The following is a 57,671-nucleotide window of genomic DNA, read 5'->3' as shown; positions in this document are numbered from 1 at the left end:
CCTTAGTGCATCAGCCTGCAGTGCTGCATTCGGAGTAGCAAGCAAGGCTCGGGATGCCATTGCAGTTCCTGACTCAGGGATTGATGGCAACAATCTGTACTCGCTTGATTGCTGTCGTATTTGATCCCTAATTTGATAAATAAGATCCAGGCCGTGTGCTGACGAGAGCGAAAAAATTTTCTGTTTTGGCGCTGCGAAAATAAGCTCGGAGTTTTTCGCATATGGAAGATTCAAAGTGAGCGAACCAAGATTCCTACCCTTTTTGTGGACCGCTACAAGTGGGGCCAGCACTTTGGCAATGCGCTCAGTTACGTGTTGAGCATCACAGTCCTCATCTTTTGATTCTAATACTAAGAAAATGTCATCAACATATCTGCCATAATAAATAGGATTAAGGTTTTTTGTAATTTTTCGATCAAAGTCAACCAACAGAACATTCGCTATGATCTTCGAAGCGGAAAGCCCAACGGGAATTGCTCCTTCCGGTCGATCATTGTAATCTGGAGTACTTCGATACCAATTCATGATGGCATCAAGCAACTGTTGAGTGAATTTTTTTTCGTTTTCTTTAAGTTTTAATTCGATGGATTTTAAAAATTCATCTTTCAGCAAGAAATCCGGTGAGGCGCGATGATAAAATTTTTCAATATCCATCGTTATGGCTAAAATGTCCACGCCTTCCTTAAGGGAATTTTCAATGGATAATAGGCCACGTTCGCGCCAATCTCGATAAGCAGAAATGTATGGAGTGAAAATACCAGGCGTGGAAAGATTTACGCCGGAGGTGCTAATTCTCTCATCGAAAATGCTGTCGCTTGATCTTCTGAGTCGATTACCAAAAGATGTTTTTTGATCTAAGGATGCGTCAAAAAGATGTCCAACAACGATTATCCATAAGGCAGATATGATTTGAAAATTGACCGTTGGTCTAATGACAAGCCGAAGTGCAGCATTAGCAAGCTTCCTTTCTGACTTGTCAAAGCGTTGTTTCCAGTCTTGCCTGGGATCAAGCGCACGAAAGTGCCCATCGGTCACGTCCCATGCGCTGCAGTCGACAGATTTTGGCAAGTATGCATAATCACCAATGAAACCAAGTTCTGTCGGCCATGTAGCGCGATCCTCCAATAAGCGGGACTGGAGATTTTTGAGGTTGGCGTCCAGATTCTGTTCATACTCCGTAAAAGCCAAGGCATGAAAGTGCGTTTTTTCATAAAACGCCTCAGCCTTTGCCTTTCGATATGCGATATATAAATTAACCAGGCTGAACATTTCTGATTTCAACATTGTTGCGCACCTGTTTTTAATTTCTTTTGGCTACTCAACAGTAATAGTCACTCCTGAGCCTATTGTTTACTGCACCTGACGCAGAAAGACATATACCAAATATCCCTGCAATCAATCTCTATCACTTCATAGAATATCTTAAATTATTCATTAACCTATAAAATTGAGTGGGCATTATTGGCTAAATCAGAAACTCCGCGTTGACGCGCGATTGGGAAGTGTTTCTTGCCTTGTCGTGCCGTGTATTGCCAAACGTGTATTCACTCCCACTCAATCGTCGCGGGCGGTTTGCTGGAAACGTCATAGGTCACGCGGTTGATACCGCGCACTTCGTTGATGATTCGGGACGACACTTTTTTCAGCAACGCATACGGCAGTTCGGCCCAGTCGGCGGTCATGAAGTCGCTGGTTTGCACGGCGCGCAGGGCCACAACGTAGTCGTAAGTGCGGCCATCTCCCATGACGCCGACGCTCTTGACCGGCAAGAAGACGGTGAAGGCCTGGCTGGTGAGGTCGTACCAGCTTTTGCCGCTGTTGGGTTCGATGGTGGAGCGCAGTTCTTCGATAAAGATGGCGTCGGCCTGGCGCAGCAGGTCGGCATATTCTTTTTTGATTTCGCCCAGGATGCGCACGCCCAGGCCCGGGCCGGGGAAGGGGTGGCGGTAGACCATGTCGTGCGGCAGGCCAAGAGCCACGCCGAGTTCGCGCACTTCGTCTTTGAACAAATCGCGCAGCGGCTCCAGCAGTTTCAGGCCCAGTTGCTCGGGCAGGCCGCCGACGTTGTGGTGGCTTTTGATGACGACGGCTTTTTTGCTCTTGGCGCCGCCGGATTCAATTACGTCGGGGTAGATGGTGCCTTGAGCCAGGAAAGTGGCGCCCTTGTGGCCGGCGCCGCTGGCCTTGAGCTTCTCAGCTTCGGCTTTGAAAACATCGACGAACAGCTTACCAATGATCTTGCGCTTTTGCTCGGGGTCGGACACGCCCTTGAGCGCATCGAGGAAGAGCTGGCTGACATCGACGCGCACCACTTTGGCGTGATTTTTTTTGCCCCCACGCTCACTGCGTTCGCTGCCCTCCGAGGGGGCTGGTTCGTCTTCGGGGCGGCCGTACGACGAACCGCCAGCGAACATGTTCATGACCATGTCGCCCTCATTCAGGCGCAAGAGCCCGTGATCAACAAACACGCAGGTGAGCTGGTCGCCAATGGCACGGTGGATGAGCGCGGCAGCGACGGATGAGTCAACACCGCCCGACAGGCCCAAGATGACTTCTTCATCGCCCACTTGCGCGCGGATTTTTTCCACCGCCTCTTCGATGTGGTCGCGCATGATCCAGTCGGGCTTGGCGGCGCAGATGTCGAGCACAAAGCGCTCCAGCATCGCACGGCCTTGCACGGTGTGCGTGACTTCCGGGTGGAACTGCACGCCGTAAAAGCGCCGCGCCTCGTCGGCCATGCCAGCAATGGGGCAGCTGGGCGTACTGGCCATGACTTTGAAGCCCTCAGGCAAATTGGTCACTTTGTCACCGTGGCTCATCCACACTTTCAGCATGCCGTGGCCTTCGGGGGCATGAAAGTCTTGAATGTCTTTCAAGAGCGCTGTGTGGCCGTGGGCGCGCACTTCGGCATAGCCAAATTCGCGGGTGTTGCTGCCCTGCACTTGCCCGCCCAGTTGCTGCGCCATGGTCTGCATGCCGTAGCAAATGCCGAGCACGGGAACCCCCAGTTCGAACACGGCATCGGGCGCGCGGTCGTCCACATCGTACACGCTGGCGTGTCCACCAGAAAGGATGATGCCCTTGAGATTGCCATCGGCCGCGAACTGGCGCAGCCAGTCGCTACTGACGTCGCAAGGGTGCACCTCGCAATACACATGCGCTTCGCGGATGCGTCGGGCGATGAGTTGCGTGACCTGAGAGCCAAAATCGAGGATGAGAATTTTGTGATGAGACATGCCTGCCGCCTTCAATAAAAATGCGGGCTGCCGCCATGCCCATGCCTGTCAGCAACCCGCAAAAGATAAGAACCTAAGACCTGCTACTCCGCGCGGTAATTGGGCGCTTCCTTAACAATCTGCACGTCGTGGACATGCGATTCACGCACACCCGCGGCGGTAATTTCGACGAAAACCGCTTTTTCATGCATATCGGCAATCTGCGCGCACCCCAGATACCCCATCGATGAGCGCAAGCCGCCGAGCAATTGATGAATGACGACCAAAACCGGCCCCTTGTAGGGGACGCGCCCTTCGATGCCTTCCGGCACAAATTTCTCGATATTGCCCGTGCCTTCCTGGAAATAACGATCTGCCGCGCCCGCGGCCATGGCACCCAGCGACCCCATGCCACGATACGATTTATAGGAGCGCCCCTGGTATAGCTCAACCTCTCCCGGCGCTTCTTCCGTACCGGCAAACAGGCCGCCGAGCATCACGGAATTAGCACCTGCGGCAATTGCCTTGCAGATATCGCCGGAATAGCGGATTCCGCCGTCGGCGATCATCGGAACGCCCGTATTTTTCAGGGCGTCAGAGACATTCTGGATGGCCGTGATCTGCGGCACGCCGACGCCGGCAACAATGCGTGTTGTACAGATCGATCCTGGCCCAATACCGACCTTGACGCCATCTGCGCCGGCATCCACCAGCGCCAGCGCCGCATCGCCCGTGGCAATGTTGCCGCCGATGACATCAATGTGCGGAAATTCCCGCTTAACCCAGTGCACGCGCTCCAGCACGCCTTGTGAATGCCCGTGCGCGGTATCGACAACGATCACGTCGACGCCCGCTTCGGCAAGCAGCGCCACACGCTCTTCGGTTCCCTCGCCCACTCCCACGGCCGCACCAACGCGCAGCCGGCCAGTGGAATCTTTGCAGGAGTTTGGATGCTCCGTCGTTTTGATGATGTCCTTGACCGTAATCAGGCCGCACAACTCAAATGCATCATTGACCACCAGAACGCGTTCAATGCGATGTTTGTGGATCAGTGCCTTACCCTCATCAATACTGGCGCCTTCGTGTACCGTCACCAGGCGCTCGCGCGGCGTCATGATGTTGCGGATAGGCTGATCGAGCTGGGTCTCGAAACGCAAATCGCGGTTGGTGACAATGCCGACGACCTGCCGCCCTTCCAGTACGGGGAATCCAGAAATCCGGTGTTGTCGCGACAAATCCAGCACTTCGTGTACGGTCATTGAGGGAGACACGGTAATCGGGTTCTTCAGCACGCCCGATTCAAAGCGCTTGACCCGTACCACCTCGGCTGCCTGTGCCTGGGGTGAAAGATTTTTGTGGATAATGCCAATGCCGCCTTCCTGCGCCAGCGCAATCGCCAAACGGCTTTCCGTCACGGTGTCCATAGCTGCCGAAACGAGCGGCATATTCAAGCTAATATTGCGCGTCAGGCGTGTTTTCAGGCTGACTTCGCGCGGGAGAACAGAAGAATGAGCGGGGATGAGCAGTACGTCGTCGAACGTCAGCGCTTTCTGCAATAAACGCATGGGCTTTGCTCCTAGGTCACAAATCGGTATTATACCGTATATGCCTTATGAATCAGGACGAACGCCATGACACACTTCTCCATGAAACACGTGTTTATTGCTTGCGCAGCGACCGTCTTCGCCGTTGCGGCCAATGCCCAGATTTTTCAATGGAAAGACGCCAAGGGCAAGACCGTTTATTCCGACAAACCGCCGCCCGGAGGCATTACACAAAAGCGCGTAATTACGTCCAAGGCACCTGCCGCACCGGCTGCGAACCCCACGACAACACTGGCCGAAAAGGACATGGCTTTCCGCAAGCGCCAACAAGAGGCGCAGGAAAAATCTAGCCAAGAAGCGCAAGACCAGAAAGCGCTTGCCCAGAAAAAACAGCGTTGCGACAACATTCAGCGTAACGCCCGCGTACTTGAGTCAGGCGTGCGCATTGCGCAGGTCAACGATAAAGGGGAACGCTACTTCCTGGAAGACAAGGAGCGTAAGGCGGAACTGGACAAGACGCGCCAAGCCTTGCAAGAAGCCGAATGCCAATAAAACCAATAAGACGGCAAACAAGGTAGTTAAATGCGGTAACGCGGCGCTGCCCGCAAACCCGCGTAAACAGGGCATCCCAGAGGGGTGCCCTGAGGCTTTCTGAAGCCCTTTATCCACGGGCATTTCCGGGGGCACCCCACCCTCCTCCGTGGGTAAGCGCCTGGAAAGATGAGCAAAAACTAGCAGCCCGGAGCCCCTTTATCCACGCGGGTTTCCGAGGTGGCGCCCGGAGATGCCTTATCCACACTCTACGCGGGCTCCGGAGGTGCCGATCGGTACATGCCCTTCTAACATGCCCTTCTAGTTTCCGGGCGTTCCTTTGGCAACGCCCTCTCCGCCCTCCGCCTCGCCGGCGCCTTTTTTCGTGGCTTTACTTTCCGCTGCGCGCTGCTTACGGACTTCTTTTGGATCCGCAATCAGCGGCCGGTAAATTTCGATGCGGTCGCGGTCATGGAGCACCGCATCAGGCTTGGTCAGCTTCGCAAAAATACCGAGCTTATTTTTTTCCAGATCGATTTCGGGATATTTTTCGAGGATACCCGACTGTTCGATGCCCTGCCTGACCGTCGCCCCCTCAGGGAGATGAAACGAAAAAATCTTCTGCTCGTCCGGCAAGGCATAGACGACCTCAACGCGGATCTGACCAGCAGGATCAGACATACCCTTCTCCATAAACCTCATTGGCGCGCTGGGCAAACGCATCGACCATCGTATCGCAGATATGCCCGAAGACCGGGCCAATAACTGCGCTAAACAATCTGCCGGAAAATTCGTACCCTAAGCGGAATTCGATCTTACAGGCATTGTCCGCCAGCGATTTAAAATGCCAGAGGCCTTCGAGCTGGTGGAACGGACCATCGACCAGTTTCAGGCGCATGGATTGCGGAGGCCGCTTGTCGTTCCTCGTCGTGAAATGCGCCCTGGCCCCCAGATAATCGACATACAACGTCGCTACAGTACTGGCTGCATCCCGGTGGCTGACTTCGGTGCGCGCGCACCAAGGCAGGAAGTCCGGATAGGCTTCGATATCCTCGACCAGGTCAAACATCCGCTGCGCCGAATGCGCAATCAAGAGCGATCGCTCAACCTTCACCATGTACCGCCCAACTCCGCCAATCACGTAAAATTGCATTCTAGCATCGGCTTTTCGCCCAACCGAACCATCAGGAACATTTCATGAGCATCCTCACCAACAAAAAAGCCTTTCACGATTACTTCATCGAAGAGCGCTTTGAGGCCGGAATCGCACTCGAAGGCTGGGAAGTCAAGGCGATCCGGGCGGGACGTGCCAATATCAAGGAATCTTACGTCGTCGTCCGCAATGGCGAATTGTTCATTTTTGGCATGCACATCACGCCGCTGGCCGAAGCATCGACACACATCAAGCCGGATCCGCTGCGCACGCGCAAATTGCTCCTGCACGCCAGCCAAATCAACCGCCTGATCGGCAAGGTAGAACGCGCCGGTTATGCCTTGATTCCGCTTGATCTGCATTTTTTAAAGGGTCGCGTCAAGGCAGAGGTCGGCCTCGCCAAGGGCAAGAAACAGCACGACAAGCGCGAGGCCGAAAAAACCCGCGACTGGGAACGCGAAAAGGCGCGCCTGATGCGGGTTAATTGACCCCCTCTGAACCCGGCGTGGATAGGCCATCTCCGGACAGGCACCCTAAACCCCGCGTGGATAGGCCATCTCCGGGCAGGTGCCCTGAACCCCGCGTAGATAGGGCATTTCCGGACAGGCGCCCTGAACCCCGCATGGATAGGGCTTCTCCGGCCACCCCTTTGGAGATGCCCTGTTTACAAGGGCCTCAGGGCACCCTTTGGGGAGATGCCCACCCGCGCTGCCTGACCGTTTCGAACAAACAGATGGCCGCCGCCGCCGCGACATTGAGCGATTCCGCCGCACCAGGCATAGGAATGCGAACGCAGCAGCTCACGCATGCCGCCACCGCCGGCCGGATTCCCTGACCTTCATTGCCAAACACCCAGGCAATCGGACGCATGGATTGCGCCAGATCAATTCCGTCGAAACCGTCCGTGCTAAAAAGTGGATATGAAGCAGCATTCAGCATTGTCGCCAACGTCCGGCCGCAATAGCGGTTGATGAAGGCGCACAGATCAACATTTTCATGGATGGACAAAAGAAAATGTGCGCCCATCGCCGCCCGTAGGACTTTCGGAGACCATGCCTGCGCACAATCCGCCGTCAAGAGGGCCTGGCTGAACCCCGCCGCTGCGGCGCTGCGCAGAATCGAACCGACATTGCCCGGGTCTTGAATGCCATCGAGCAGGACGGCATCGCTCGCTGCATCGGGCGCCGTTGGGCAGGACGGTCGCGTCGCCAGCGCCAAGATCCCGCTGGGTGAGCGGACAAGCGCGAGTTCGTCGAACAAACGGTCAGCCAGCACGGTGACAGGCACGTTCGCCGGCAACACAGCCAGATACCGGGCAACCTCCGGCTTGTCTTGCGCACTGTCGGCGATAACGATTTCTTCCAGCCGACTGCCCAAACGAAGGCAGCTTTCGGTATAGCTTTCGACCAGATGCATGCCGTCAAGCACGATGATGCCCGCCGCCCGCCGTGCGTGCCCGTTGTGGCAGATCTTTTTCAGCGCCTTGAAATGCGGGTTATCCCGCGAGGCAAGGCTTTTGACGCGCTGCTTCATAGCAAGGCCAGTTGTGCGACTGGCGAGAAGCTGCGCCGATGCACCGGCGTCAGGCCATACTGGCGCAATGCGGCAAGATGGGCGGCTGTCGGGTAACCTTTATGGCGGTCAAAGCCGTACATCGGATAAATCACATGCAAAGCTTCCATGCCCGCGTCACGCGCCGTTTTAGCCAAAATCGACGCGGCGGCAATGGCCGCCACTTTGCCATCACCGCCAACGATGGCCTCCGCCGGACAATCCAGTATTGGGCATTTATTGCCATCGATCAGCGCCCTGCACGGAGGGGGCGAGACTCCCGCCACCGCCCGCTGCATCGCAAGCAGACTGGCTTGAAGAATATTGAGGCGATCGATCTCCTCGACACTGGCTTCGGCAATCGACCAGGCCAGCGCCTTGTCGCGGATTTCCTGCGCCAGTTCGATGCGGCGTTTAGCGGAAAGTTTTTTGGAGTCATTTAACCCTAGGATGGGGCGCGCAGGATCGAGAATAACCGCCGCCGCGACGACCGGTCCTGCCAGCGGACCACGCCCGGCTTCGTCGACGCCGCACACCCATCCTTCCGGTTGAGTCAGCGGCTCAGGCAGCGTGCGCGGCATGGCCGGTGTCGGCAACAGCCGGTTTCAAAAAATGTTCTGGCAGGTGCAGCAACACTGCCGCCGCAGCTTTCTCGGCAGAGTTTTGCCGCAATTGCAAGTGGATTTCACGGAAAACCTCTGCGATACCGGCGCAAGTGATCCGGTCGGCGTACAGGTTCAGCAACGCTTGTGCCAGGTTTTCCGGCGTCGCATCGTCCTGGATGAATTCAGGAACGACGAAACGCCCAGCGAGGATATTGGGCAGGCCAATATAAGGCAAATAGCCTTTCATACATCGCATGATGCGGTAAGTCACCGGCGCCATTTTGTATACGATGACCATAGGGCGTTTGAGCAGCGCGGCTTCCAGCGTCGCCGTGCCGCTGGCGACGAGGACGATATCCGCCGCCGCCATGGCTTCATGCGCATGGCCGAACAGCAAACGCACCGGCAACTGGCGGGCATCGGCGCGCTGCATGGCGGCTTCGAACAACAGGCGCGTCTCACGGGTCGCCAGCGGTACGAAGAACTCGGCATCCGGCAAGGATTCGATCACCTTGAGCGCTGCGCCGACAAAAGCATCCGCCATGAACTGCACTTCCGCCTGGCGACTACCCGGCAGCAAGGTAAATACCGGCCGCTGCGCCGGCACCCCAAACAGCTCGCGCGCTTCATCGCGACCATCTTCCAGTGGCAACACATCGGCCAGTGGATGTCCGACGTAGCTGACCGGGATGCCTTGTTTCTCGTAGATTTCAGGCTCAAAGGGAAACAGCGCCAGGATGCGCGATACGACCTTGCCAATGCGGTGAATCCGCTGCCCGCGCCACGCCCAGATCGACGGGCTGACGTAATGGACGCAGGGAATACCGTTCTGTTTAAGCGGCTTTTCCAGACCAAAATTAAAATCTGGCGCGTCGACGCCAATGAAAATATCAGGCGGATTGGCCAGCAAGCGGCGTTTTAGCGCGCTGCGAATAGACAGGATCTTACGGAAATGGCGCAGCACTTCGGCATACCCACGCACGGCCAGAGTTTCCTGTGAATACCAGGATTGGAACCCCAAGGCCTGCATTTTCGGGCCGCCGATGCCAAAAAATTCGACTTGCGGCAAACGCTGTTTCAATGCCGCGATAAGGTGCGCGCCGAGCAAATCTCCGGAGGCTTCGCCAGCCACCATGGCAATACGCACCGCCCTGTTGTTCATCGGATGATGCCGCGTTTGGAAACTGCCAGAAAATCGAGGAAAGGTTGAATCTCGGCATGCGCAGCGGCTTCTTCCGCCAGCTTGGTGCGTGCTTCTTCAAGCGTCAGGCCGGATCGATACAGCGTGCGATAGGCATGTTTGAGCGCCTGCAACGACTCCGAGGAGAAACCGCGGCGGCGCAAACCTTCGATATTGAGGCCAAATGGCGCGGCCGTCGTACCGCCTGCCATGACATAGGGCGGCACATCCTGCAAAACAATCGTGCCGGCAGCGATCATCGCATGTGCGCCAATACGGCAAAATTGGTGAGCGCCGCTGAAGCCGCCGAAAATTACCCAGTCATCGACATGTACATGACCCGCCAGCTGGGCGTTATTGGCAAAAATTGTACGGTTGCCGATCTGGCAATCATGTGCGATATGCACATAGGCCATGATCCAGTTATCGTCGCCCATGCGCGTAATGCCCGCGTCCTGCGCCGTCCCCAGATTGAAAGTACAGAACTCGCGGATGGTATTGCGATCGCCAATGACCAGGCGGGTCGGCTCGCCCGCATATTTCTTGTCCTGCGGCACCTCACCTAAAGAACAGAACTGGAAAATCTGGTTATCGCAGCCGATACGGGTACGGCCGGTAATGACGACGTGCGGACCAATACGCGTGTTATCGCCAATTTCAACGCCGGCCTCGATGACCGAATAAGCGCCGACAGACACCCCTGCGCCAAGTTTTGCCTCCGGATGAATGATGGCAGTCGGATGAATCATGGCGCGGTCTCCTTTGCTCTGTCAGGCGGTATCGCTCTTAGCGCACATCAGCTCGGCTTCGGCGGCAATTTCATCGCCTACTTTGGCGACCGCGTGGTATTTCCAGATGCTGCGCATCCGACGCGTGATGTCAACATACAGATGCAATTGGTCACCGGGAACCACCTGGCGCTTGAAACGTGCGTTATCGATACCGGCAAAGAGAAAACGCGAGGTCTCGCTCGGCATTTCTCCTGCCGTCTTAAAAGAGAGGACACCCGCCGCCTGTGCCAGTGCCTCCATGATCAGCACGCCAGGCATCACCGGGTAATGCGGGAAATGGCCAACGAAAAACGCCTCGTTGATCGTCACGTTTTTGTAGGCATGGATCGACTTGCCCAGCTCCATCTCTACAACACGATCGACCAAGAGAAAGGGGTAACGCTGCGGAAGATGCCTGGCGATATCCTGAATATCCATTTTAATCATTGTGTTTTACTCATATCTTCAAGTTTTTTCTCAAGCTCTTCGACCCGCGCCGCCAGTTTTGCAAGACGCTTAAGGTGTGCCGCATTCTGCAACCAGTCGATATGCGGTTCGAGCGGAAAAACCGCTGTGTATTGTCCTGGTTGCTTCAGGTTCTTGCCCACCAATGTCCCGCCTGAAACATGGACATCATCGCCAATTTCAAGATGCCCGGAAATCATCCCGGCCCCACCGACCGTACACCGCTTGCCAAATGTCGTACTACCTGCCACGCCGACACAACCGGCCATTGCGGAATGATCGCCAATCCGGACGTTGTGGGCAATCTGGATCTGGTTATCAAGTTTGACATCGTTACCAATGACCGTATCATCGAGCGCACCGCGGTCGATCGAAGTATTGGCGCCGATTTCGACGTCGTCGCCAATAACGACGCGGCCAATTTGTGGAATCTTGACCCAGCACTCGCCTTCCTTGGCAAAGCCGAAGCCATCGCTTCCGATAACTGCACCCGCATGAATGATCGTTCTAGCACCAATCACGCAACGCGGATAAATCACGACATTAGGATAAATGACTGTATCTGCACCGATGGAGACATCATCACCAATCACGCAGCCCGGATACAGCACGACATTCTCACCTAAACAGACGCGTCGCCCAACAACGACATGCGCATCGATAGTCACTGAAACGGGTAGCGGACTAAGAACAACAGCCGTTTCATGCACTCGCTGGGCACGCGTCGGTGGTGGATTCAGTAATGCGGTAACCCGTGCGTAATAGGCGTATGGATTCGCATGAACGATACGTGGAATTTCCGTATCACTCGCATTTTTTTCCGAAACGATGACTGCCGATGCGTGAGTAGTCTTCAGTTGTGCACGGTATTTGGGATTGGTCAAAAAAGAGATTTGCCCGCGCCCTGCCGACGACAGAGCGCCCACCTGCAGAATCTCGACACTGCCATCGCCAATCAGACGGCCGCCAAGCTGTGCAACAATCTGCTCAAGCCGCAAGCCGACCTCCCGGGAAATTATTTACCGTCGGCCAAGGCTTTGATGACCTTGTCCGTAATATCGAGCTGCTGGCTCACCCAGACGACGTCTTGCAGAATCAGGTCGTATTTCTCGCTTTCCGCAATCTGTCTGATCGCTTGGTTGGCTTTATCGATAATCGCCGTATTTTCCTCGTTCTGGCGCAGATTGAGATCTTCGCGGAACTCACGTTGCTTGCGCTGGAATTCACGCGACAGATCGTTCAGGCTTTTTTCCTTCGCCCGACGATCCGATTCGGACATCGTCATCGCGTTTGTTTCGAGATTTTCCTGCATCGACTGGAGTTGCTTGGCCATCCGCTGCAAATCCTGATCGCGTTTAGAAAATTCCGCTTCAATCTTTTTGGCCGCTCTCACGGCGGAAGGCGCATCACGGAAAATACGCTGTGTATTGACATAACCGATTTTGAGCGCATCAGCCGCCATGACCTGCGATACCGGAAAAACCGTCATGAGTGCAATCAAAAAGGTGGCAAATTTTATCTTCAAGCTCTTTCTCCTTACGTTAGAAAGTTTGTCCCATCTGGAATTGAAAACGCTGGATTTTATCATTAGTCTGCCGATTGATCGGCTGAGCAATACTGAACTTCAGTGGCCCCAAAGGCGACAGCCAAGTCACGGCAATCCCCGCTGACATGCGAATCGGACCCTCGGCAACGACGCCAGGATCGCGATTGGATTTTTTATCGCCATAAACCTGGCCAGCATCAAAGAATGGGCCGAATTTCAACGATTTATCTTTTCCGAAGCCGAAACTACTCATCGGTAACATCAGCTCGGCATTAAAAATGAAGCGGCGCACGCCGCCCAAATGTACGATATCGCCGGACTGTGTGATTTCATAAGGCCCAAGACTGCCATAATCATAGCCGCGCACCGAATCCGGGCCGCCTGCATAAAAATTCTTGAAGAACGGTAGCTCAGGGCTGTTGCCAAAGCCCTTGGCAAATGCTACCTCCCCATTGAGCATCAACACCGCATTCCGTGTAATCGGGAAATACTGACGGCGCTGCAAAGTAACCTTATGGTAGTTGAGGTCGCCGAGCGGACTCACTTCGTAAGAGATTCGCTGTACGGCGCCGCGCGTCGGGTCGATTGCACTGTCTTTCGTATCACTCAGCCAGCCCGCAGAAAACGGGAAGGAAGTTTTTCCGCAAGAGTCCGCACCGCCGCAGAATTTGTCGATGTAACGTTTGTATAACAAGGGCGTATTCGCATCATTATGGTCAATCTTGATTTTTGTGTAGTCCAGCGCTGCGCCAAAATTGATGGTCTCTTTTTCGCCGATAGGAATACCAAAGCGCAGGCCACCGCCGGTGGATTCCCTGCCATAGGCATAGCCCAGCGAAGAAGGATTGAAACGGTTGTGATAAATATCAAAGCCTTGGCTGATGCCATCAACAGTGAAATACGGATTGGTATAACTGAACCCTATGTTTCGGTTGAGCTTCCCTGTGCTGAGCTGGACGGAGGCAAATTTTCCGCTACCAAAGATATTGGCCTGGGAAACCGAGGCTTGCAGCATAATCTTTTCAGCCTGTGAATAACCAATGCCTGCCGAAAGACTTCCGGTCGCTTTCTCGGTGACGCCCACGTTGACGTCGACCTGATCGGTCGTTCCTGGCACGGGTTGCGTTTCAACATTGACTTCGCTAAAGTAATCCGTTTTGTCGATCCGCTGTTTGGACAACTTAACTTTTTCGTCGTCGTACCAGGCGCCCTCCATCTGCCGCATCTCTTGGCGCACCACTTCGTCCCGGCTTTTTGTATTGCCCGCGATATTGATCCTGCGCACGTAGACCCGCTTGCCAGGATCGATAAAAATGGTGAAAGCAACTTGCCTTTTTTCCTTATCGACTTCCGGAGCGGCATTCACGTTGGCAAATGCATACCCTTTGGCAGACAACTTGTCACTGATAGCACGCGTCGTTTCGTTGAGTTTTTCCCGAGAGAAAATATCACCAGGCTTGATCTTGACCGACTCCCGCAATTCCTGCTCCGGCAAAGTCAGATCACCGGCGAGCTTGACCGATGAAACGATAAAACGCTCGCCCTCATTCACCGAAATTGAAATAAACACGTCTTTCTTGTCGGGGCTGATCGAAACCTGGGTCGATTCGACATTGAATTCTAGATACCCGCGGTTCAAATAAAAGGAACGTAGAGATTCCAGATCGGCGGAAAGCTTCTGTTTAGAATACTGATCGTTCTTTGTATACCAGCTAATCCAGTTTGGCGTTTGCAACTGGAATTCATCAAGCAGCGTCGCTTCCCTGAATGCGTGGGCGCCAATAATGTTGATCTGCCGGATTTTCGCGGAAGATCCTTCGTCGATCTTAAAATTAATCGCAACGCGATTGCGTTCCAGCGGCGTGACGGTCGTCGTCACCGTAGCGGCATATTTCCCTCGCGTCAGATATTGACGTTTCAGTTCCTGCTCAGCCTTATCCAGTGCGCTGCGGTCAAACGGACGGGAAACGGCAAAACCGACTTCACGCAGTCCCTTGATGATTTGTTCCTTGTCGAACTCCTTGAGGCCATCGAAATCGATCTGTGCAATCGACGGACGCTCTTCGACGATGACATTGACGATATTGCCGTCAGTCTCAATCCGCACATCTTTAAAAAAGCCGGTAGCAAACAATGATTTGATCGCCTGCGCCGCCTTTTCGTTGGTCATGGTTTCCCCTACCTTGACCGGCAGATAGCTGAAGACCGTTCCGGCTTCCGTGCGCTGAATACCTTCAACACGGATATCTTTGACGGTGAAAGGTTCGAAAGCTAAGGCGCTCGTCGTGCAGAACGCCGCCAGCAATCCGGGAAGAAAAGTCTTGTTGGTCATATTCATCCGGAAATCAATCGATTGAGATCGTTATAAAAAGCACAAGCCATCAGCAGAATAAGAACGGACATACCAAGACGCTGCCCCAATTCCATCGTGTGTTCGGAAAGCGGTTTTCCCCGAACCGCCTCAAACAGATAATACAGCAAATGCCCCCCATCCAGCATGGGAACCGGCAAGAGATTGAGCACCGCCAGACTGATGCTGATCAGCGCAAGAAACCTGAAATACGCCATTAGCCCGAGTTTGGCGGACTGCCCGGCATAGTCGGCAACCGTAATGGGGCCGCTGATGTTTTGCCAGGACACTTCGCCGATAAGCATTTTGCCGATAATCCGCAGACTGAAAACTGCTTTCTCCCATGTTTCAGCAACCGCCTTGGACAAAGCGGTCAGCGGGCCATAGCGCACGGTCACAAGCAGCGCATCACGAAAATCCGGAATTTCCTTGACGTACGCACTGATGCGGCCGATTTCCTGGTTTTTGTCGGTAAACGCGGCGGGCGTCACGGGAATTTCGAGCAGACTCCCGGCGCGCAACACCGTAAACAGCAAACGCTGCTCGGGATGTGCATGGACAATATCGACCAGAGCGTGCCAGGAATCAATCTCCTGACCATCAATTGCGACGATCTCATCATCCGCCTGCAAACCTGCTGCGCTGGCGCGCCCATCTTCGTTGAGCCGGCCAATGACTGGCGGAATACGTGGCCGGAAATAACGCAACCCCAGCTGTTCCAGCGCATCCGCCTCCCAGCCGTGACGACGGATAGAAGAAATATCGAGTTGCCGGATGGCGCTTTCATGGCGCATATTCACCGTCTCTAACGAAAGCGTATCGACATCGGCCGCCAGTGTCAGTATCTTCCAACGCATCTCCTGCCAAGTCAGTACCGGATCATCGCCAATCTTGACGACCCGGTCGCCGTCCTCAATTCCCGCATGTGCTGCAGGCGAAGCATTCACAGGTGCGCCAAGCACCGGCCGCAACTCTTCGACGCCGTATAAAAAGCTCCCCCAATACACCACGACCGCCAGCAGCAGATTCGCCATCGGCCCGGCAACGACGATGGCTATTCGCCGCCACAAAACTTGCCGGTTAAAACTGCGCGGTAGCTCATCGGGCATCACTTCGCCTTCACTCTCATCAAGCATCTTGACGTAACCGCCCAGCGGAATTCGCCCAATGGCCCATTCGGTCTGGTCTACGCCAATTTTTCTGACAAAAATGGGGGCGCCAAAGCCAATCGAAAAACGCAACACCTTGACGCCGACCCAACGTGCGACCAGGTAATGACCCAATTCGTGGATGATAATCAACAGACCGAGCAAAACCAGAAAGGCCAGCACGTAATATAAGAAATCGTTCATGCGTACCGACGCTCAGTAATCACCTGTTCCGCGAAGCCACGCGCCTGCGCATCGGCAGCCAGCGCGTCAGCCAGCGTATCGACTGCTTTGACAGGCAAGGTATCCAGCGCAGCAGCAATGATGGCAGGAATCGCATTAAAGGAAATTCTGCGGTCAAGGAAGGCTGCCACGGCAACTTCATTGGCCGCATTCAGAATGGCTGGCCCGCTGCCGCCCAACTTAAGTGCCCGGTATGCCAACCCCAGACAGGGAAAGCGCTCGACATCTGGTCGTTCGAAACTCAGCGCACCGACCGAAAACAGATCCAGTGCCGTCACGCCACTATCGATTCGCTCCGGATAGGCCAGTGCATGCGCAATCGGAGTACGCATATCCGGATTACCCAGTTCGGCAAGCACTGAGCCATCCACGTAGCGCACCAGCGAATGAATGATGCTCTGCGGATGCACGACCACTTCGATTTTTTCCGGCGGAATGTTGAACAGCCAATGTGCTTCGATGACTTCCAGCCCCTTGTTCATCAGGGTGGCCGAATCTACAGAAATCTTGCGCCCCATTGCCCATTTGGGATGCGCACACGCCTGTTCCGGCGTCACCCGGGCAAGCGCCGCCTGATCCATACCGCGGAAAGGCCCTCCCGATGCGGTCAGCAAAAGACTCACCACGCCATGAGCTGATAAATTACTTGAATAATCCCTCGGAAGAGATTGAAAAATTGCATTATGTTCGCTATCAACCGGTAGCAAAACAGCACCAGATTCACGCACGGTACGCATGAATAACGCGCCAGCCATGACCAGAGATTCCTTGTTCGCCAGCAGGACGCGTTTGCCGGCCTGGGCGGCGGCTAGTGCGGGCGGCAGTCCGGCTGCGCCAACAATAGCTACCATGACTGAATCGACTTCTTTCAGGCCTGCCATGCGCGTCAACGCTTCTGCGCCATATTCGACCCGAATGCCGGCACACCCTGCCGCAGCCAGGCGCGTTGCCAATTCGGCGGCCAGTTCATCATCACGCACTACGGCGAAATCCGGACGAAACTCCAGGCATTGCTCGAACAGACGATCGATCTGTGTGTGCGCACAAAGCGCAGCAATGCGGTAACGCTCAGGGTGGCGACGGACAACATCAAGGGTATTCAGGCCAATGGAGCCCGTCGATCCGAGAATAGTGAGCCGCGCGAGTTGCCGGTACGTCACGACCTATTCCATTCAAGCCAACAGCAACCAGGCCAACGCCACGACAGGTAAAGTCGATGTCAGGCTGTCGATCCGGTCGAGAATACCGCCGTGCCCCGGTAAAAGATTACTGCTGTCCTTGAGGCCGGCCTGGCGTTTGATCATCGACTCGAACAGGTCGCCGATAATGCTGATCGCTGCCAGCCCCAGCAATAGCAGGATGAGCAAAATCGGGTTACCCGCGATACGCGCAGGCAAATATCCGGCAAGCGCCACCCCACAAATCACGACAGCCAGCCCGCCACCGATCGCTCCTTCCCAGGTTTTTCCCGGACTGATAGCCGGCGCCAGCTTGTTACGCCCCCAAGCACGGCCGGCAAAATAAGCGACGCTATCGGCCAGCCAAACGAGCGCCATAACGACAAGCAAGGTCAGCCAGCCGACATGGCGCAACTGGATCAAAGCCAACCAGGCCGGCAGTAGCACAAGAGCGCCAATCAGCACGCCTTTTTCTGAGCGCGGCAGTGCCCAGCGTTGCCGCATCCAGAGCGGCGCACCGACAATCCAGAAAATCGCCGCCGGAATATAGAACCATCGTCCCAGCTGCCAGGCGCTTTTATCAAAGCCGATCAATAATCCGAAAGCCCGTGGCTGCGTGAAAAAAATCAGCAGGCATACCAGAAAAAATCCGCCTCCCAAAAAAAAACGTTTTTGGGGTGGCCACAACAATAATCCCCCCCATTCCCAGGCAGCCAACGCAACAATCAGACTGGCAAAAACCGCCCAGCCTAAAAGAGGCAGACAGATCAGCGCAAAAAGGAAAAGACCAAGCAAGGCAAGCGCAGTCACCATTCGTGCCTTAAGCATCTGTCCCCGCTTTCCGGCTCATGAACGCCGGCATTGTCAGTGCTTCCATTTCTGACATATCTACCTGATCTTTCAAGGTTTCTGCCACTTGTTCACTGGTACGGCCAAAACGGCGTTCGCGCTGCTGATAGGATTCAATTGCCCGCGCAAACGCCGCCGAATTGAATTCCGGCCACAGTGCCTCAGTAAAATAGAATTCGGTATACGCCAGCTGCCACAGGAGAAAATTACTGATGCGCGCCTCGCCGCCCGTGCGGATGAACAAATCTGGCTCCGGCGCGTAATGCATCGACAAGGAAGGCGCCAGATCCTCTTCCACCCATGTCCCCGCCTTCTCTGGCAATGCTGTCGCCAGACGGTTCATCGCCTGCAAAATATCCCATCGCCCTCCATAATTGGCGGCGATAGTCAGCGTAAGGCGGTTGTTATTTGCCGTCTTTTCCTCCGAAATCACAATTAACTCGCGCAACTCCCGGTCAAAGCGTGAAAGATCACCAATAACTTTGAGACGTACACCATTCTCATCCAACTTGGCAACTTCCTGCTGCAGCGCCTTGACGAAAAGCTGCATCAGTAGCGTGACCTCTTCCTGCGGACGCCGCCAGTTCTCCGAGCTGAAGGCAAACAACGTCAGATAGGCAATGCCGCGTTCCAGGCAAAAGCGAACGGCCTCGCGCACGGTTTCAACGCCGCGTCGATGCCCGGCAAAGCGCGGCAGAAAATATTTTTTCGCCCAGCGACCATTGCCATCCATAATGATGGCAACATGCTTCGGTATCCGGCTAGACACCGGAATATCGCGCGTGGAACTGGTAAAAACAGCCATCAGGTCAACATTGCCGACGAAAGGGAGAAAACAAAAATATAGGCAAACAGTTTCAGGCTAATGTTTAGATAGCCATCAAATCCGCCTCTTTTTGCGCAAACTGCTTGTCAACCTCGGCAACGTATTTGTCCGTCAACTTCTGAATCTCATCCTGCGCCCGACGCTCTTCGTCCTCGGAACACTCTTTCTTCTTGAGCAGATCCTTGAGGGCGGCATTAGCGTCGCGACGCAGATTACGAATAGCAACCCGTGAACTTTCGCATTCATGCTTCACGATCTTGGTCATGTCACGCCGGCGCTCTTCGGTCAATGCCGGCATCGGCACGCGAATCAGCTCACCCTGCACCGCTGGATTTAACCCTAAATCGGAATCGCGGATCGCCTTTTCAATCTTGGCAGTCATGCCCTTTTCCCAAGCCTGCACGCCCAAAGTACGCGGATCGAGCACCGTGACGTTGGCTACGGCGTTGATCGGTGTCATCGTACCGTAATAGTCGACCTGCACATGATCAAGCAGGCCCGTATGCGCACGGCCAGTACGTACCTTGGCCAAATCGTGACGGAGCGCCTCAAGAGATTTCTGCATCTTGTGTTCGGTCGTTTTTTTCACATCGGCAATCGACATCGAAGTCTCCTTAGCAATAAACCAGCGTCCCTTCCTGCTCGCCGAGCACAATGCGCTTCAGCGCTCCCGGTTTGAGCAGGGAAAATACATTGATCGGCAGCTTCTGGTCGCGGCACAGGGCAAAAGCCGTCGCATCCATGACCGCCAGATTCTTGAGGATTACCTCATCGAAACTGATCCTGTCATAGCGCACGGCATGCGGATCCTTTTTCGGATCGGCGGAATAAATACCATCGACCTTAGTCGCCTTAAGCACGATTTCCGCGCCGATTTCCGCACCGCGCAGGGCAGCGGCCGTATCGGTAGTAAAAAAAGGGTTGCCCGTGCCGCCGGCAAAAATAATCGTCCGGCCCTGCTCCAGGCCACGAATGGCGCGTCCACGGATATAAGGTTCAACAACCTGTTCGATAATCAGCGCTGACTGTACGCGCGCCATCATACCGATGGCACGCATGGCGTCCTGCAACGCCAGCGCATTCATGACCGTGGCCAGCATGCCCATATAATCGGCCTGCGCACGATCCATCCCCGTCGCCGCCGGCGCAACGCCGCGGAAAATATTGCCGCCGCCGATCACCACGCCGACCTGAACGCCCAGATCGACAACGCTTTTCACCTCATCGACGATTTCGGTAATCGTCTGTCGGTTGATGCCGTAGGCGTCCGCCCCCATCAACGCTTCGCCCGAGAGTTTGAGGAGAATGCGCTTGTATTTAGGCTTCATTTCAGTCATGGTCATCGGCCTTCGTTCTTGAACCTTGGAATAAGCGGAACTGCATGACCCATCGGCGGCAAACTAGACAGGCCTTGCAGCCCCCGCCGCTGTTATTTTTTCGCAGCCGCTGCCTGAGCAGCCACTTCAGCGGCAAAGTCATTCACGCGTTTTTCCAGCCCCTCACCCACCACATAAAGGATGAAAGACGCTACGGAAGCGCCTTTGGCCTTCAACAACTGCTCGATCGTTTGCTTGCCGTCTTCAGCCTTGACGAAAACCTGCCCGAGCAGGGTGACTTCCTTGAGAAATTTCTGTACCGAACCCTCGGCAATCTTCTCCAGCATGGCCTCCGGCTTACCGGCGTCCTTCGCTTTTTCGATGGCAACACGGCGCTCAGCCTCGATCAGATCGGCCGGAATACCCGAAGCATTGAGCGCTTTCGGTTTTGACGCGGCAATATGCATCGCCAAATCGCGGCCAAGCTGCTCATCACCGCCGACGAGATCAAGCAAAACACCAATCTTCGCGCCAACGTGAATATAAGATGCCAGTTGACCTTTCGCTTCGATGCGTGCAAAACGGCGCAGCGTCATGTTTTCGCCGATCTTGCCGACCAGCGCGGCGCGCGTCGTTTCCACTGTACCGTCGCCCATCGGCAAGGCCGATAACGCTGCGATATCAGCAGGATTTTTTGTTGCAACCAGATCGGCACATCCTTGCGCCAGTGCCAGAAAATCTTCATTCTTGCCGACGAAATCAGTTTCGCAGTTGATTTCGAAGATAGCTCCTATTTTGCCGCCATCAACGATACTGATGGCAACGACACCTTCCGCCGCCACGCGTGCCGCCGCCTTGTTTACCTTGGAACCGAGCTTGATACGCAGGATTTCTTCCGCTTTGACCATATCGCCGCCGGCCTCGCTCAACGCCTTCTTGCATTCCATCATCGGCGCGTCGGTTTTCTCGCGCAGTTCTTTCACCATGCTTGCGGTAATTTCCGCCATTTTCATTTTCTCCACATACTTATATTGGTTTGCACTCATTTAGTGCAGGGCGCAAGGCGCGCCCTGCACGACTCAATCGCGCCAGACCAATCAATCCCATCACCATAAACCGGCCATAAAATTCAGCCGATTGCGTTCCAAACATCGTCGATACAACTTACTCAGCGTTTTCTTCAACGGTTTCTTCAACGAAGTCGTCTTCCGAAGTCGCAGCGATGATTTCCTCGATAAACTGATTGCGTCCCTCCAGGATGGCATCGGCCACGCCGCGTGCGTACAGTCGAATGGCGCTCGACGAATCGTCATTGCCTGGAATGACGTAATCCACGCCGTCCGGCGAATGGTTGGTATCCACAACGGCAATGACCGGAATGCCCAGTTTGTTGGCTTCGGTAATGGCAATCTTGTGATAGCCGACGTCGATGACGAACAGTGCGTCCGGCAAGGTCGCCATTTCCTTGATGCCGCCAATCGACTTGTGCAGTTTTTCCAGTTCGCGCTGATGCATCAGCGCTTCTTTTTTACCAAACTTTTCAAAAGAACCATCCTCGACCGACGCTTCCATTTCTTTGAGGCGTTTGATCGATTGCTTGATCGTCTTGAAATTGGTCAACATCCCCCCCAGCCAGCGCTGCTCGACAAACGGCGACTCAGCGCGGGACGCCTCCTCGGCCACGATTTCGCGTGCCTGGCGCTTGGTGCCAACAAACAGGATGGTTCCCTTGTTCGACGAGAGCTTACGCACGAAGGCCATAGCCTCATTGTATTTCACCAGGGTTTTTTCCAGATTGATGATATGGATCTTGCTGCGTGCGCCGAAGATATACGGCGCCATCTTGGGGTTCCAGAAACGGGTCTGGTGGCCGAAGTGAACACCGGCTTCCAGCATTTGACGCATTGTCATTGACATGATTTTCTCTTTCGTATCAGGGTTGAACCTCCATTCGTCCTGTTACGCTCGGCATTGCCGGACACCCTTGATCGGACGAATGTGCGGAATTGGTCAGCCGTCGCCGGCTGGCCCGCACGCCGGTACGGCGCACTTATTTTCCCAGCCTGCGCCGGAAAAATCGGCAGGATTCTACCATCGTCAGTACATGAACACCACTTCTACACCACTTCTCCGGCCTCTCCACAACGCATCCGTTCACACCGCGCGCAAGGGAATTCATTTGCCCTATCCGCGCCCTTAATTTATGCTCGCCGCTTCATTGCCACCCTGTGAACATCAGACAAAGCCATGAGCATTATTCTCAAAACCCCCGAAGAAATCGCCAAAATGCGCGTGACCTGCCGCCTGGCGGCCGAAGTGCTCGATTACATCACGCCTTTCATCAAGCCGGGCATCACGACCGGCGAACTGGATCGGCTCTGCCACGAATATATGACCAACGTGCAGCAGAGCATTTCCGCCTGCCTGCACTACCAGCCGCCGGGCTACCCCCCCTACCCCAAGGCGACGTGCATTTCCGTCAATCACCAGGTCTGTCACGGAATTCCCGGCGACAAGGTACTCAAGAACGGCGACATCCTTAACATCGACATCACCACCATCAAGGACGGCTACCACGGCGACACCAGCCGCATGTTCATCGTCGGCGAAGCGTCGATCCAGGCGCGGCGGCTGTGCGACATCACCTTTGAATGCATGTGGCTGGGCATTACGCAGGTGCGACCAGGCGCTCGCCTCGGCGATATCGGCCATATCATTCAGCAGCACGCCGAGAAGAACGGCTTTTCCATCGTGCGCGAATTCTGCGGCCACGGTGTCGGCGCCGCGTTTCATGAAGAACCGCAGGTCTTGCATTACGGCAAGCCGGGCAGCGGCGTAATGCTGAAAGAAAACATGATTTTCACCATCGAACCGATGGTCAATGCCGGCAAGCCCGACATCCGCCAGCTTGCCGACGGCTGGACGATCGTCACCAAAGATCACAGCCTGTCGGCGCAATGGGAACATACGGTGCTCGTGACGGCCACAGGCTACGAAGTATTAACGCTCTCGGCGGGCGTACAGCCTAAACCGGACTGGATCCGATAAAACGGGGATCGCCGCCATGGACGCTGCCGACAAGGCGCACAACACCTTGCTGGCACGCTATCGGGCGCGCCTTCAGGACGAGCAGGCCGACATCACCCGGCGCTTTTGCGCCGACCACGATTCATCCGCGCTGCTGCAGGCGCGCAGCCAGCGGATCGATGCAGTGTTATGCGACCTTTGGCGCGATCTGGAAATGCCCGCCTCGCTGGCGCTAATTGCCGTCGGCGGCTACGGGCGGGAGCAACTTTATCCCTATTCCGACATCGACCTGCTGTTTCTGCTGCCGGAACCGCCCGATGCCGCATTGGCCGATACCCTTGAACACCTGATCCGCCTGCTCTGGGACATCGGCCTGACCATCGGCCACAGCGTGTGCACGCCTGAAGAATGCCTGGAGGAAGCGGCCAACGACCTGACCGTCCAAACAGCGCTCATCGACGCCCGCCTGCTGACCGGTGACCTTAGCCTGTTCGCCCGCCTGCAACGCGCCTTCCAGCAACAGATCAACCTGCAGGCATTTTTCCACGGCAAATGCCTGGAACAGAAGGAACGCCATCTGCGTTACCACGAGTCGCCGTACAGCCTGGAACCCAACTGCAAGGAAAGCCCCGGCGGCCTGCGCGACCTGCAAATGATCCTCTGGCTGGCGCAAGCCGCCGGCTTCGGCAAAAATTGGAAAGCCTTGCAGGAACACGGCCTGATCTCCCGCGAGGAACAAGGCCGCCTGGAAATGCGCGAAGCCTTTCTGCAACGCCTGCGCATCGAATTGCACCTGCTTGCCCGGCGTCAGGAAGATCGCCTGCTATTCGATCACCAGACCGCCGTCGCCGAACGGATGGGTTTTGTCACGACGCAATCCCTGCGCGCCGGCGAACAGCTCATGCAGCGGTACTACCAGACAGCCAAAGTCGTCACCCAAATCAACGCCATCCTGCTGCAAACCATCGGCGCCGCCATTTTTCCCCTCCCGCCGCATCCGCCCTCGCCGATCAATGCCTGGTTCCAGGAAACCGACCAGTTTCTCGATGTTGTTGACGAAAACGTTTTCAAGCGCTCGCCCGAAGCCATTCTGGAAGCCTTCCTCGTCATGGCGCAGCGCCCCAGCCTGCGCGGCATGACGGCGCGCATGATCCGCGCACTCTGGCGCGCCCGCACCCAGGTGGATGAACGCTTCCGCGCCGACCCGGGCAACCGCGCGCGTTTTCTTGCCCTTTTCCGGCAGGAACATGGCGTCCTGCACGAACTACGGCGCATGAACCAGTTCGGCATTCTCGGCCGCTATCTGCCCAATTTCGGCGAGATTGTCGGACGCATGCAGTACGACCTTTTTCACGCCTACACCGTCGATCAGCACACCCTGCTCGTCCTGCGCAACCTCCGGCGCTTTCTCGCCAGCGAATTTGCGCATGAATACCCTTTTTGCAGCCAGCTGATCAGCAACTTCGACAAGCCCTGGCTGCTCTACATCGCCGCACTCTTCCACGATATTGCCAAAGGGCGCGGCGGCGACCACTCGGCGCTGGGCGCCGCCGACGCGCAGACCTTCTGCCAGGAACACGGCCTCGACGCGGCGGACAGCGAACTGATCGTCTGGCTGGTGCGCGATCACCTCCTCATGTCCAATGTAGCCCAGAAAAAGGACACCTCCGACCCCGACGTCATCGCCGGCTTTGCCGCCGCCGTGCGCGACGAACGCCGCCTGACCGCGCTTTACCTGCTGACCGTCGCCGACATCCGCGCCACCAGCCCGAAAGTCTGGAATAGCTGGAAAGGCCAACTGCTCGAAGAACTCTATCGCCTGACCGTGCGCGCCCTGCGTGCGGGCGGCCAGCTCCCGCCCCGGCAAGGCTGGATTCTGGAAAAGCAGGACGAAGCCAAACGCCTGATACGCGCACAATCCATCCCCGATGCGGCGCACGAAGTGCTATGGGCGCAGCTCGATACCGTTTATTTTCTGCGCCACTCGCCCGCGGAAATCGCCTGGCACGCCTGTCTGCTGCACGGGCGGATCGACAGCCCGCAGCCCATCGTCAAGGCACGCCGGCACCATAGCGGCGCCGGCATCGAAATTGCGGTCTATACCCGTGATGCCGACGATCTGTTCCTCCGCATCGTCGGCTTCTTCAGCCGCGCCGGCTTCAACATCATGGACGCCAAAATACATACGACGCGGCACGGCTACGCACTGGACAGCTTCATCCTGCTCGACTTCAGCGAACGCGAAATGAGCATCGACGCGCTGCTTGAGCGTATCGAACACCAGCTTGCCGCACAACTGGCCAGCAATGCGCTGCCGGAAGCGCCCCCCGCCGTGCGCCCGTCGCGCCAGGTCAGGCACTTCCCCATCCAGCCGGCCATCGCCATCCAGCCGGACGACAACGGCCAGGCCTTCATCCTCTCCGTATCGGCCACCGACCGCCCCGGCCTGCTCTACACGGTCGCCGAAACGCTGGCCGAGCACGGCGCCAACCTGCACACCGCCAAGATCGCCACCCTGGGCGAGCGCGTCGAAGATACCTTCCTGATCAGCGGCGGCGACATCGCCGACAGCGCCAACCGCATCCGGCTGGAAACCGAACTGCTTGACCGGCTCAAACGCTGAGGCAGCAGAAATAGCAGAAATTCCAGCGTCGGCAAAAAAGCCCAATGCCGTTCGCGCAGGCCAACGCCGCCTTTCCCCGCCTCCTGATAACCGCCAGAAACGGCGTTGCGGCTTGCCTGCGCCAAGATTGACCGGCGGCAGTAGAGCGGAATGCTCCGTCGGCCTATCCTCCGCGTCTTTTCGGCGTTTCAGCCGGATCGCTTCTGAAGCCCTTGTCAATAGGGCGTTTGCGGGCAGGGTTGCCGGAAACCCGCGTAAATAGTGAGCTAGCGGATAGGCAAGCTGGAAACGCCCGTAAACAGTGGGCTAGCGGGTAGTGCCTCCGGAGATACCCGTTTTACGCGGGGTTCGGGGCAAGCGTGGTGGCGGGTGTTGTCGTAGGTCTGTGGCGGTGTTGTGACTGGTCTTCGGCCGGCGGCAGCGATTCAACCAGCAATGCGGCCTTCCCGCGCTTTCGGGGCAGTCCCGGTGGCAAACCAAGGCTTATTTTTAGCCTCGCGGAAACTTTGCCTTCCGCTTTCTCCCGCAGCCGCGTTGCAGAGCTGTGGTTCGTGGCGACAGTGACGGCGACGAGGCGCGCTGCTCGTTTTGCGGCGACGTTGTTGATTTGTGTTATCTGCGTGTTCTGGATGTGATGCGCAGTTGCACTAGATAGGTCGGCCGCAAGCCCGCGTCAATAGGGCGTTTGCCGGCAGGTAGTCCGGAAACCCGCGTAAATAGTGGGCTAGCGGATAGGCGAGTCGGAAATGCCCGTAAACAGTGGGCTGGCGGGCAGCCCCTCCGGAGATGCCCGTTTTACGCGGGATTCGGGGCAGGTTATTTTACGAGCTGACGGGCGTTCATTCCGCCTTCCCCCTTCCCCTTCTGCTCTTATTCTCCTGCCGCTTCTTCCCTGCCCGGAAAAAGCACGTCGACAAAGCCCAGGCGGGAGAGATCGCGCATGCGCATCGGATAAAGCACGCCGTCCAGGTGGTCGCACTCGTGTTGTACGACTCGCGCGTGAAAGCCTTCGACGCTGCGCTCGATCGGCTGCCCCTGCGGATCGAAGCCGCGATAGTGCAGGCGCTTCCAGCGCGGCACGAGGCCGCGCAGGCCCGGGATGGATAGACAGCCTTCCCAGTCTTCCTCCGTTTCGTCGGATAGTGGCGTCAGTACGGGGTTGATCAGCACGGTATAGGGCACGCTGTCGGCATCGGGGTAGCGCGGATTGGCGTCGAAACCAAAGATGACCAGGCGCAGACTTTCGCCGATCTGCGGTGCGGCCAGCCCGACGCCGTCGCGCGCGAGCATGGTTTCCCGCATATCCTCGATCAGCGCGTGCAGCGCCGGCGTGTCGAAATCTTCGATTTCCTGCGCCCGCGCCAGCAGGCGCGGATCGCCCATTTTAAGAACCGATCTGATTGCCATAGTAGGCCACCCCATTGCTGCAAACGAGCCGCTCGATAATTGCGCGGACTTTGACGATCGATTCATGCAGAATGCCATCGATCACGTTGAAACTGATGCCGTTGCAGCTGTCGCCGCGGCCAGCGGCATAGTTGGCGACCAGGTTGATGGCCGCATAGGGCAGGCCAATTTCGCGCGCCAGCACGGCTTCCGGCATCGCCGTCATGCCGACGACGTCGGCGCCGTCGTTTTCCATGCGGTTGATTTCGGCGGCGGTTTCCAGCCGCGGCCCCTGCGTCGTTGCATACACGGCATGGTCGCTGACGGCCAGTTCCAGCGATGCGGCGGCGTCGAGCAGATGCCGGCGCAGCGCTTCATCAAAAGGTTCGGTAAAGTCGATATGCTGAACTTTGCTGTCCGGCCCTTCATAAAATGAAGATTTCCGCCCCCAGGTGTAATCGATGATCTGGTGCGGCACGACGAGATCGCCCGGCTTGAGGTCGCTGCGGATACCGCCCACCGAGGCGACCGAGATGACACCGGTGACGCCGCTTTTCCAGAGCGCCCAGAGATTGGCGCGATAATTGATTTCGTGCGGCGCCAGCGTGTGCCCGTAGCCGTGGCGCGCCAGGAACGCCACCGGCCGGCAGCCGATCTGCCCGAAGGTTACGGCGCCGGAGGGTTCGCCATACGGCGTGCGTACGACTTCACGGTGCGAAATGTCGAGATTGGTCAGTTGCGAGAGGCCACTGCCTCCGATCACGGCCAGCATGTCATGATCCTTTCTGTTGTTCTGGTTGTGTTGACGAGTGCGTTAGTCAGCCTTCATGGCGTAAATCGCCGGCAGATTGCGGAAATGACCGCTGACGTCCATGCCGAAGCCAAAAACGAAACGGTCAGGCACGGTGAGGGCGACAAAGTCGGCACGGATCGGTTTCTTCTTGCCATTGAGCTTCTCGGTCGCCACGGCCGTATAGCAGGCTTGCGCCCCCATTGCCTGCAGGCGCGCGACAATGGCCGCCAGCGTCGTTCCTTCATCGAGGATGTCGTCGAGCACGAGCACCGTCCGCCCCGCGACCGGTGTTGCCGGCAATGCGCGCCAGGACAGTTCCCCGCCTTCGGTTTTCTGCCCATAGCGGGTCACATGCAGGTAGTCGAATTCGAGGGGGAATTGAAGCTGCGTCATCAAATGGCCGGCAAACGGCACACCGCCGCTCATCACGCACAGCAGCAGCGGATCGGCGCCCGCGAGTTTTTCCGTAATTTCGCCGGCGACCCGTGTGACGGCGGCGGCGACCGTTTCGGCGGAATGAATCAGCTCGGCGGAGGCCAGCCTCTCATCAAAATAATGCTGCATGGCGTTCATGTCTCCCTGTTGTTTGCGTCCAAGGCTTTCAGATAAGCGGCGAACGCGGTGCCGATTTCCGGATGGCGCAGGCCGAATTCGACCGTTGCCTGCAAGTAGCCCAGCTTGGCGCCGCAATCGAAACGCTTGCCGAAATAGCGGTACGCCAACACCGGCTCCTCGGCCAGCAGCGCGGCGATACCGTCCGTCAGCTGGATTTCGCCGCCCGACCCCGGCCTGGCCCTTTCGAGATGCCCAAAAATAGCCGGCGTCAGGATATAGCGGCCGACAACGGCAATGTTCGACGGCGCCGCCTCAGGACGCGGTTTTTCGACGATGGCCTCAATGCGCTCAAGCCGCCCGCCGGGGGGGGTCTGCCCGCCCGTTTTGACGATGCCGTAACTCGCCGTATCGGCCGGCGGCACTTCGAGCGCGCCCAGGATCGAACAGCAATGTTCGTCAAACTGCTCGACCATCTGCTTCATGACCGGCACCTCGCTGTCGAGCAGATCGTCGGCAAGCAGCACGGCAAAGGGTTCATCGCCGATCACCGGTTTGGCGCACAGCACGGCATGCCCCAGCCCCAATGCCGCCGGCTGACGGATAAAAATGCAATTGATATGTTCGGGAAGCAGGTTGCGCACCACGTCGAGCATGCGCGTCTTGCCTCTGGCGGCCAGATCGGTTTCCAGCTCGAAGGCCATGTCGAAATGGTCTTCGATTGCCCGTTTGGTACGGCCGGTGATGAAAACCATGTCGGTAATGCCCGCCGCCACGGCTTCCTCGACGGCGTACTGAATGAGCGGTTTGTCGACGATGGGCATCATCTCTTTGGGGCTGGCCTTGGTCGCCGGTAAGAAGCGCGTGCCCATCCCGGCGACGGGGAAAACGGCTTTTCTGATTCTGCGTGTTCCGGTTCTGCTCATTCGTTGTGTTCCTGATGGTTCCGGGAATTAAGGAATTCATTGTGCACGACCCGACGGGCCGGCAAAGGACAGGCTGGCAAGTTCATCGGCCCGCTTCCGGCAATTCCAGCAAACGCCGCAATTCTGCCTCATCGATCACCGGCACGCCAAGTGCCCGCGCCTTGTCGAGCTTGGAACCGGCCGCCTCGCCCGCCAGCACGTAAGCGGTTTTTTTCGATACCGAAGCGCTCACGCGCCCGCCCGATGCCTCAATCAGCGCCGTCGCCGCTTCACGCGAAAGCGAAGGCAAGGTTCCGGTCAGCACGAAAGTTTTGCCGGCCAGCTCGCCGCCAGCGCGATCCGGCGCTTCATCGCCGCGTGTGCATGCGGCGCCCGCCGTTTCCGGCCAGGCCACGCCCGCCGCACGCAGCCGGGCAATGATCTCGCGGTGATGCGGCTCGGCAAAAAAAGCGATGATCGAGGCGGCCACGACCGGCCCGACATCCGGCACCACCTCCAGTGCCGCCGTACCGGCGGCGGCCAGCGCATCCAGATGGCCGAAGTGCCGCGCCAGATCCTTGGCCGTGGTTTCGCCAACGTTGCGGATACCCAGCGCATAGATGAAACGCGGCAGGCTCGTCTGCTTGCTCTTTTCGATCGCCGCCAGCAGCTTGGCCGCCGATTTTTCCGCCATGCGCTCCAGACCCGCCAGCGTCGGCAAATCCAGCCCGTAAATGTCGGCAGGCGTATGGACGAAGCCGCCGTCGACCAGTTGATCAACGAGCTTTTCGCCCATTCCTTCAATATCCATCGCCCGCCGCGCAACAAAATGCAGCAGCGCCTGCTTACGCTGCGCGGCGCAGAACAACCCTGCGCCACAGCGCGCCACCGCTTCGTCGGCACTGCGCACGACAGCCGATCCGCAGACTGGGCAGCGTGTCGGCATGGAAAATTCGGGCGCGAGAAGCGGCCGCTTTTCCGGCAGGATACGGACGATTTCGGGAATCACGTCGCCGGCGCGCCGGACAATGGCGGTATCGCCGACGCGCACATCCTTACGCCGGATCTCATCCTCGTTGTGCAAGGTTGCGTTGGTCACGGTAGCGCCGCCGACGAATACCGGCTTGAGCCGCGCCACCGGCGTCAGCGCGCCGGTACGGCCGACTTGCACATCGATGCCGAGTACTTCGGTCTGCGCCTCCTCCGGCGGGTACTTGTGCGCCACCGCCCAGCGCGGTTCGCGCGAAATAAAGCCCAGTTCGGCCTGTAAAGCCAAGGAATTGACCTTGTATACGACGCCATCGATGGCAAAGGGCAGATGGATGCGCTTTTCGCCGATCCAGCGATGAAAATCGGCCAGCGCCTGCGGACCATGCAGAATGGCGCGCTCGGCGCAAACCGGCAGGCCAAAAGCAGCCAGCGCATCCAGCAGGCCAGCGTGCGTCGTCGGCCGCTGCGCCGCAGGCCAATCCCGCACTTCGCCAATACCGTAGGCAAAAAAGGAAAGCGGCCGCCCCGCAGCGACTTTGGAATCGAGCTGGCGAATGCTCCCCGCCGCGCCATTACGCGGGTTGACCAGCGTTTTTTCGCCGTTCGCCAGCGCCTGCGCGTTGTAGCGCTCAAAATCGGCGAATTTCATGTACACCTCGCCGCGCACTTCCAGCACGCGCGGGACCTCGCCCAGCAGACGCAAGGGAATTTGCCCCACCGTGCGGGCGTTGGCGGTGACATCCTCGCCGGTTTCGCCGTCACCGCGCGTCGCCGCCTGCACCAGCACGCCGTCTTCATAACGCAGGCTGATCGCCAAACCGTCGAACTTGAGTTCCGCCACATATTCCACTTCCGACGCCCCGGTCGCAGGCGCCGCCACATCCGCTGCTGGCATGCCCAGTTCCTTGCGCACGCGGGCGTCAAAAGCAAACGCGCCAGCATCGCCGTCGTCGGTTTCGGTACGAATCGACAGCATCGGCACGGCATGGCGCACGGGCCGAAACATGTCAAGCGCCTGGCCGCCGACACGCCCCGTCGGCGAATCGCTTGTCCGTAATTCCGGATGCGCCGCCTCGATAGCCTGCAACTCGCGGAACAGCCGATCGTAATCGGCATCGTCGATCAGCGGCGCATCAAGGACGTAATAATGGTGGTTATGCCGCTCGATTTCCGCCCGCAGCCAGCGGGCGCGTTCGGTGACCTCCCGGGACGGTTCCATAGCGTCCTCCGTCGCCATCAGGAAAACAGACGCCGCGCCATACGCCCGCCCGCCGGCAGGTTGCGCTGCGCCATGCTGGCCTGGAACTGTGCGATTTGCTGGCTGATCGGCGCCAGCGAGGCCTCAGACAATGGCCGGCGGTTATCGTCCACCAGCGCGCCTTTGAGCACGTCGGCAAAGCGTCCGGCGAGATCGGCAAGCTGGCCGAAAACGCGCTCGCCGCGCGCCACCGTCGGCACATCGAACAGAAAGGTCAGCCCCTGCACGGACGTCGCACGCATGTTTTCGGCGGAAAATCCGGCCGGGTCGTGATTGAGCAGCATGTACAAAACACTGCCATCGTCGGTAACCCGGACAAAGCGCCCGCGCCCGTCGAGGAACATGCCCGCCGATTCGGCCAGCGCACGAACCTGGGTGCCGGGGAAGGCTTCATTGAGCGCGATGACGTTGAGGCTAATCTGGATATCGACGCCGACACAAAAAGCATCCAAATCAGCGGCAGCGGCGGGCACCGGGCGCGGATCGGGCAAATCGAGCATGACCGGCCGGCCCTGCGCCTGCCACTCACGCGCCAGCGCATCCATGGCGGTGGCAAAAATGAGCAGGTCGTTTTCGGACAAAGCTCCCCGCCGGTCGGCCAGTTGCAGGCCGGCGCGCACATGCCGGAACAGGCGCGGCTCGCCACCGCCACGCGCGACATCCGCGCCAAGCATGACCCACTCACCATTTTCTTCATCGAACCCCGCCCAATGCACGGGCTTGTCCGCACGCGACAACGTCGCCTGCTGCGCCGCCAGCCAGTCGGCAGCGGGTACACCCACCGCCGTTTCCAGCGTGGCGATGTAATCGATCGCCGGCGAAAGCAGATGCATGGGTTCGCTGACGCCAGCCGGCGCATCCTCCGCCGCAACAAGGGCATCCGGCACGGCGGCATCAACCGCGCCCGCGGCAGCTGATGCCATCCCCCAGGCAGATGCATCGGGGACGGAAGCCGATCCCTGCACGGGTTCACATACAGCTTCATGGGCGGCGGCGGAAGCGCCTCCGTCGGCCTCTATCGTGCGGGCGGTCTTGGCCGCTCCATGTTCGGCATATTCGGTATATTCCGTGCGTTCCGTATATTCCGCATGCCCATGCCCGGCCGGCAGTGGCATCGCCGCTGTTTGTCCGCTTTCGCCATACGGCCGCGATTCCAGGATTTCGCCAAATTCGCCGGTATCGTCGATCTCCGGCAAATCCGCTCCGCTGCCCCTGTCTTCGTCCGCGATATCGGCAGCTGCATGGCCCAAGGCAGGTTCAATGCGTTCACGAACGGAAGCTTCGGCCTCGGATGACGAAGCCTCCCCGCTCGAACGCGGCAGATGCAGCGCACTTAGCCAGCGCGAAGCAGCTGCGGCAAACGAAGCGCTGACAGAAGCCGCCTCTGCAGCGGACGCCGCCGGTGCAGCGGGCATCTCGGTGGCCACCTCAGGCGCCTGATCATCCGCTATCTGCGGATCATCCTCAGCGCCGTCCGTGCGCGCAAATACGCTCGGCGCTGACGCCGTTTCCGGTGATGCGGGCGACAGTTCCGGCACATCTTCGAACACGTCTTCCGACACATCTTCCGCCGCATCTTCCAATTCGGATTCCCATTCCGATTCCGCGGCGGCCTCTGTTTCCGGCGCAAAGCCGGGCGGTACGGCCTGTTTATCGAACAGCACGTCCTTTTCCAGCGGATCGAGCAGGCGGCCGGCCAGCTGACGGTGGCGGTAAGCCACCCAGGCGTTATAGACCACGACGCCAAGTACACCCAGCGCCCCCAGCCCAATCAGGCCCATGTGCAATTCACTCATAATCGCCTGCCCCGTTAGACAATTTGCTCACGCATGCGCAGCGCCTCGGTCATATCCACCTCGACGATGCGCGACACGCCGGATTCCTGCATCGTCACGCCGACGAGCTGTTCCGCCATTTCCATGGCAATCTTGTTATGGCTGATAAAAAGAAACTGGGTATTCGTCGCCATGCGCTTGACCATTGCGCAGAAGCGTTCGGTATTACTGTCATCGAGCGGTGCATCCACCTCGTCGAGCAGGCAGAACGGCGCTGGATTGAGCTGGAACATGGCAAAAACCAGCGCAATCGCGGTCAGCGCTTTTTCTCCCCCCGAGAGCAGATGAATCGTCGAATTTTTCTTGCCTGGCGGCTGCGCCATCACCTGCAGGCCCGCATCGAGAATCTCTTCGCCCGTCATGATCATGCGCGCTTCGCCGCCGCCGAACAGCGTTGGAAAGAGTTCGCCAAAGCTCTTGTTGACTGCGTTGTACGTCGTTTGCAGCAGTTCCCGCGTTTCACGGTCGATACGGCGAATGGCGTTTTCCAGCGTTTCCATCGCCTGTGTCAGATCCTCGGACTGCGCGTCGAGGAAGCCCTTGCGCTCGCGTGCCGACTCCAGCTCTTCCAGCGCCGCCAGATTGACCGGGCCGAGCGATTCGATCGAATGCTGCAAGCTGCTGATGGCGCTCTGCAGCGCGCCGGCGCGCACGCCCTGCAAGGCCGGCGCCAACGCTGCCTCGTCGGCCTGCGCCTGACGGAGTTGTGCGTCCATTTGCTCGACGTTGAGCGCCGCCGCCTGTTCCTTGAGGCGTAAATCGCCGATTTTTTCGCGCAGCGGCTCCAGCCCGATTTCGATCTTCATGCGCGTCTCTTCCAGCCCGCGCAAACCGCCCGTCGCCACCTCCAGCGCATCGCGCGCCGCCGCCAGCGCCTGTTCGCACATCACCCGCCGGGCCAGCGCTGTCTGGAGCAACGGTTCAAGATCCTCGGCCTGCATGGCCTCCGCGCCTTCCGTACAGCGCGCCAGTTCATCGACAATGCGTTCGATCTGCCGAAGCGCCAGATCGCGGTTCTTGCCGAGATCGTCGAGCTTGCTCCGGCATTCACGCTGGGAGAATTGTGCCTCATGCAGCGCGTGCTCGGCGGCGCTGACGCGCTCGCGTGCATCGCGCAGCGCCTGCCCAGCCGCCTCGAACCCGCCGGCCGCCTGCGCCATCTGCTGCCTGACCGACTCAACCGCATCGCGCGCCGCCTCGATTGCTTCGTCGACGATGAGCAGGCGTTCGTTCTCCTCGTCTTCTTCGGCCGTCAGTTCGCCCAGCGCCGTTTCGATCTGCGCTTGACGGTCACGGAAGCGGTCGAGCGCCTGTGAAAGCCTGAGCGTTTCCATCTGAATGGCGTGCGCCTCTTCCTGCCGTGCGTCGAGTTCGCCGCGCACCTCTTGCAAGGTTGCCTGCGCCTCGGCCAGCGCCGTTTCGACAGCGGCCAGGTTTTCCTGCGCCTGCATCACGCGCGTTTCGTGGCCGGCGATGACCCCGGCGAGCACATCGATTTCGCGCTGCCGCTCGAGCATTCCGTGTCCCGCAGCATTCGGCGCAAAGAGCGTGATGCCCTGCCGGGTAACGATATCGCCCGCCGGCGTTACGCAGCAGGCTTCGCCGCGCAAATGATCGCGTTTGTCGAGCGCCGCCTGTAGGGAGTCAGCGGCGCACACTTCACCCAGCCAGTCGGCCAGCACCGCCTGCAGGCCGTCATCCTCACACTGGATCCTGTTCAGCAGACTGTCGCGCTGCGGCGCTGTTGCGTTCGCGCCGTCGGTAGGCGCCAGCAAGGTCAGCCGGCTGCCCGGCCGATCCTTGCTCCAGGCCGGATCAATGTCATCGGCCGTCAGCGCGCCGAGTCGCTCGCGCAGAACCGCTTCGACCGCATCTTCCCAGCCCGGATCGACACGCAGCGATTTCCATAAAGGCTGGCGATGTTCGAGACCATAACGACGCAGCCAGGCATCCTGCTGTCCGTCCTCCTGTATCTTTTTCTGTAACTGTTCGAGCGCCGTCCGCCGCGCTTGCGCCTCGGCACGTTCTTTCTGCGCCTGCTGCACGGCGGCCAACGCTTCGCGGCGGCGCTGCTCGAAATGCGGCAGATCGCGCTGGCGCTCGGCCAGATCGTCCTGCATAGCGGCAATCGTTTCATGCAGCGTTGCCAGCGTCGCCTGCTTGAGCGCAAATCCTTCCTGGTCAGGCATCGGCAGCGCGGCGCGCTCCTGGTCGAGGCGGTCGCGCCGGCTGGCGATGATTTGCAGAGAACGCTGCGCGTGATTGCGATTGGCCAGTTCGACCTGCAAACGCTGTTCAGCCTGACTGAGTGCGTGTCGCTGCTGATTGACGCTTTCCTGTGCCTGCGCATAAGCAGCCTCGACAGCCGGCAGGCGCTCTTGCTGTGCCGCCAGCCGCATGTTTTCCTGCTCGACGCGCTCATCGGCCAGTGTCGAGAGTTCCGCCCAGCGTTCACGCTCGGTATCGTAGCGTTCGACATCGGCCTGCCATTGCGCCCGGTCGGCCTCCAGCTGCGTCAGGCGTGATTGATATTCTTCGCGCGATTCGCGCCGGTGGCGGATTTCAGCTTCCAGCCGCGCTACTTCGGCATTGGCCTGGTAGCTTTCTCCCTGAGCGCTCTGCACGCCGTCTGTGGCTGAAAAATGGTGTTCGCGCGCTTCTTCGACGCGCGCTTCGGTTTCACGCAGGGCGGTGTGCTGCGCCTCCAGCTCATTGACCGCATGCGCCACGACCTGCGCCATGCGTTCGCGCTCGGCCTGCGCTTCGTTGCGGCGTAGCAGCCAGAGCAGCTGCTGTTTGTGCGTCAGATCCGCCTGGTAATCGCGGTACTGGCGCGCCACCGCGGCCTGGGCTTCCAGACGTTCCATCTGACCGCCCAGTTCCGCGCGGATATCTTCGACGCGCGTCAGGTTTTCGCGTGTGTCGGCCAGACGGCGTTCAGTTTCCTTGCGCCGTTCCTTGTATTTGGTCACGCCGGCGGCTTCTTCCAGAAACACGCGCAACTCGTCGGGGCGCGCTTCGATGATGCGTGAGATCGTTCCCTGGCCGATGATGGCATAGGCGCGTGGCCCCAGGCCAGTGCCCAGAAAGAGGTCGGTCACGTCCTTGCGGCGGACATGCAGATTATTGATGTAGTACTCGGATTGCCCGCTGCGCGTGAGCTGCCGCTTGACGGAAAGCTCGGCGTACTGCGACCACTGGCCGGCGGCACGGCCGAGAGAATTGTCGAACACCAGTTCGACCGCCGCACGCGACACCGGCTTGCGGCCGCCCGAACCATTGAAGATGACATCCTGCATCGATTCGCCGCGCAGTTCCGAAGCCTTCGATTCGCCGAGCACCCAGCGCACGGCGTCGATCACGTTCGATTTGCCGCAACCGTTCGGACCAACAACGCCGACGAGCTGCCCGGGCAAGGCAATGGCCGTCGGATCGACAAAGGATTTGAAACCGGCAAGTTTGAGTTTGGTCAGGCGCATGAAAAAGCAATGCAAAAGACGACAGAGCCACCGCCGGCGGCGGCGCGAATGGCATGAATAGCACGAATACGCTGCGCCGGCGATCATTTCCACTGAGTATTCCGAACGGCGCTTCACGCCTGCGCCATCGCGCATCGCGCCCGCCGCGCTGTCCGCCTATAATAGCATTTGTCAGCGGCATTCATTCCGCAGCCGTTTCAAACTCCGGACAACGACTTTACACAGCCATGAGCACCCGACCGAGCAAAAACCTGCAAACCTTTCCCAATCCGGCGCCGCAGCGGGACTTCCACATCCACATGGAGATCCCGGAGTTTACCTGCCTGTGCCCAATGACCGGACAGCCCGACTTTGCCACGCTGATTCTCGACTACATCCCTGAAAAAACCTGCGTCGAACTCAAAAGCCTCAAACTTTACATCTGGTCGTTCCGCGACGAGGGCTGCTATCACGAAGCCGTCACCAACCGCATTCTTGACGATCTCGTCCAGGCGCTCAAACCGCGCTTCATGCGTCTAACCGCCAAGTTTTACGTACGCGGCGGCATTTTCACCAATGTGGTCGCTGAACACCGGGAACCGGGCTGGCAGCCGGTGCCAAGGGTCGAGCTGGACCGGTTCGACAGTCAATCCAACACGCGAGGATAAACAGGAGGCAACGCCATGACACCATCCGCCATACCGCTCACCGATGCGGAACTCGACCGTCTGGAAGAACTGCTCGACGACCCGGCGCTGGAAGAAGCCCTGCGCCTCGACGAGGCCCAGGGTTATTTGTGCGCCGCGCTGGCCGGCCCGCGCCCGATGCCGCCGGAACGCTGGCTGAGCGACATTCTCGGCAGCGATGAAGCGCTCGAACAGCCGGTCGGGCTGGAAGCCGCCGGTCTGTTGCGCCGTTTCGCCGACGCCCTGGAAGCGGATCTGAATGCCGGAGAACCGCCGACCCTGTTGCTCTACCCGCTCGAAGAAGGCGACGATGCGCCGAGTGACTACCAGCCCTGGTGTGAAGCCTATCTGGCGGCGGTCGATTCCGCCGAAGAAGACTGGTTCGATTTTCTCGGCGAAGACGACTCCGAGGAAAATGCTGAGAACAGCGAGGAAGATTATGAGGAGATCGCCTATCTTGATGAACGCCTGTTTCCGCTGATGGTGCTCACCGGTGAAGCCGAAAGCGCCGCGCGCGAGCATGGCGAACCCTGGCCGGAAGGCGAGGAACGCGAGCAAATGCTCGCCGATTGCGAGGACGATCTGCCGCAGGCCGTTGCCGACATCTACAATTTCTGGCGTGCCAAGCGCAGCATCGGCACGGTACACCGCGATGCGCCCAAAGTCGGGCGCAACGATGAATGTCCCTGCGGCAGCGGTAAAAAATATAAGTTCTGCTGTGGCGATGAATCCGGGGACTAAGCGCCGGTGAAAAATACCCGCGACGACAAGCCGCCCGCTGGCGAGGCATGAAAAGCCCGAAAAAATGCCCGACGGCGCGGCGGCTGCAAGGGTTGCAGATCCGAGCCGACATCTGGCATCTATCAGCCTGCTCAATAGCTGTACCTGCAAAGCCGCATACTGCCGTTCAGTTCCTGTTTATTTTTGAAGCTATTTCCCCAGAACGATCCCAAACCAACGATCTTGAGCCGCATACTATTTATTGCCCCGCATGGATATCCATCTTCCGCCTGACCCAAGCGGACCAACGCATAAGAAACCGCCGTTTTTCCCGCCCCGTATTTTTGCTGACTTAACGTCTGTACCTGCATGACCGATTCGACTGACGCATCTACCGTTTCATCTGCCGCCTTCCCTGCCGTACCGCCTACGCCTACCGTGCCTTCCCGCGCTGCCGCCCAACCGCTGTCATCCCTCCAGCCCATGCCGCCGCGGCTTCCGCAACTTCCGCGACTGCCACTTATCCCGCCGCATCTGGCCGGCCAAACCGGGGAGCGTATTGCCCTGCCGCCGTTTTCCGGCTCTGCCGATGCCTGGTACATTGCACAACTCGCCGGCGAAGCTGTTGCTGCCCGCCGGGGAGCGCTGATCGCCGTCATCACGGCCAACGCGGGCGACGCACGCCGCCTGCTCGCCGAAATTCCCTGGTTTGCGCCTAGCCTGCGTGTACGCCTGCTGCCGGATTGGGAAACACTGCCTTACGATAGCTTCTCGCCGCACCATGATCTCGTGTCGGAACGGCTGGCCGCGCTGCACAGCGTCAGCCGCGGCGAATGCGACGTGCTGCTCATCCCGGCCACCACGGCGGCATACCGACTGGCGCCGCCCGCCTATCTGGCCGCCTATACGTTCTTTTTCAAGCAAGGGGAAACGCTGGACGCCGCGGCATTTCGTGCGCAACTGACGCTGGCCGGCTATACGCACGTCGCCAACGTCGTTTCACCGGGCGAGTATTCGATTCGCGGCGGCCTGATCGACCTGTTTCCTATGGGATCGGCGCTGCCCTTCCGCATCGACCTGTTTGACGATGAAATCGAGAGCATCAAAACCTTCGATGTCGACACCCAGCGCACGCTCTATCCGGTGCCGGAAATCCGTCTGCTGCCCGCGCGCGAATTCCCGCTCGATGAAACGGGACGCACTCGTTTCCGCCAGCGCTTCCGTGCAACCTTCGAGGGCGACCCGGCGCAGTCCGGCATCTACAAGGACGTATCGAACGGCATTCCGCCCGCCGGCATCGAATATTGGCTGCCGCTGTTCTTTGAAAACACGGCGACGCTGTTCGATTACCTACCGGAAGGAACGCGCCTTTGCCTGCATAACGATGTCCCCGCAGCACTGCGCGATTTCTGGCGCGACGCCCAGTCACGCTACCGCATGTTGTCGGGCGAGAAACACCGGCCGCTGCTGCCGCCCGAAGCGCTGTTCCTCAACGAGGAACATTTTTTCATCGCCGCCAAACCCTACACGCGGCTCATATTGAGCAAGCGTAACGAAGCATCGCCGGCCGCCCCCTCTTGTCCCCTGCCGCCGTTGGCCGTCAACCGGCGCGCCGAGGCGCCCCTGGCGCGCTTGCACGCTTTTATCGACGGCTTTCCCGGCCGCGTGTTGTTGCTTGCGGAAAGCGCCGGCCGCCGCGAGACGCTGGCCGGCCTGCTCGCCGAATACGGCTTCCAGCCCGATGCCTGCCCTGATTTGGGTGGCTTTCTCGACAGCGGCAGCCGGCTGGCGCTCGGCGTTTCGCCGCTCTACGAAGGCTTTATTGCCGACGGCGCATCAACGCCCGCAGACAAAAACGAAGCGCTCGCCATCATCACCGAGACCGAGCTGTACGCCGACAGCCCGACGCGGCGCACCCAGCGGCGTAGCGGCAAAAAAGCCTCGCTCGATAACTGGCTGCGCGATCTGACCGAGCTGAAAGTCGGCGATCCGGTGGTGCATGAACAGCACGGGATCGCCCGCTACCACGGCCTGGTTTACCTCAACCTTGGCGAGGGCGAAGCGGAATTTCTCGAACTGCATTACGCCGACGAAGCCAAACTCTACGTCCCCGTCTCGCAACTGCACGTGATCTCGCGCTATTCCGGCGCCGACCCGGAAACCGCGCCATTGCACGCGCTCGGTTCGCCGCAATGGGAAAAGGCCAAGCGCAAGGCCGCGCAGCAGGCGCACGACACAGCCGCCGAACTGCTGGCGCTTTATGCCCGCCGCGCCGCCCGGCAAGGCCACGCTTTCCAGTTCTCCGCGCACGATTACGAAGCCTTTGCCGAGGGTTTCGGCTTTGAGGAAACTCCTGATCAGGCCGCCGCCATCGCTGCCGTCATTGAGGATATGCAATCCGGCAAGCCGATGGATCGTCTTGTTTGCGGCGATGTCGGTTTCGGCAAAACCGAGGTGGCAATGCGCGCCGCCTTCTGCGCCGTTGCCGGCGGGCGTCAGGTCGCCATTCTTTGCCCGACGACGCTGCTGTGCGAGCAGCATTTCCAGAATTTCAGCGACCGCTTCGCCGACTGGCCGGTCAGAATCGTCGAACTCTCGCGCTTCAAAACCACCGGCGAAATCGAACGCGCCTTGCAGGAAACCGCCGACGGTAAGGCGGACATCGTCATCGGCACGCATCGGCTGCTGCAAAAGGATGTGCATTTTGCCCGTCTCGGCCTCGTCGTCATCGACGAGGAACATCGTTTCGGCGTGCGCCAGAAGGAGCTGCTGAAGAAACTGCGCGCCGAGGTCGACGTGCTGACGCTGACGGCAACGCCGATTCCGCGCACGCTCGGCCTCTCGCTCGAAGGGCTGCGTGATTTCTCGGTCATTGCCACCGCGCCGCAAAAACGCCTGGCGATCAAAACCTTCGTCTCGCGCTACTCGGACGGCATCGTGCGCGAGGCGCTGCTGCGCGAATTCAAGCGCGGCGGACAAGTCTACTTTCTGCACAATCAGGTCGACACAATCGAAAACATGCGCGATAAGCTCACCAAGCTGCTGCCCGAAGCGCGCATCGTCGTCGGCCACGGACAGATGAGCGAACGCGAGCTGGAACGGGTCATGCGCGATTTCACCCAGCAACGCGCCAACCTGTTGTTATGTACGACGATCATCGAAACCGGTATCGACAATCCGCATGCCAACACGATCATCATCGACCGCGCCGACAAGTTCGGGCTAGCGCAACTGCACCAATTGCGCGGCCGCGTTGGCCGCTCGCACCACCAGGCCTACGCCTACCTGCTAACACGCGCCGATGCCGACGGCAAAAGCGGCCTGACAAAGCAGGCGCGCCAGCGGCTGGAAGCGATTCAGGCAATGGAAGAACTGGGCGCGGGTTTCTACCTCGCCATGCACGACCTGGAAATTCGCGGCGCCGGCGAAATCCTCGGCGAAAACCAGTCCGGCGCCATGCAGGAAATCGGTTTCAGCCTCTATAGCGAAATGCTCAACCGCGCCGTCAGCGCGCTGCGTCAGGGCAAAGAGGCCGACTTGATCGAACCGCTGGGCATTGCGACTGAAATCAACCTGCACACGCCGACGCTGCTGCCCAGCGACTATGCGCCCGACGTGCATGAACGGCTGACGCTCTACAAACGCCTAGCCAACTGCACCTCACCGGATGAAATCGCCGCCATGCAGGAAGAGCTCATCGACCGTTTCGGCGAACTGCCGCCACAGGCGCAGGCGCTGCTCGAAAGCCACCGGCTGCGACTGCGCTGCCGCCCGCTCGGCATCATCAAGCTGGATGCAACGGCCAATGGCGTCAATGTCCAGTTTGAGCCAAAGCCGCCGATCGACCCGATCATCATCATCGACCTGATTCAGAAAAACCGTAGCTACAAACTCGCTGGGCAGGATAGACTTTCACTTGTGCGCCCCTGCCCGACATTGGCCGAACGCATCGCCGTCACGCGGGAGCTATTAAAACAACTTGGTGCGGAGAAAGTGGCATAAGCTGCCAAAACAACGTATGGGATTATTAAAGTAAAAATGTTAGACATTTTATTCGGAAGGATAAATGATGGGTTTAGCTATTTTAATGATATATATTCCAACGTTTCTAGTCACCTCGATAGTTTCGATTTTTATTGGGCGACTTATTGTTAAAATAATACGCCGTGCAAAAACAGAAGAAACCATAGAAAATAAAAAGAAAATAGCATATATCATCGGTACAACAACTGTAATACTAACTATAAGCATCGCCTGGTGGTGTACAAAAATAGATTGGGATGGGATAGGCTTTATCACCATTCCAATAACTATTTCATTATTTCTCCCGCCAATTATCGGACTACTTATTACCCTAACAGCACTTGTTTTACGAACAACAGGGTTTAAAAATCAAGCTTACTTTCTTTTTTATATAGCTTCTAGTGCATTTCAAACAACTGTTATTATCCCCATATTTTGTGCAATAACTTATGCTTTCTATAATGCAATAAATGATATTCTACATTCTATTATGACCACATCTTAAATACTACATGAAGGCAGAGACTGAAATTATGGAATCAGTTAAAAGTTAATTCACCCAAAGGATTTACTGTGATCTTTTATCATAAAAATCAAGAAAACCGTGGCTTTTACCGATCACTACAGTTGATGCTGCCAGAAAAATGCTACTCAAGTTTATTGAAGCAATGAAAATTGCCCCTGTTGGGAGAACAGCAACAGTTTAAAGCTAAATAAAGTCAAAAAATTTAGATGATGAATATAAGCGTAATAAATTATTATATAAAATATCTACTACCCACTGGGATCTGTATTTTCCATAAAATCTCTAAAAATAAAACTTTATTATTTTTTTAACAGTCTGAGCAAAGTTAAGGAGAAATAGCTTAAATAGAATATGTTTTCGATAAAAATTTTTGCATTAACAATAGCTTATTGAAATAATAGTACAAAAAATATTCCACTAGATTCAGAAATAATTTTGTGAGAGAATTTATTTCTGAAATATTTAATATTCCAGATTAGCAAAACACCAACCTCACCTGAATATTTGGGAAATTTCAATTACCCCTATCTAAAAAATGACCCCTTCCGACAATTCCCCCAACGACCAGAACGCCATCGAAAATATCAACGTCGGCAATTTTGAGCCGATGCCTTCGCCCAAAGAAATTCTGGCGCGCATTCCGCTTTCTAGGCAGGCGGCACAGACCGTCATACACGGCCGCAAAGCCTTGCGCGATATCCTCGACCGGCGTGATCCCCGCCTGTTCGTCGTTGTTGGCCCCTGTTCGATTCACGACCCGGTCGCGGGCATCGATTATGCCCGCCGGCTCAAGGCATTGGCCGATGAACTGGACGATACGCTGTTGCTGATCATGCGCGTTTATTTTCAAAAACCACGCACGACAACCGGCTGGAAGGGCTTTATCAACGACCCTTACATGGACGATTCGTTCTGTATCGACAAAGGCATGGAAAAGGCGCGCGCTTTCCTGCACGAGATTGCCGAACTGGGCCTGCCGACAGCCACTGAGGCGCTCGACCCGATTTCACCGCAGTATCTTGGCGATCTCATTGCATGGACGGCGATCGGCGCGCGTACGTCGGAATCGCAAACGCACCGTGAGATGGCTTCCGGTCTATCGACGCCGGTCGGCTTTAAAAACGCGACTAACGGTGACATCGGCATTGCCGTAAACGCCATTCTTTCCGCCTCACGCCAGCACAGTTTTCTGGGCATCAACAGCGAAGGTCATACGGCGATCGTGCGCACGCGGGGCAATCATTATGCCCATCTGGTATTGCGCGGCGGCGACGACCGTCCGAATTACGATACGGTCAGCGTTCGCATTGCCGAGGAAGCGCTGACTAAAGCCGGTCTTCCGGCCAATCTGGTTGTCGATTGCTCGCACGCCAACAGCTACAAGGATCACAAGCTCCAACCGTTCGTGCTCTCCGACATCGTCAACCAGATCCATTACGGAAACCATTCGCTGGTCGGCGTCATGATCGAATCCAACCTCATTGCCGGCAACCAGCCAATTCCTAAAGATCGTACCCAGCTCAAGTACGGCTGCTCGATCACCGACGCCTGCGTCGACTGGGCAACGACAGAGCGTATGCTGCGCGAAGCCGCCGCACAGCTGCGCGATGTGTTACCGAAGCGGAACGTACCAACCGCCGAATAGCTATTATGCGAACATACGATTTGTACTGATTCGTCCGCCAGCATGGCTACGTTGATGCCTCGACAAGCCGCATGCGCTCCGCTGGGTATTTGACCCAACCGTGACTTCATCGCCGTTTTATTGATTGCTTTTTGATCGGGAGACTGACTTGAACCCCACCACACCCCCCTTGATCCGCCCCTTTGCCGCCCTGCGCCCTCTGCCCGAGCAGGCCGCTGCGGTCGCCGCTCCGCCTTATGACGTGCTTTCTAGCAAGGAGGCGCGCATACGCGCCGCCGGCAAACCCTATTCCTTCCTGCACATTTCAAAAGCTGAAATCGATTTGCCCGAAAACATCGATCCTTACGCACCCGAGGTGTATGCCAAATCGGCGGAAAATCTCCGCCGACTGATCGACGACGGCATCCTGATCCGTGAGCGCAAACCCTGCTACTACGCCTACCGGCTGGTGATGGGCGAACATGCGCAGACAGGGTTGATCGTCACCGCCTCGGTTGCGCATTACGATAACAACCGCATCCGCAAGCATGAATTCACGCGACCGGAGAAGGAGGACGACCGCGTGCGCCAGATCGAGGCGCTCAATGCCCAGACCGGCCCGGCACTGCTTGCCCACCCGGACAGCGATGAAGCCGAGCGTCTGCTTGCCGAGGCCACATCCGGCGCCCCCATCGCCGACCTGACCGCTGATGATGGCATCCGCCATACCGTCTGGCTGATCGATGACGAGGCCACCATTGCCCGTATCAGCGCCGTCATCAATGCCATGCCGGTGCTCTATATCGCCGACGGGCATCACCGCTCCGCCGCCGCTTCACGCATTGCGGAAAGCCGGCGGAAAGCCGGCAACGTTGCGAGCGATGCGGAATCGGAATACTTCCTCGCCGTCGTGTTCCCGGCGCGGCAGATGCGCATCTTCGATTACAACCGCGTCGTCCGCGACCTCAACGGCCATAGCCTCGACAGCTTCCTCAAGGCCATCGGCGAGCGCTGTACAGTCACGCCCGCCCAAACCGCCGTCAAGCCTGAACATGTTGGCGAATTCGGCATGTATGTCGCCGGCCGCTGGTACGCTCTGGCAATCCGGCCGGAACTTATTCCGGTGCAAGATCCGGTGCGTCGGCTCGATGTCTCCGTGCTCTCCGAGCAAATTCTTGGCCCGGTACTCGGCATCACCGACCTGCGCCGTGACGCACGGATCGACTTTGTTGGCGGCATTCGCGGCCTTGGCGAACTCGAAAAACGCGTCGACAGCGGCGAGATGGCGGTCGCTTTCTCGATGTATCCGACCCAGCTCGACCAATTGATGTCGGTTGCCGACGCCGGTGAAGTCATGCCCCCCAAATCAACCTGGTTTGAGCCAAAACTGGCTGACGGTCTAGCCTCGCACGTACTCGACTGACGGCGTGACACGCCGAAGAATCACGCACTTCACTAATGGGCGATCGTTACTGAAACGACGGCAACCGCACCCAATGCCCTAAAATACGCAGTCGGGAAATCATAAAAATAGCGATAGCGACATAATAAAGGCAGTTATCGACTGCTCATTTGAGAAGCATGCCGGGGCGACCCTCGGCATGCTCAACGAAGCAATCGCTATTGACAGCACTATCCGATGACAAGCCACGCTCGCAGCAAAACGTGGCGGCATGGTTCGAGGCGCGGCGCAAAAGCAATTTTCCGGTTATCGGTGTAGAAAACGATACTGGAAAATTACTTGCTTTTGCCAGCTACGGCATGTGTCGTGTGTGGCCGGCATATAAATACACTTTGAACATTCGGTGTATATGCACGCAGCACATCATGGGAAGGATTTGGGATATATACATACATACTCATGCGGGCATTGATTGCGGCAGCCGAATAAAACGACATACATGCGATGATCGGTGTTATTGACGTCTTGAACAGCCACAGTATCAGCTTGCATGAACGGCTCGGCTTTAAGCGCGTCGGAATACTGACGCAGGTCGGCTTTAAATTCGTTCACTGGCTGGATCTGGCCTTTTACCAGTTGTTGTTGAAAACGCCCGCGCATCCCGCCGAAACCTGAGTTAGCGCAACGTCTCACTGAAGTTTTGCCATCGGCAAAAAACCACGCATACCATTTAAACTTCGAACGCAAGCCAACATACAACGATGCTTTTCCAGACCGATTCTAGGTTGACTTGCCAGCCTCGCCACGTATAATGCCGCTTTCTTCGACGTCGCATGTTGCTCGGCGACAAAGAAGGCGCGTAGCTCAGCTGGTTAGAGCACCACCTTGACATGGTGGGGGTCGTTGGTTCGAGTCCAATCGCGCCTACCAAATACCGGAGCCAGAGCGTGTCTCTGGCTTTTTTCTTTTCTGGGGTTAAAAAAATGCCGGTCATTACCTTGCCCGATGGTTCTCAGCGGGAATTCATGCAATCGGTCACCGTCGCCGAAGTGGCGCAAAGTATCGGCGCCGGACTCGCAAAAGCGGCACTGGCCGGTAAAGTCGACGGCCGTCTGGTCGATACCTCGTTCTGCATCGAACACAATGCGCAACTGGCCATCATTACCGACAAAGACCCCGAAGGCGTAGACATCATCCGCCACTCAACGGCGCATCTACTCGCTTACGCCGTCAAGGAACTGTTTCCAGATGCACAGGTAACAATCGGACCAGTCATCGAAAACGGCTTCTACTATGATTTTTCGTTCAAACGTCCGTTTACGCCAGAGGATTTGCAAGCCATTGAAAAACGCATGGCCGAGCTTGCCAAACGCGATATCCCTATCACGCGCGAAGTCTGGGATCGCGACAAGGCCACAAATTTTTTTAATTCTATTGGTGAACATTACAAAGCTGAGTTGATCGCCGCCATTCCTCCCGGCGAAACGGTATCGCTCTACCGCGAGGGCGATTTCATCGATCTTTGCCGCGGACCACACGTGCCGTCGACCGGCAAGCTCAAGATTTTCAAGCTGATGAAAGTAGCAGGCGCCTACTGGCGCGGCGACCACCACAATGAACAATTGCAGCGTATCTACGGTACCGCCTGGGCCAAGAAGGAAGAGCAGGAGGCTTACCTGACAATGCTCGAAGAAGCCGAGAGGCGCGACCATCGCCGCCTAGGTCGGCATCTCGATCTATTTCACTTGCAGGACGAAGCGCCCGGCATGGTTTTCTGGCATCCGAAAGGCTGGACAATCTGGCAGCAGATCGAACAATATATGCGCCGCGTTTACCAGGAGAACGGCTATCAGGAAGTCAAATGTCCACAGATTCTTGACCGCTCGTTGTGGGAGAAATCCGGACACTGGGCGCATTTTAAGGACAACATGTTCCTCACTGAATCGGAAAAACGCGATTACGCAATCAAGCCGATGAACTGCCCCGGACATGTGCAGATCTTCAATACAGGCCTGCGTAGTTACCGTGATCTGCCGTTACGCTATGGAGAATTTGGCTCCTGCCACCGTAACGAGCCATCCGGTGCGCTACACGGTATCATGCGCGTGCGCGGTTTCACGCAGGATGATGGACATATTTTTTGCACCGAAGACCAGATCGAATCAGAAGTCACCACGTTCAACGCACTAGTCAAACGGGTTTACGCCGATTTCGGTTTCCACGATATCGCAGTTAAGCTCGCCTTACGCCCAGCAGGGCGCGTCGGCTCCGACGAGGTTTGGGACAAAGCCGAAAATGCCCTACGCGCCGCCTTACGTGCATCTGGTCTCGAATGGGCCGAACTGCCCGGCGAAGGCGCATTTTATGGACCAAAAATCGAATTTCACATTCGGGACGCCATCGGCCGTTCTTGGCAATGCGGCACCGTACAAGTCGATTTCTCGATGCCCGGCCGCCTAGGCGCCGAGTATGTTGGTGAAGATAATGCACGCCATACGCCAGTCATGCTGCACCGCGCCATTCTCGGCTCACTTGAACGTTTCATCGGCATTCTTATCGAAAACTGGTCGGGTGCCCTGCCCCTGTGGCTCTCGCCAGTGCAAGCCGTTGTTCTCAACATTTCGGAGAGCCAGGTCGACTATACCAAGCATGTTGTGAAAACACTACGTGAGGCGGGATTGCGCGCCGAGGCCGATTTGCGCAATGAAAAAATCAACTATAAAATACGTGAGCATAGCCTGAATAGACTGCCGTATCAGCTTGTCGTCGGCGATAAGGAAAAAGCAACGGACAAAGTTGCCGTGCGAACGCGCGGTGGTCAGGATCTCGGTCAAATGACACTTGATACTCTGATTAAACGGCTTCAGCAGGAAGTCATAACGCGTAGTAGCGCGACTTAATTTTGTCAAAAAACAGGAGGAAAAAGTCATCGCACAGCAAAAAACACAACGCATCAACGAAGAAATTACAGCCCCAGAAATCCGTCTGATCGGCGTGGAGGGCGAAGCGCTCGGCATCATGAGCGTGCGACAGGCGTTGTATCTAGCTGAAGAAGTCGGTATTGATCTCGTAGAAATCGCTCCACTGGCGCAACCGCCCGTTTGCCGAATTATGGATTACGGCAAGTTCAAATACCAAGAGCAGAAACGCCAGCACGAACAGAAACTCAAGCAAAAGCAGATTCAGGTCAAAGAAGTCAAATTGCGCCCAGGAACTGACGAAAATGACTACCAAATCAAACTGCGCAACATGATTCGTTTTCTGCAAGACGGCGACAAAGTCAAAGCCACCTTGCGCTTTCGCGGGCGTGAAATGGCCCACCAAGACATCGGGATGCGTCAAATCGAACGGATCAAGGTCGATTTACAGGACTATGCCAGTGTTGAGCAGATGCCTAAAATGGAAGGCCGTCAGATGGTGATGATTCTGGCGCCACTACGGAAAAAATAGCAGTCGCAATACGCGACTGTATATCTCATATGTAATACCGCAGCCTCCGCATTTTTACGTACAACACGGTAGAATTGTAGTTTTACTTTTACTAAGTGGTGTCAGGTTAGCAAGTGCGCCCGCCGGGAGCCACCTGCCGCCATATTTAAAAAGGAGCATTCAATGCCCAAAATGAAGACCAAAAGTGGCGCTAAAAAGCGTTTCAAGGTCAGCGCCAGCGGTCGCATCAAACGCGCGCAGGCATTTAAGCGTCACATCCTGACCAAAAAAACTACCAAAGGCAAGCGCCAGTTACGCGGCATGATCGGCGTTCATGAATCCGACAAGGCCTTGGTTCTCGCCATGATGCCTTACGCATAAGGAGACCGATATGCCCAGAGTTAAACGTGGAGTTACGGCGCGTGCGCGTCATAAAAAGATTCTTGTTCAGGCCAAGGGTTATCGTGGCCGTCGGAAAAATGTTTACCGCATCGCCAAACAAGCGGTAATGAAAGCCGGCCAGTACCAGTATCGTGATCGCCGTCAAAGAAAACGTCAGTTCCGCACTTTGTGGATCGCACGTATCAATGCCGCAGCACGCGAATTAGGTCTGAAGTACAGCACGCTGATGAACGGCCTAAAGAAGGCGCAAATCGAAGTCGATCGCAAAGTATTGGCTGATCTTGCTGTCTTTGACAAACCGGCCTTCGCAGCACTTGCCAATCAGGCCAAGGCACAGATTGCTTCCTGACTTGGCTGATACGATAAAGGGAGGCACTCGCCTCCCTTTTTTGTTCGACGACGAGGAATTTATTCATGCTGAATCTTGAACAGATTGCGCAGGAAGCGATTGCAGCCTTTGCCGCCATTGGTGATGCAGACAAACTTGAGCAAATCAAAGCGCGTTACCTTGGCAAAAGCGGTCAGATTACTGAATTGCTCAAGGGCATGGCCAAGCTCTCACCTGAAGAGCGCAAACAGATGGGCGCTGCCATCAATCAGGTCAAGACGAGCATCGAGAATGCGCTTGCATCCCGTCGTGAAGCAATCCGTGCTGCAATGCTGGAAACACGGCTGGCAGAAGAATCTCTTGATGTCACCCTGCCCGGTCGCGGTGAAACACGTGGTGGCCTGCACCCGGTAACGCGCACGCTGGAGCGCATCGAAGCGCTTTTCCGCTCGATTGGTTTTGAAGTCGCGGATGGTCCCGAGATTGAGGCTGACTTCCAGAATTTCACAGCACTGAACACACCTGAAGACCATCCAGCACGATCGATGCACGACACCTTCTACCTGTTCGACGAACAGGGTAAGGTTGCGCCCGACGTGCTGCTACGTACGCACACTAGCCCAATCCAGGTACGCTATATGCAAGCGCATGTAGCGAAATACCAGCATCTCGAAACAATGCCGGAAATCCGGATTATCGCACCAGGCCGTGTTTACCGCGTTGATTCCGACGCCACACATTCGCCGATGTTCCACCAAGTTGAGGGACTTTGGATTGGAGAAAATGTCAGTTTTTCCGACCTGAAGGGTGTTGTAGCCGACTTTCTGCGCCGTTTTTTCGAAAGTGATGAATTGCAGGTTCGTTTTCGCCCGTCCTTTTTTCCATTCACCGAACCTTCCGCCGAAATTGACGTTGCCTTCATGAGTGGTCCGCTAGAAGGCCGCTGGCTGGAAATTGCCGGTTGCGGCATGGTACACCCGAATGTCTTACGCCACGTAAAAATCGATCCGGAAAAATACATCGGCTTTGCCTTCGGTATGGGGCCGGATCGCCTGACCATGCTGCGTTACGGCATTAACGACCTACGCCTGTTTTTTGACGGCGATTTGCGCTTTTTGCGTCAGTTTGCATGATGGATTGCCCATGAAATTCTCAGAATCCTGGCTTCGCACCTTTGTCGATCCAAAAATTACCGGTGTCGAATTTACACATCTGCTGACGATGGCCGGCCTTGAAGTTGAGGAAGACGAAAGCGTTGCCCCCGCCTTCGAAGGCGTTATCGTCGCCCATGTACTGGAGGTCACGAAGCATCCTGATGCGGACCGCCTCAACATCTGCCGCATCGACATCGGTGGAGAAATCAAACAAATCGTCTGTGGCGCCCCCAATGTCGCACCGGGAATCAAAGTACCATGCGCTTTGCCGGGCGCTCACCTACCCGGTGACTTCAAAATCAAGATCGCCAAGGTACGCGGCATCGAATCGAGCGGCATGCTTTGTTCGGCACGCGAGCTGGGTATTTCCGACGATGCCTCGGGCTTGCTGATCTTGCCAGCAGATGCGCCGGTTGGTGAAAATATCCGAACCTACCTTGATCTGGATGACCGGTTGCTCACGCTCAAGCTGACGCCCAACCGAGCCGATTGTCTCTCTCTCCTCGGCGTTGCCCGTGAAGTGGCCGCCCTGACTGGCGCACCAATCACCTATCCGGAGATCAACCCCGTCAAACCGGAAATCGATGCACAGCGTGCGATCGTGCTTGACGCGCCCGGCGCCTGCCCATTGTACTGCGGGCGTCTCATCGTCGGCGTCGACGCCAAAGCGCCCACGCCGGAATGGATGAAACGCTGTCTGGAACGCTCGGGAATTCGCTCGATTTCTGCGCTCGTCGACGTTACCAACTACGTCATGCTCGAACTTGGCCAGCCACTGCACGCTTTCGACAACGCCAAACTGAAAGGCGCCATTCATGCGCGCATGGCGCATGCCGGTGAGAAAATCCTGCTGCTCAACGAACAGACACTTGAATTGCAGGATGATGTGCTGCTTATTACTGATGAATGTCGTCCGCTCGCCGTTGCCGGTATCATGGGCGGTGAGGAAAGCGGTATTACGCTGGAAACACGCGAAATTTTCCTCGAATCCGCCTTCTTCGAACCTGCTGCCGTTGCTGGACGGGCACGCCGTTATGGCTTTAGTTCCGATGCTTCATACCGCTTTGAACGCGGTGTCGACTTCGGTGGCGCGCGCCTTGCCCTCGAACGCGCCACCCGATTGATTCTTGACATTTGTGGCGGACAAGCCGGTCCTGTCAGCGAAGCAACGGCCACACTGCCCGCCCGGTCCCCCATCCGCCTACGTCCGGCGCGCGTCACCAAAGTACTGGGCATCACTATTGCCGGGGAAGAAATCGGCAATATTCTTCAGCGGCTAAACCTGCCTTTCGTGCGTGATGGTGAAAATTTTACCGTTACGCCACCAAGTTACCGCTTTGATATCGAGATTGAAGAAGACCTGATCGAAGAAATTGCCCGTATTCACGGTTACGACAGCATTCCTTCGCATATGCCACACGCGCGCCTAGCCATGTTGCCGCAAACGGAAAGTGTGCGCCCGCTATCGCGCATCCGGCAGACCTTAGCCGATCGTGGCTTTCAGGAGGTTATTAATTACGCTTTTATCGACGAGTCCTGGGAAACCGACTTTGCGGCCAATACCTCGCCTATCCGGCTTGCTAATCCAATCGCCAGCCAGATGAGCGTTATGCGCTCGACCCTCATTGGCGGCCTTGTCGCCAATGTCGTCACCAACCTCAGGCGCAAGCAAAATCGGGTTCGCCTCTTCGAAACCGGGCGTTGTTTCTTCCGCGATACCAACGGTACGCCAGTCGCCGGTTTTCGTCAGCCCTGGAAGCTTGCCGCCTTAGCTTACGGTGGCGCTTTACCCGAACAATGGGGAATGCCGACGCGTAATGTCGACTTCTTCGATCTCAAAGGTGAGCTTGAATTGCTACTGGCGCCCAAAACGGCGCGCTTTGAAGCCGCGACTCACCCTGCCCTGCACCCTGGCCGCTGCGCACGCATCGTTGTCGACGAGGTACCTGTCGGTTATTTGGGTGAGCTGCATCCACAATGGCAGCAAAAATACGACCTGCCACTTTCGCCCGTACTCTTTGAAATCGATCTGGATGTTCTCACCCAAACCCGTCCGCCTCACTTTGCAGATATCTCTCAGCAGCCTGTCGTCGTACGAGATTTAGCTATTGTCGTTGATGGAAAGCTAGAGTTTCAGCAGATTCTTGACGGCCTCCATGGCAAGTTGCCGCCGCTTATCCGTGAAATTCGCTTATTCGACGTGTATACCGGAAAAGGAATTGAACAAGGGAAAAAAAGTCTTGCTTTCCGTATAGTTATGCAAGATACTGAACGTACTTTGCAAGATGCAGAGGTCGATGCCGCCATGCAAGAACTGACAGCTTGCCTACAACAAAACTGCGCCGCACAGCTCCGCGTCTAACAGGAAAACAACATGACACTGACCAAGGCAGAATTGGCTGATTTGCTGTTTGAAAAAGTCGGCCTTAATAAACGCGAAGCCAAAGACATGGTAGAGGCTTTCTTTGAAGAAATTCGCAATGCACTTGAGCGCGGCGACGGCGTCAAGATTTCCGGCTTCGGTAATTTTCAGCTGCGTGACAAGCCGCAACGCCCTGGACGCAACCCCAAAACAGGCGAAGAAATTCCGATTACTGCACGCCGCGTCGTCACATTCCACGCCAGCCAAAAGCTAAAGAGTGAAGTGGAATCTTCCTACCATGGGACTCAGCCATCTTAAGGACGCCGGGAAAACACCACTCCCACCGATTCCCGCCAAGCGCTACTTTACGATTGGCGAGGTAAGTGAGCTGTGCGATGTCAAACCGCATGTACTGCGCTACTGGGAGCAGGAATTCGCCCAACTCAAACCTGTCAAGCGCCGCGGTAATCGCCGTTATTACCAGCATCACGAAGTTCTGCTTGTCCGCCGTATCCGCGAACTGCTCTATAACCAGGGGTTTACGATCAATGGCGCACGCAGCCAGCTTGATGAAGCTGACAAAAACAAGTCAAATCCCTCCTCCATAACACCAGAGGCTTTGGGCAAGACGTTGCGGAAAATTGCCGAACTTCTGAAAACTGATCCTTAACCCGCTAGCGATCAGGTAAATACGTTCATCCTTCATTGATTCCCACTTATTCATACTCCATCAGCAGAACATCGGTTATAATCCGCGCCTGTCGGGGCGTAGCGCAGCCTGGTAGCGCACTTGCATGGGGTGCAAGGGGTCGCGAGTTCGAATCCCGCCGCCCCGACCATTAAATCATTCTAGAAGAGATAATACGATACCCACTCCTCCTGGCCTCAAGTGGGGCGCTTGTTTTCCAGGATTGCCATCAAAATACAAAACCACGATATCCGCCATCGCCGGAAATGCTCTGGGGAGGACACAAGGCCGCAGAGGAAAAAATTAATTATTGATGGCTGATTACTGTCCTGTGATGCGTCTCAGCAGCTTAATCATTAAAAATAAAGATTCGCCCCACGCCCTCTTTAACCGGAATACATCTTGGCAGCACTAGTGTTTTTGCATAAACTCCTGTTTGCCTAATCCATACATCCGCGCAAAACCACAGCGGGTTTTCCAGACATTAATTTATCCCAAGGAGAAAAATGCCATGAGAAAAAACCTGTTTTCTGTCCTGCTCATCGCCTGCTTCTTTACCGGTACCGGTACATCTTTTGCACAAGCGCCAGCAGACGCCCCCGCCAATGCAACGGGATTATGCAAGGACGGCACCTATTACACGGGGAAGAATAAACAAGGCGCCTGCCGCGGACACAAGGGCATACAGACATGGTATGGCGCAAGCGCAAACACCAGCCCAACCGATCCGGCCAGTCAAGCTACTCCGCCTGCATCCCCCGCTCCCGGTGCCACTCCCAGTCCCAATGCGTCATCGGCCACCACCACTCCGCAGACAAATACTGCACAGCAGGCAACGGCAGCAGGCGCACCCGCCGCCCCCGGCATGGTTTGGGCCAACGCGACGAAAAAAATCTACCACTGCCCGAATACGCGCTGGTACGGCAAGACCAAACAAGGGGAATACATGACCGAAGCCGATGCGAAAGCAAAAGGCTTCCAGCCTAATCGCGGCAAAGCCTGCGCCGACTAAAAAGTTGGCAGGCAAAGGTGAAGCCGGCTCATTCCACCATGCGTAGTCAGCTACGCCTGTAATGAGTTAGCAGAAGTTATCAGGGCGGGCGGCTTGCCCGCCAATTTTATTCCTAGCCTCAATCCACCTTACGGCATTTGCCTTATTCTCCGTGTTGCGGGAACAGACTAGATCTAAACTGGCCTTCTCAAGCCGAAAGACTGTTCCCTGCGCCAGCGGAGAATAACGGAAAACCTCATGTGCCCCTATGCGCTGAAAAAACAGCATTTCGTTCCATAAAATGCCCGTAAACACTAGACGATGAATTCAGTTAGAGGCTGGTCTATAGCTGAATAAATAAAAAATTGCCTGAAAGGCAACGCAATAACCCGATCCAGGAAAGCAATCAGATGAAACAGCACGTTTCATGAATAGTCATCGCCTTTGTAGCCGTGGCTTTTTTATGGAACACATCGATTCGACCGCTTTGGTCACAGGCCTGCCGCAGATGGCTGCTAACTTTGGTGTAGAAAGCGGCAGAATGAGTGTAGGCATCACGGCATAGATGATTTCGCTGGCGGTATTCATTCCCGTCAGCGGCTGGGGTGGCCGACAGATATGGCACACGTTCGCTGTTCGCTTATGCCATTTTGGGCTTTATTGGTGCCTCCTCCGTCCTGTGCTCGCTCTGCCACAGCCTGACGCAGTTTGCCATCGTGCGTTTTGTGCAGGGCATTGCGGGAGTGATGATGGTACCCGTAGGGCGTCTGGCCGTCCTGAAGAACTGCGACAAGCGCGACCTGGTGAACGCCATCGCGTGAATGACTACGCCGGAGCTCACCGCGCCTGTAGTCGGTTCGCCTGTCAGCGGTTTTCTCACCACCTATCTCTCGTAGCACTGGATATTCTTGCTCAACATCCCGATTAGGCTACTCATTTTTGCTCTAGCAATCCAATACATCCCCAAATCTCCAAACATCCGGCAGGCAAACAGCGGGGAAAACTGGATATGCTTGACTTCCTGCTGAACGCCTTGCCGCTTTCGGGATCATTACCTTGATTGGATATGGCGGAATGAGTACCGATGCAGGAACAGTGATTCAAACCGACAAGAACGGGTGATACGCCTTCCACCCATCCTCATTGGCCAATCAAGAAAACTTTATCGTTTTCAGAGACAGTAAATACGCGGCAAAGCCGTCTCGTGTCACGACCACCACAACCCATTTTCAAATATTCGACGAGATAGAACGCCCGCCCTTCCCCCTCTTGCCGCCTTTAAACCCAGGCGTCAGCACAACGACGCATTATGCAGCACGCCATCGCACAAGGTTAAGATACGATCGGCGCGGCCGGCGAGCGCCGTATCGTGGGTAACAATGATAAAACTCGTCCGGCGCGATCGGTTCAGGGTGAGCATCAACTCAAACACACTTTCGGCGGTCTGCCGGTCGAGATTGCCGGTCGGCTCATCAGCCAGTACGCAGGCCGGCTCGGTCACCAGCGCACGCGCAATAGCCGCCCGCTGCCGCTCCCCACCGGAAAGCTCTGAGGGCGTATGGTCCAGGCGATGCGCCAGCCCGACCTCCGTCAATATCGCCGCCGCACGCGCTTCCGCCTCGCTTTTTTCCGCACGCCGGATCATCAGCGGCATCGCCACATTTTCCAGCGCGCTGAATTCGGGCAGCAGATGATGGAACTGGTAAACGAAACCCAGATGACGGTTGCGCAGCTCACCGCGTTCGGCATCGCCAATCGTAGCCAGATTTTTGCCCATCAAGACGATTTCGCCGCCACTCGGCGTATCGAGGCCACCGAGCAGATGCAGCAGCGTACTTTTACCCGATCCAGAAGCGCCAACGATCGCCACACGTTCGCCCGCTGCCACGGCAAGGTCGACGCCGCTCAACACCGGCACCTTATTGGCCGCGCCAGCGCCTTCGCGGAATACTTTACGCAGTCCGCGGCAGGCCAACACGATGTTCTCAACCTTACTCATAACGCAGCGCCTCTGCCGGATTGACGCGCGAAGCGCGCCA

At 56.9% G+C, this 57,671-nt stretch carries 51 protein-coding genes, 2 tRNA genes and 1 pseudogene (2 of these 54 running past the window's edge); 22 read left to right on the top strand and 32 right to left on the bottom strand.

Annotation, left to right across the window (positions count from 1 at the left end; genetic code table 11):
- The 3 genes from ABCS64_RS04145 to guaB all read right to left on the bottom strand — a co-directional run.
- Positions 1 to 1,269, bottom strand: the 5' end (the start) of a protein-coding gene (locus ABCS64_RS04145) for an RNA-directed DNA polymerase (RefSeq protein WP_418890644.1). The gene continues 1,719 nt to the left of window position 1, outside the view; 1,269 of the gene's 2,988 nt are visible here — the first part of the coding sequence; the start codon lies at positions 1,267 to 1,269; its stop codon lies off the left edge, out of view.
- Between the two features lie 275 nt (positions 1,270 to 1,544).
- The gene (gene guaA, locus ABCS64_RS04140) at positions 1,545 to 3,236 is read right to left on the bottom strand and encodes a glutamine-hydrolyzing GMP synthase (RefSeq protein ID WP_418890643.1); all 1,692 of its coding nucleotides are present in this window, start codon (positions 3,234 to 3,236) and stop codon (positions 1,545 to 1,547) included.
- A gap of 83 nt (positions 3,237 to 3,319) precedes the next feature.
- Positions 3,320 to 4,780, bottom strand: a complete 1,461-nt coding sequence (gene guaB, locus ABCS64_RS04135) for an IMP dehydrogenase (protein ID WP_418890642.1) — start codon at positions 4,778 to 4,780, stop codon at positions 3,320 to 3,322.
- Positions 4,781 to 4,846: 66 nt separating this feature from the next.
- On the opposite strand from guaB, the gene ABCS64_RS04130 reads away from it, so the two are divergent.
- A complete protein-coding gene (locus ABCS64_RS04130; RefSeq protein ID WP_418890641.1) occupies positions 4,847 to 5,311 on the top strand; it encodes a DUF4124 domain-containing protein in 465 nt (154 codons plus the stop codon).
- Positions 5,312 to 5,611: 300 nt separating this feature from the next.
- Here ABCS64_RS04130 and ABCS64_RS04125 read toward each other — a convergent pair whose 3' ends face one another.
- The gene (locus ABCS64_RS04125) at positions 5,612 to 5,971 is read right to left on the bottom strand and encodes an RnfH family protein (protein WP_418890640.1); all 360 of its coding nucleotides are present in this window, start codon (positions 5,969 to 5,971) and stop codon (positions 5,612 to 5,614) included.
- Positions 5,964 to 6,443 carry a type II toxin-antitoxin system RatA family toxin gene (locus ABCS64_RS04120; protein ID WP_418890639.1) on the bottom strand — a complete coding sequence of 160 codons (480 nt, stop codon included), beginning with the start codon at positions 6,441 to 6,443 and terminating at the stop codon, positions 5,964 to 5,966. The genes ABCS64_RS04125 and ABCS64_RS04120 overlap by 8 nt, the downstream gene beginning before the upstream one ends.
- A gap of 38 nt (positions 6,444 to 6,481) precedes the next feature.
- Between ABCS64_RS04120 and smpB the strand changes: the two are divergent.
- Positions 6,482 to 6,931, top strand: a pseudogene (gene smpB, locus ABCS64_RS04115) (SsrA-binding protein SmpB); the annotation flags it as partial.
- Positions 6,932 to 7,118: 187 nt separating this feature from the next.
- On the opposite strand, the gene ABCS64_RS04110 reads toward smpB, so the two are convergent.
- From ABCS64_RS04110 to rpsB, 16 genes are all read right to left on the bottom strand, one after another.
- Positions 7,119 to 7,976 (bottom strand): TrmH family RNA methyltransferase, encoded by an 858-nt coding sequence (locus ABCS64_RS04110; protein ID WP_418890638.1) that lies wholly within the window; start codon positions 7,974 to 7,976, stop codon positions 7,119 to 7,121.
- Positions 7,973 to 8,575 (bottom strand): ribonuclease HII, encoded by a 603-nt coding sequence (gene rnhB / locus ABCS64_RS04105; protein ID WP_418890637.1) that lies wholly within the window; start codon positions 8,573 to 8,575, stop codon positions 7,973 to 7,975. The genes ABCS64_RS04110 and rnhB overlap by 4 nt, the downstream gene beginning before the upstream one ends.
- Positions 8,556 to 9,761 carry a lipid-A-disaccharide synthase gene (gene lpxB, locus ABCS64_RS04100; protein ID WP_418890636.1) on the bottom strand — a complete coding sequence of 402 codons (1,206 nt, stop codon included), beginning with the start codon at positions 9,759 to 9,761 and terminating at the stop codon, positions 8,556 to 8,558. Before lpxB ends, rnhB begins: the two co-directional genes overlap by 20 nt.
- Positions 9,758 to 10,528 (bottom strand): acyl-ACP--UDP-N-acetylglucosamine O-acyltransferase, encoded by a 771-nt coding sequence (gene lpxA / locus ABCS64_RS04095; RefSeq protein ID WP_418890635.1) that lies wholly within the window; start codon positions 10,526 to 10,528, stop codon positions 9,758 to 9,760. Before lpxA ends, lpxB begins: the two co-directional genes overlap by 4 nt.
- Before the next feature lie 21 nt (positions 10,529 to 10,549).
- Positions 10,550 to 10,987 carry a 3-hydroxyacyl-ACP dehydratase FabZ gene (gene fabZ / locus ABCS64_RS04090; RefSeq protein ID WP_418891878.1) on the bottom strand — a complete coding sequence of 146 codons (438 nt, stop codon included), beginning with the start codon at positions 10,985 to 10,987 and terminating at the stop codon, positions 10,550 to 10,552.
- Between the two features lie 5 nt (positions 10,988 to 10,992).
- On the bottom strand, positions 10,993 to 12,012 hold the full coding sequence (lpxD, locus tag ABCS64_RS04085; RefSeq protein ID WP_418890634.1) for a UDP-3-O-(3-hydroxymyristoyl)glucosamine N-acyltransferase: 1,020 nt from the start codon (positions 12,010 to 12,012) through the stop codon (positions 10,993 to 10,995).
- A 17-nt stretch (positions 12,013 to 12,029) separates the two neighbouring features.
- On the bottom strand, positions 12,030 to 12,533 hold the full coding sequence (locus ABCS64_RS04080; protein WP_418891877.1) for an OmpH/Skp family outer membrane protein: 504 nt from the start codon (positions 12,531 to 12,533) through the stop codon (positions 12,030 to 12,032).
- Between the two features lie 22 nt (positions 12,534 to 12,555).
- Entirely contained in the window at positions 12,556 to 14,892 is a 2,337-nt protein-coding gene (bamA, locus tag ABCS64_RS04075) for an outer membrane protein assembly factor BamA (protein ID WP_418891876.1), read from the bottom strand.
- Between the two features lie 2 nt (positions 14,893 to 14,894).
- Positions 14,895 to 16,262, bottom strand: coding sequence for an RIP metalloprotease RseP (rseP, locus tag ABCS64_RS04070; protein WP_418890633.1), 1,368 nt, complete (start codon positions 16,260 to 16,262; stop codon positions 14,895 to 14,897).
- Entirely contained in the window at positions 16,259 to 17,461 is a 1,203-nt protein-coding gene (gene ispC / locus ABCS64_RS04065; protein WP_418890632.1) for a 1-deoxy-D-xylulose-5-phosphate reductoisomerase, read from the bottom strand. The genes rseP and ispC overlap by 4 nt, the downstream gene beginning before the upstream one ends.
- Positions 17,462 to 17,473: 12 nt before the next feature.
- Entirely contained in the window at positions 17,474 to 18,307 is an 834-nt protein-coding gene (locus tag ABCS64_RS04060) for a phosphatidate cytidylyltransferase (RefSeq protein ID WP_418890631.1), read from the bottom strand.
- On the bottom strand, positions 18,300 to 19,133 hold the full coding sequence (uppS, locus tag ABCS64_RS04055) for a polyprenyl diphosphate synthase (protein ID WP_418890630.1): 834 nt from the start codon (positions 19,131 to 19,133) through the stop codon (positions 18,300 to 18,302). Before uppS ends, ABCS64_RS04060 begins: the two co-directional genes overlap by 8 nt.
- A 64-nt stretch (positions 19,134 to 19,197) precedes the next feature.
- Positions 19,198 to 19,758 (bottom strand): ribosome recycling factor, encoded by a 561-nt coding sequence (gene frr / locus ABCS64_RS04050; protein ID WP_418890629.1) that lies wholly within the window; start codon positions 19,756 to 19,758, stop codon positions 19,198 to 19,200.
- Positions 19,759 to 19,768: 10 nt separating this feature from the next.
- Positions 19,769 to 20,482, bottom strand: coding sequence for a UMP kinase (pyrH, locus tag ABCS64_RS04045; RefSeq protein ID WP_418891875.1), 714 nt, complete (start codon positions 20,480 to 20,482; stop codon positions 19,769 to 19,771).
- A 101-nt stretch (positions 20,483 to 20,583) separates the two neighbouring features.
- Positions 20,584 to 21,477, bottom strand: a complete 894-nt coding sequence (gene tsf, locus ABCS64_RS04040; protein WP_418890628.1) for a translation elongation factor Ts — start codon at positions 21,475 to 21,477, stop codon at positions 20,584 to 20,586.
- Positions 21,478 to 21,634: 157 nt separating this feature from the next.
- The gene (rpsB, locus tag ABCS64_RS04035; RefSeq protein WP_479686648.1) at positions 21,635 to 22,387 is read right to left on the bottom strand and encodes a 30S ribosomal protein S2; all 753 of its coding nucleotides are present in this window, start codon (positions 22,385 to 22,387) and stop codon (positions 21,635 to 21,637) included.
- A 330-nt stretch (positions 22,388 to 22,717) separates the two neighbouring features.
- On the opposite strand from rpsB, the gene map reads away from it, so the two are divergent.
- Entirely contained in the window at positions 22,718 to 23,518 is an 801-nt protein-coding gene (gene map, locus ABCS64_RS04030; protein ID WP_418890627.1) for a type I methionyl aminopeptidase, read from the top strand.
- Positions 23,519 to 23,534: 16 nt separating this feature from the next.
- Positions 23,535 to 26,120, top strand: coding sequence for a [protein-PII] uridylyltransferase (locus ABCS64_RS04025; protein WP_418890626.1), 2,586 nt, complete (start codon positions 23,535 to 23,537; stop codon positions 26,118 to 26,120).
- An 870-nt stretch (positions 26,121 to 26,990) separates the two neighbouring features.
- On the opposite strand, the gene def is transcribed toward ABCS64_RS04025, so the two are convergent.
- From def to smc, 7 genes are all read right to left on the bottom strand, one after another.
- A complete protein-coding gene (gene def, locus ABCS64_RS04020) occupies positions 26,991 to 27,527 on the bottom strand; it encodes a peptide deformylase (RefSeq protein ID WP_418890625.1) in 537 nt (178 codons plus the stop codon).
- Entirely contained in the window at positions 27,505 to 28,278 is a 774-nt protein-coding gene (locus ABCS64_RS04015) for an S-methyl-5'-thioinosine phosphorylase (protein WP_418890624.1), read from the bottom strand. The genes def and ABCS64_RS04015 overlap by 23 nt, the downstream gene beginning before the upstream one ends.
- 42 nt (positions 28,279 to 28,320) lie before the next feature.
- A complete protein-coding gene (locus ABCS64_RS04010) occupies positions 28,321 to 28,872 on the bottom strand; it encodes a hypoxanthine-guanine phosphoribosyltransferase (protein ID WP_418890623.1) in 552 nt (183 codons plus the stop codon).
- Complete coding sequence (galU, locus tag ABCS64_RS04005; protein ID WP_418890622.1) at positions 28,869 to 29,777, bottom strand: UTP--glucose-1-phosphate uridylyltransferase GalU; 909 nt, start codon at positions 29,775 to 29,777, stop codon at positions 28,869 to 28,871. The genes ABCS64_RS04010 and galU overlap by 4 nt, the downstream gene beginning before the upstream one ends.
- Positions 29,778 to 29,859: 82 nt before the next feature.
- Positions 29,860 to 31,965, bottom strand: coding sequence for an NAD-dependent DNA ligase LigA (ligA, locus tag ABCS64_RS04000; RefSeq protein WP_418890621.1), 2,106 nt, complete (start codon positions 31,963 to 31,965; stop codon positions 29,860 to 29,862).
- 17 nt (positions 31,966 to 31,982) lie between these two features.
- Positions 31,983 to 33,800 carry a cell division protein ZipA C-terminal FtsZ-binding domain-containing protein gene (locus ABCS64_RS03995; protein ID WP_418890620.1) on the bottom strand — a complete coding sequence of 606 codons (1,818 nt, stop codon included), beginning with the start codon at positions 33,798 to 33,800 and terminating at the stop codon, positions 31,983 to 31,985.
- 14 nt (positions 33,801 to 33,814) lie between these two features.
- Complete coding sequence (smc, locus tag ABCS64_RS03990) at positions 33,815 to 37,318, bottom strand: chromosome segregation protein SMC (protein ID WP_418890619.1); 3,504 nt, start codon at positions 37,316 to 37,318, stop codon at positions 33,815 to 33,817.
- A 227-nt stretch (positions 37,319 to 37,545) separates the two neighbouring features.
- Here smc and queF point away from each other — a divergent pair, with 227 nt between their 5' ends.
- Together queF and ABCS64_RS03980 are read left to right on the top strand one after the other, a co-directional pair.
- On the top strand, positions 37,546 to 37,965 hold the full coding sequence (gene queF / locus ABCS64_RS03985) for a preQ(1) synthase (protein WP_418890618.1): 420 nt from the start codon (positions 37,546 to 37,548) through the stop codon (positions 37,963 to 37,965).
- Between the two features lie 15 nt (positions 37,966 to 37,980).
- A complete protein-coding gene (locus ABCS64_RS03980) occupies positions 37,981 to 38,724 on the top strand; it encodes a YecA/YgfB family protein (protein WP_418890617.1) in 744 nt (247 codons plus the stop codon).
- Positions 38,725 to 38,855: 131 nt separating this feature from the next.
- On the opposite strand, the gene ABCS64_RS03975 is transcribed toward ABCS64_RS03980, so the two are convergent.
- A complete protein-coding gene (locus ABCS64_RS03975; RefSeq protein WP_418890616.1) occupies positions 38,856 to 39,188 on the bottom strand; it encodes a hypothetical protein in 333 nt (110 codons plus the stop codon).
- Between ABCS64_RS03975 and mfd the strand changes: the two genes are divergently transcribed.
- The 4 genes from mfd to ABCS64_RS03955 all read left to right on the top strand — a co-directional run bounded on the left by mfd (position 39,187) and on the right by ABCS64_RS03955 (position 46,299).
- Positions 39,187 to 42,705, top strand: coding sequence for a transcription-repair coupling factor (gene mfd / locus ABCS64_RS03970; RefSeq protein WP_418890615.1), 3,519 nt, complete (start codon positions 39,187 to 39,189; stop codon positions 42,703 to 42,705). The two genes, ABCS64_RS03975 and mfd, sit on opposite strands and share 2 nt — an antisense overlap.
- Positions 42,706 to 42,769: 64 nt before the next feature.
- Positions 42,770 to 43,231 (top strand): hypothetical protein, encoded by a 462-nt coding sequence (locus tag ABCS64_RS03965; RefSeq protein ID WP_418890614.1) that lies wholly within the window; start codon positions 42,770 to 42,772, stop codon positions 43,229 to 43,231.
- 556 nt (positions 43,232 to 43,787) lie between these two features.
- Positions 43,788 to 44,897, top strand: a complete 1,110-nt coding sequence (locus ABCS64_RS03960; protein WP_418890613.1) for a 3-deoxy-7-phosphoheptulonate synthase — start codon at positions 43,788 to 43,790, stop codon at positions 44,895 to 44,897.
- A 148-nt stretch (positions 44,898 to 45,045) separates the two neighbouring features.
- Entirely contained in the window at positions 45,046 to 46,299 is a 1,254-nt protein-coding gene (locus ABCS64_RS03955) for a DUF1015 domain-containing protein (RefSeq protein ID WP_418890612.1), read from the top strand.
- A 402-nt stretch (positions 46,300 to 46,701) separates the two neighbouring features.
- Here ABCS64_RS03955 and ABCS64_RS03950 read toward each other — a convergent pair whose 3' ends face one another.
- Positions 46,702 to 47,037, bottom strand: coding sequence for a hypothetical protein (locus tag ABCS64_RS03950; protein ID WP_418890611.1), 336 nt, complete (start codon positions 47,035 to 47,037; stop codon positions 46,702 to 46,704).
- A 94-nt stretch (positions 47,038 to 47,131) separates the two neighbouring features.
- Between ABCS64_RS03950 and ABCS64_RS03945 the strand changes: the two genes are divergently transcribed.
- The 12 genes from ABCS64_RS03945 (at position 47,132) to ABCS64_RS03890 (ending at position 56,453) form a co-directional block, all read left to right on the top strand.
- A tRNA-Val gene (locus ABCS64_RS03945) sits at positions 47,132 to 47,208 on the top strand.
- Positions 47,209 to 47,261: 53 nt separating this feature from the next.
- Positions 47,262 to 49,178: a threonine--tRNA ligase gene (thrS, locus tag ABCS64_RS03940; RefSeq protein WP_418890610.1), complete on the top strand. Its 1,917-nt coding sequence runs from the start codon at positions 47,262 to 47,264 to the stop codon at positions 49,176 to 49,178.
- 28 nt (positions 49,179 to 49,206) lie between these two features.
- A complete protein-coding gene (gene infC / locus ABCS64_RS03935) occupies positions 49,207 to 49,728 on the top strand; it encodes a translation initiation factor IF-3 (protein WP_418891873.1) in 522 nt (173 codons plus the stop codon).
- Between the two features lie 162 nt (positions 49,729 to 49,890).
- The gene (gene rpmI / locus ABCS64_RS03930; protein ID WP_418890609.1) at positions 49,891 to 50,088 is read left to right on the top strand and encodes a 50S ribosomal protein L35; all 198 of its coding nucleotides are present in this window, start codon (positions 49,891 to 49,893) and stop codon (positions 50,086 to 50,088) included.
- A gap of 10 nt (positions 50,089 to 50,098) precedes the next feature.
- Complete coding sequence (gene rplT / locus ABCS64_RS03925) at positions 50,099 to 50,458, top strand: 50S ribosomal protein L20 (protein ID WP_418890608.1); 360 nt, start codon at positions 50,099 to 50,101, stop codon at positions 50,456 to 50,458.
- Between the two features lie 65 nt (positions 50,459 to 50,523).
- Positions 50,524 to 51,570 (top strand): phenylalanine--tRNA ligase subunit alpha, encoded by a 1,047-nt coding sequence (pheS, locus tag ABCS64_RS03920; RefSeq protein ID WP_418890607.1) that lies wholly within the window; start codon positions 50,524 to 50,526, stop codon positions 51,568 to 51,570.
- A gap of 10 nt (positions 51,571 to 51,580) precedes the next feature.
- Positions 51,581 to 53,953, top strand: a complete 2,373-nt coding sequence (gene pheT / locus ABCS64_RS03915; protein WP_418890606.1) for a phenylalanine--tRNA ligase subunit beta — start codon at positions 51,581 to 51,583, stop codon at positions 53,951 to 53,953.
- Positions 53,954 to 53,965: 12 nt separating this feature from the next.
- Positions 53,966 to 54,271 carry an integration host factor subunit alpha gene (locus tag ABCS64_RS03910; protein WP_418890605.1) on the top strand — a complete coding sequence of 102 codons (306 nt, stop codon included), beginning with the start codon at positions 53,966 to 53,968 and terminating at the stop codon, positions 54,269 to 54,271.
- Positions 54,252 to 54,623, top strand: a complete 372-nt coding sequence (locus ABCS64_RS03905; protein ID WP_418890604.1) for a MerR family transcriptional regulator — start codon at positions 54,252 to 54,254, stop codon at positions 54,621 to 54,623. The genes ABCS64_RS03910 and ABCS64_RS03905 overlap by 20 nt, the downstream gene beginning before the upstream one ends.
- A gap of 92 nt (positions 54,624 to 54,715) precedes the next feature.
- A tRNA-Pro gene (locus ABCS64_RS03900) sits at positions 54,716 to 54,792 on the top strand.
- Positions 54,793 to 55,152: 360 nt separating this feature from the next.
- Entirely contained in the window at positions 55,153 to 55,653 is a 501-nt protein-coding gene (locus ABCS64_RS03895; protein ID WP_418890603.1) for a DUF3761 domain-containing protein, read from the top strand.
- A gap of 584 nt (positions 55,654 to 56,237) precedes the next feature.
- Positions 56,238 to 56,453 carry an MFS transporter gene (locus ABCS64_RS03890; protein WP_418890602.1) on the top strand — a complete coding sequence of 72 codons (216 nt, stop codon included), beginning with the start codon at positions 56,238 to 56,240 and terminating at the stop codon, positions 56,451 to 56,453.
- A 470-nt stretch (positions 56,454 to 56,923) separates the two neighbouring features.
- Here the strand turns inward: ABCS64_RS03890 and lolD are convergent, their stop codons facing one another.
- Together lolD and ABCS64_RS03880 are read right to left on the bottom strand one after the other, a co-directional pair.
- Positions 56,924 to 57,631, bottom strand: coding sequence for a lipoprotein-releasing ABC transporter ATP-binding protein LolD (gene lolD, locus ABCS64_RS03885; RefSeq protein WP_418890601.1), 708 nt, complete (start codon positions 57,629 to 57,631; stop codon positions 56,924 to 56,926).
- On the bottom strand, positions 57,624 to 57,671 hold the 3' portion of the coding sequence (locus ABCS64_RS03880) for a lipoprotein-releasing ABC transporter permease subunit (RefSeq protein WP_418890600.1). 1,200 nt of this gene lie beyond the right edge of the window; only the last 48 of its 1,248 coding nucleotides appear in the window; its start codon lies beyond the right edge, outside the window; it ends in the stop codon at positions 57,624 to 57,626. The genes lolD and ABCS64_RS03880 overlap by 8 nt, the downstream gene beginning before the upstream one ends.

This window comes from Dentiradicibacter hellwigii, from assembly GCF_041770905.1.
In the GTDB taxonomy this organism is placed as follows: Bacteria; Pseudomonadota; Gammaproteobacteria; order Burkholderiales; family Rhodocyclaceae; genus Propionivibrio; species Propionivibrio hellwigii.
Note: the sequence above shows the minus strand (reverse complement) of the source record. Positions and strands in the feature narration are given on the sequence as shown.

Excerpts from the sequence above, each read along its gene's own strand:
- galU (WP_418890622.1), bottom strand. The coding sequence starts at position 29,777 with ATGAGCAGAACCGGAACACGCAGAATCAGAAAAGCCGTTTTCCCCGTC.
- bamA (WP_418891876.1), bottom strand. The coding sequence starts at position 14,892 with ATGACCAACAAGACTTTTCTTCCCGGATTGCTGGCGGCGTTCTGCACG.
- ABCS64_RS04015 (WP_418890624.1), bottom strand. The coding sequence starts at position 28,278 with ATGCTGGCCGTGATCGGAGGCAGTGGCCTCTCGCAACTGACCAATCTC.
- lpxA (WP_418890635.1), bottom strand. The coding sequence starts at position 10,528 with ATGATTCATCCGACTGCCATCATTCATCCGGAGGCAAAACTTGGCGCA.
- uppS (WP_418890630.1), bottom strand. The coding sequence starts at position 19,133 with ATGGCTGTTTTTACCAGTTCCACGCGCGATATTCCGGTGTCTAGCCGG.
- ligA (WP_418890621.1), bottom strand. The coding sequence starts at position 31,965 with ATGGAACCGTCCCGGGAGGTCACCGAACGCGCCCGCTGGCTGCGGGCG.
- ABCS64_RS03995 (WP_418890620.1), bottom strand. The coding sequence starts at position 33,800 with ATGAGTGAATTGCACATGGGCCTGATTGGGCTGGGGGCGCTGGGTGTA.
- ABCS64_RS04010 (WP_418890623.1), bottom strand. The coding sequence starts at position 28,872 with ATGAACGCCATGCAGCATTATTTTGATGAGAGGCTGGCCTCCGCCGAG.
- pheS (WP_418890607.1), top strand. The coding sequence starts at position 50,524 with ATGCTGAATCTTGAACAGATTGCGCAGGAAGCGATTGCAGCCTTTGCC.
- rseP (WP_418890633.1), bottom strand. The coding sequence starts at position 16,262 with ATGAACGATTTCTTATATTACGTGCTGGCCTTTCTGGTTTTGCTCGGT.
- ABCS64_RS04110 (WP_418890638.1), bottom strand. The coding sequence starts at position 7,976 with ATGAAGCAGCGCGTCAAAAGCCTTGCCTCGCGGGATAACCCGCATTTC.
- rnhB (WP_418890637.1), bottom strand. The coding sequence starts at position 8,575 with ATGCCGCGCACGCTGCCTGAGCCGCTGACTCAACCGGAAGGATGGGTG.
- ABCS64_RS03960 (WP_418890613.1), top strand. The coding sequence starts at position 43,788 with ATGACCCCTTCCGACAATTCCCCCAACGACCAGAACGCCATCGAAAAT.
- ABCS64_RS04130 (WP_418890641.1), top strand. The coding sequence starts at position 4,847 with ATGACACACTTCTCCATGAAACACGTGTTTATTGCTTGCGCAGCGACC.
- rplT (WP_418890608.1), top strand. The coding sequence starts at position 50,099 with ATGCCCAGAGTTAAACGTGGAGTTACGGCGCGTGCGCGTCATAAAAAG.
- ABCS64_RS04060 (WP_418890631.1), bottom strand. The coding sequence starts at position 18,307 with ATGCTTAAGGCACGAATGGTGACTGCGCTTGCCTTGCTTGGTCTTTTC.
- smc (WP_418890619.1), bottom strand. The coding sequence starts at position 37,318 with ATGCGCCTGACCAAACTCAAACTTGCCGGTTTCAAATCCTTTGTCGAT.
- ABCS64_RS04120 (WP_418890639.1), bottom strand. The coding sequence starts at position 6,443 with ATGCAATTTTACGTGATTGGCGGAGTTGGGCGGTACATGGTGAAGGTT.
- ABCS64_RS03895 (WP_418890603.1), top strand. The coding sequence starts at position 55,153 with ATGAGAAAAAACCTGTTTTCTGTCCTGCTCATCGCCTGCTTCTTTACC.
- ABCS64_RS03975 (WP_418890616.1), bottom strand. The coding sequence starts at position 39,188 with ATGGGCTGGAGGGATGACAGCGGTTGGGCGGCAGCGCGGGAAGGCACG.
- pyrH (WP_418891875.1), bottom strand. The coding sequence starts at position 20,482 with ATGAAGCCTAAATACAAGCGCATTCTCCTCAAACTCTCGGGCGAAGCG.
- ABCS64_RS03965 (WP_418890614.1), top strand. The coding sequence starts at position 42,770 with ATGATGGGTTTAGCTATTTTAATGATATATATTCCAACGTTTCTAGTC.
- frr (WP_418890629.1), bottom strand. The coding sequence starts at position 19,758 with ATGTCGATTGCCGATGTGAAAAAAACGACCGAACACAAGATGCAGAAA.
- map (WP_418890627.1), top strand. The coding sequence starts at position 22,718 with ATGAGCATTATTCTCAAAACCCCCGAAGAAATCGCCAAAATGCGCGTG.
- ABCS64_RS04025 (WP_418890626.1), top strand. The coding sequence starts at position 23,535 with ATGGACGCTGCCGACAAGGCGCACAACACCTTGCTGGCACGCTATCGG.
- ABCS64_RS03980 (WP_418890617.1), top strand. The coding sequence starts at position 37,981 with ATGACACCATCCGCCATACCGCTCACCGATGCGGAACTCGACCGTCTG.
- queF (WP_418890618.1), top strand. The coding sequence starts at position 37,546 with ATGAGCACCCGACCGAGCAAAAACCTGCAAACCTTTCCCAATCCGGCG.
- mfd (WP_418890615.1), top strand. The coding sequence starts at position 39,187 with ATGCCGCCGCGGCTTCCGCAACTTCCGCGACTGCCACTTATCCCGCCG.
- rpsB (WP_479686648.1), bottom strand. The coding sequence starts at position 22,387 with ATGTCAATGACAATGCGTCAAATGCTGGAAGCCGGTGTTCACTTCGGC.
- ABCS64_RS03905 (WP_418890604.1), top strand. The coding sequence starts at position 54,252 with ATGGGACTCAGCCATCTTAAGGACGCCGGGAAAACACCACTCCCACCG.
- lolD (WP_418890601.1), bottom strand. The coding sequence starts at position 57,631 with ATGAGTAAGGTTGAGAACATCGTGTTGGCCTGCCGCGGACTGCGTAAA.
- lpxB (WP_418890636.1), bottom strand. The coding sequence starts at position 9,761 with ATGAACAACAGGGCGGTGCGTATTGCCATGGTGGCTGGCGAAGCCTCC.
- thrS (WP_418890610.1), top strand. The coding sequence starts at position 47,262 with ATGCCGGTCATTACCTTGCCCGATGGTTCTCAGCGGGAATTCATGCAA.
- def (WP_418890625.1), bottom strand. The coding sequence starts at position 27,527 with ATGGCAATCAGATCGGTTCTTAAAATGGGCGATCCGCGCCTGCTGGCG.
- ABCS64_RS03910 (WP_418890605.1), top strand. The coding sequence starts at position 53,966 with ATGACACTGACCAAGGCAGAATTGGCTGATTTGCTGTTTGAAAAAGTC.
- pheT (WP_418890606.1), top strand. The coding sequence starts at position 51,581 with ATGAAATTCTCAGAATCCTGGCTTCGCACCTTTGTCGATCCAAAAATT.
- fabZ (WP_418891878.1), bottom strand. The coding sequence starts at position 10,987 with ATGGATATTCAGGATATCGCCAGGCATCTTCCGCAGCGTTACCCCTTT.
- rpmI (WP_418890609.1), top strand. The coding sequence starts at position 49,891 with ATGCCCAAAATGAAGACCAAAAGTGGCGCTAAAAAGCGTTTCAAGGTC.
- guaA (WP_418890643.1), bottom strand. The coding sequence starts at position 3,236 with ATGTCTCATCACAAAATTCTCATCCTCGATTTTGGCTCTCAGGTCACG.
- ABCS64_RS04125 (WP_418890640.1), bottom strand. The coding sequence starts at position 5,971 with ATGTCTGATCCTGCTGGTCAGATCCGCGTTGAGGTCGTCTATGCCTTG.
- tsf (WP_418890628.1), bottom strand. The coding sequence starts at position 21,477 with ATGGCGGAAATTACCGCAAGCATGGTGAAAGAACTGCGCGAGAAAACC.
- guaB (WP_418890642.1), bottom strand. The coding sequence starts at position 4,780 with ATGCGTTTATTGCAGAAAGCGCTGACGTTCGACGACGTACTGCTCATC.